Below are 57,671 nucleotides of genomic sequence, written 5' to 3' on the forward strand. Positions count from 1 at the left end.
CGTCCCGATAGATTCTGTGTTGATTTCCTAATAAAACTAAATTTTATTTTCATCGGGAAGCCTTTTCTATGTTTAATATTCTTAATTTTGTCGTCTAAGTCGGTCTTAGAGCCAGACTGTATAGCGTGTTTATGCCTTTTGTGCTAGCACGCTATTTTTTTTTTAATTCATACCCCTTGTCATATACTGTTTTGTTTTTATAAATAACATATATCAGTTCCAATAATTTTCTCTGTACAGACACGCATGCTTTCATTTTAATTCCGTGTTTTGCTACTATTCTTGCGTATTGATCTCGAAAGTTATCATTCCATTTTATCGTGCTAAGTGCCGGTAAATGTAAAGCACTTCTCAAATATCGATTTCCTTTCTTCGATATTTTCGGTTTGCCTTTTACAGACGTTCCTGACTGTTTTTCAACCACATCCAATCCTGCGTAACTGGTCAATTGTTTTTTACTTCGTATCAGCTCAAATCCGTTAGTTTCACCAATAACAGTTGCCGCTGTCAATATTGAAACACCTGGAATTGTACAAATATTAGTAATATCAATCGTAAGCTCCTTATGTTCTTTTACAATACTTTTAATCTCATTTTTAATTTCTTTTTCAAGTGTATTCAGAAAATATATTCTTTTTTTCAACCGTTCAATAGTAGAAAAATGAGGTATTGCTTCGGTTTCTTCTGCATGTAATTGGTTTTTTACGATTGTTCTCTCGTCTGTAATTTGACGACGTTCACGTGTAAGTTGCTTTAGTACTCTATGTATATCTTTTGGTTTTTTCCAATTCTCTAATTTTCTTTCCAATCCGAATCTAGCGATTGCCTCTGAACACGTTTTGTCTGTAATTGTTTTGATGTCTAATGTTCTCATATAATTACTGATTTTATTAGGCAACACAATACTCAAATCCTCTTGTTTTTCATCGAGATAATAGGCAAACTTTTGGTGATAAACACCTGTGGCTTCCATAACATAAAGTACTTTTATTTCTTTGTCTGTTAGCTTACTTACCCATTCTGAAAGTTTTAAAAATCCATTTTCGGTATTTTTAAAAACATTATAGGCGTATAATTCGATTTTCAGATCCTCATACAGCCTCCCTAATGTGACCACTAATTCTTTTTGAGCTACATCAATTCCTAATACCTGTTTTAAAAGTTTCATAACTTCTTAATTTTAAATATAATATTATAAAGTGATGAATCTTCCTTCGTCTTTTCTCCTGGTTGGATATTCTGGATAATACGACTTGCGTAGTTCCTTACATTCTGTTCAGACTCTAAAAGATAAAAAGAATGAGGCATTATCTATCGGACAATATACTTCTGGAGTTATTTAGCCATCGGTATGCTCTCATCCTTTTCACTTCATTATATCCAAATATACATCTTCGAGATCAAATTATTTTTACAACGCAAACATAGGAGCTATCGGGAGATGCCTCAAAAAAGAGATACAGAAATGTGTCTCTTTTTTTATATCTAGTCGTAGTGAAATTAATAGTTACTAGCAATAAAAAAAACCACTCTTTTAAGCGGTTTTAAATATTCCATATATTATTCATTTTCTATTTTTTGAAAAGCTTTCGTAACCATTTCCTTTTCTTTTGGAAACCAGCCCTGGGTTATTAAAACCACTCCAAAAACCATTAAAACCACACTGATTCCTTTTTTAATTCTAAGAATATTTCCGGGAGTCATTTTAGATTGTAATTGTTTGGCTAAAAGAATTTTAACACAATCTACTAATAAATAAGTAATAATTACGGTACTAAAAAAAGTCATCATTCTGGAAGTTTGCATATCTAATTTTGGCCCTACAGAAATGATTACCGCCAACCAAAATCCTAAAACTCCAATGTTGATAACATTCAAAAAAAGACCTTTTATAAACAAACCAAAATAATCTTTTCTGATGATTTCGTTATCAATTTTCTTAGTATTAATCTTCTTTTCTTTGTGTAAACTGATGTAGGAAATAATTCCGTAAGCCAGCATTACAATACCTCCAAATATAAAAAGTGCCGGTTTGTCTTTCAAACTTTGAATTAGTCTGAAACTCCCTAAATAGGCAATTGCAATAAAAATAATGTCGCCTGAAACTACTCCTAAATCAAATGACAAAGCGGCTCTAAATCCCTTTATAATACTGGTTTCAAGCAGAATAAAAAAAACGGGACCAATCATAAAACTCAGGAAAACTCCCCAAGGAATACCCGATAAAATATCGTTAATCATCAATTTTAGAATTTTTTACCGAATAAAAATACATTTTTTTTATTCTTTTTCTTCTATTTTTCCTCCTAAAATCGTTTGTTGATTAATTTGTTTCGGTTTTCCATAGATAGAAATTGTACCTCCGGCTTTCACTTTTGCATCCACTAAAGTGCTGGCATTCACCTCAGCATTACCTCCTGCCGAAACAGTTACAGTCGTTTGAGAAGTATGTAAATTTTTAGATTTTAAAACACCTCCGGACATAATCACTACATCCTGATTAGCGGCGGCTCCACTTAACTGAATTATTCCTCCTGTAACTGCTTTTACATTTACTTTTTGAGCATCCACTTTCAGATTAATAGTAGCGCCTTCTTTGGCATTCAAATTAAAAATAGTTTGTTTAAAAACAGCTTCACTACTTACTGAAGAACCTTCGCTGGCCATTACATCATCCACATTTTTATAGTATAATTTTATCGAAATAGCATCTCCGGATAATAATTTTGGGAAAGGCATTCTTAATTTTAATTCTCCGTTGTTGTTAACCACTTCAACTTCTTTTTCTCTTTCTCCGTTTATAATTACTTTATTTTCATTGGAAGCAATCAATTTTACACTCAATTTATCATATACTTTTACACTACTAAAATCACCTAAAACTTTGGTTACCTGTGCAAAAGTGGTTTGCGAAATAACGGCAATAACTACTAATAATACATTTTTTAATTTCATATTCATCATCCTTAATTTTCTGTTTCTTCTGATCTTCTTAAATAATTAAAATCCAATTGTTTTTTAACCAAATCGGCATTTTTTACCTTAACGTAAATTTCGTCTCCTAATTGTAATAATCTGTTGGAAGTTGCTCCTACCAAGGCATATTGTTTTTCATCAAAGGTGTAATAATCTTCTTTTATATCTCTGATCCGAACCATTCCTTCGCATTTATTTTCAATAATTTCAACATAAATTCCCCATTCGGTAACTCCTGAAATTACACCCAAAAACTCCTGATCCTGATGATCCTGCATGTATTTAACCTGCATATACTTGATAGAATCACGCTCAGCATTTGTCGCTAAACCTTCCATAGTAGAACAATGCAAACATTTTTCTTCATACAATTCTTCATCTGCCGATTTTCCTCCGTCCAGATAATATTGTAACAAACGATGTACCATAACGTCCGGATAACGACGTATAGGCGAGGTAAAATGAGAATAATAATCAAAAGCTAATCCGTAATGACCAATATTATCTGTAGAATATTTAGCCTTACTCATACTTCGAATAGCTAAAGTATCAATCAAATTTTGTTCTTTCTTACCGGAAACATCCTCCATCAATTTATTTAATGATTTCGAAATATCACCCGGATTTCTAAAATCAATTTTATATCCAAACTTAGCAATCACATTTTGCATCGCAATCAGTTTGTCTTCATTAGGTTCGTCGTGAATTCTATACACAAAAGTTTTCTTTTGTTTTCCAATAAATTCAGCTACTCTCCTATTAGCCAACAACATAAATTCTTCAATTAAATGATTGGCATCTTTTGATATTTTAAAATAAACACCTTCTGGTTCGCCGTCTGCATCCAGATTGAATTTTACTTCAACTTTATCAAAAGAAATAGCACCTTCGTTCATTCGTTTTCGGCGTAAAATTTTAGCTAATTCATCCAATTTTAGCGTTGCTGAGACAATTTCTGCAGGAACTTGATATTCGCTACCCGTTAATGAAATTTCAGCCGGAATTACATCGTTTTTGGTTTCAATGATGTATTGGGCTTCTTCGTAGGCAAATCGTTGATCCGAATAAATTACTGTTCGTCCAAACCATTGATTGATAACCTGACTTTTTTCATTGATTTCAAAAACTGCCGAAAAGGTATATTTTTCTTCCTGAGGTCTTAAAGAACAAGCAAAATTTGACAAAACTTCAGGTAACATAGGCACTACCCTATCTACCAAATAAACCGAAGTTGCTCTTTGATAAGCTTCATCATCCAAAATAGTTCCTTCTTCTAAATAATGCGAAACATCGGCAATATGGATTCCTATTTCGTAGTTTCCATTCTCTAATTTTTTAAACGAAAGCGCATCATCAAAATCTTTTGCATCTTTTGGATCAATGGTAAAAGTCAAGGTATCACGCATATCGCGACGTTTGGCAATTTCTTCATCACTAATTGAAGTATCAATTTTTTGAGCATAAGTTTCCACTTCAATTGGAAATTCAGCTGGTAAACCATATTCGGCCAAAATGGCGTGAATTTCAGTATCATGTTCTCCCGGTCTTCCTAAAACTTTGACTACTTTTCCAAAAGGACTATCGGCTCTTTTAGGCCAGTCTTCGATATGAACCAGTACCACATCACCATTTTTAGCATCTTCTATTTTATCTTTTGGTATAAAAATATCAGTGTACATTTTTGGATTGGCAGTCGAAACAAAAGCAAAGTTTTTTTGGATATCAATAACTCCAACAAAATCAGTTTTAGCTCTTTCAATAATTTCAACTACTTCGCCTTCAGGACGTTTTCCTTTCCTTCTGTTATAAATATAAACCTTAACTCTGTCTTTATCTAAAGCACGATTCAAATTATTCGTTGGAATAAAAATATCTTCTTCAAATTCTTCACAAATAAAATAAGCCGTTTTACGACTGGTCATATCTATCGTTCCTTCGTAATAATCCTGACTAATCACTTTGATTAAATATTTTCCGGGTTCGGTTTCAGTGATTTTTTTGGCAGCAGCCAATAACTTTAAATCTTTTATTATCTGATTTCTGCTTTGGGTATCATCTTTGTCCAAAATAGCGGCTATCTGCTTATAATTAAAAGCTTTATTAGCACTTTTAGACAATATTTTTATAATTTTATCAGAGAAATTTTTCTCTTTTTTAGCAGGCTTTCTTAATCTTTTTCCCATACTTATTTTCTTGAAAGTGGAAAATTACGAAATAGTTAGGCAGTTCTAAAGAAAAGAAGCAGTTTTAAAATAAATATAACGTATTAACGATCGTTTGCAAGGCTATTAAATCATTCGATATGGAAACTTTTATTACCATCGCTACTTTTGACTACATCCATGAAATCGAAATCCTAAAACACCGTTTGGATCAGGAAGGACTACAATACTATTTCGAAAACGAAATCATGTCTTCCATTGCACCAATGTATTCCACTGCTTTGGGCGGAATCAAATTGAAAATTCATCCTAACGATTTTGAAACCGTTAAAAGCATTCTTCAGGAATTGAAATACAATAACAATCTAAAAATTGTTTAAGCTTTCAAAGTTGTCAACACATACTATTATAATAAAAAAGAAATTTTAAAATTTTAAAAAATATTTATTGTTATTATGGTTTGTTAATAGTTGGAATAATTTTTTTTGAAATTATTTTTAAATGAAGTTTTTCCTTGTTATCAAGAGTTATTAACATAGTTATTTTAGGTTAAATATTTAATTTTAAAGTCTTTTTGAAATATAATTAACAACCGTTGATAAACTAAAATCATTTTAAAATGTAAATAAGTTCATTGTTAATAATTGTTGATAACCTCAATTTCGAATATGAATAACTATTCTAAAAATTCCCGAAACTTTACTTGGAAAATTAAGATCAGTTTTTGATTATAAAATTTTTAATTGCAACCAAAAAAAACTTCTAATTTTCTTTTCATAGTTATCAACAATTTGTGTTAAATTAAAGTTAACTGAAAATCAATGATTTATAAACTGCTATTAACAATGCAAAATTTTAACAAATAAATTATAGGATACAAATTGATTTCCAGCATTTTATCAATTATTAAAAATGTAGATAAACCACTTATTCAATTCATTTTAAGATAATTATACATCAAATTAGAAAACAATAGTTTTTCCCTTTTTAAAAAAGAATGAAATACAATTAGTTTTGGTAAATTTGCAGCAAAATTAAATAGATATACAATGAAAATTTCAATTGGAAACGATCACGCAGGTCCTGAATATAAAAAAGCTATCGTTAAATGGTTAGAAGCTAAAGGGTATGAAGTAACTAATTATGGAACCGATACTGAAGCATCTGTAGATTATCCTGATTTTGGTCATCCGGTTGCAACAGATGTTGAAGAAGGGAAAGCCGATTTTGGAATTGTAATTTGCGGAAGCGGAAATGGTATTGCAATGACTGTTAATAAACATGCCGGAGTAAGAGCTGGTTTATGCTGGACTAAAGAAATTGCTTATTTAACCCGTTTGCATAATGATGCTAATGTAGTGAGTATTCCGGCTAGATATACTTCAATTCAACAGGCTGTTGAAATTGTGGAAACATTTTTAAATACTGCTTTTGAAGGTGGAAGACACCAAAACAGAGTAAATAAAATTGCTTGTCAATAAGTCAAAAAATTTTCGTGGTGCTTCGTACCAATTATATAATAAAGCTCGGCATTTCACCGGGCTTTTTTTGTTTTATATTGATTAAATTAATGTAAATTCAGTCAATGTATTGACTAAATTAATGTAAATTCAGTCAATGTATTGACTGAATTTACATTTTTTATTATATTTGTATTTAATTTATCTAAAGTTAAAAATGATGAATTTTATAGAAAGAGGAATAGATAAAGTGTTTTCCAAGAGGGTTTTACCTAATAAAGTATTGATTTTATTAGGTGCAAGGCGTGTGGGTAAAACTGCTTTTATCAAAAACTACCTGGCTTCAATTCCAAAAGAAGATTATTTGCAATTAAATGGCGAAGATATTCAGGATGCAGCTTTACTACAGGAGCGTTCGGTTGTTAACTATAAACGATTATTAGCTAATGTAAAATTGTTAGTGATTGATGAAGCTCAAAATATTCCTGAAATTGGATTGATTTTGAAATTAATAGTAGATTCTATCGATGACATCAAAATTATTGCTACCGGATCTTCTGTTTTTGATTTATCCAATAAGTTGGGCGAACCCTTAGTCGGCAGAAAAAACACGATTTATTTATTTCCTTTAGCTCAAATGGAGTTTTCGAAGTATGAAAACTTTAAAGAAACGACTCAAAAACTTGAAGAGCGACTGCTTTTTGGTTCTTATCCAGAATTAGAACAATATCCGGATTGGGATGATAAAATCAATTATTTAAAAGAGATTGTCAATTCGTATTTATTAAAAGACATTTTGGTTTATGAAGGCATCAAGCATTCCAATAAAATTTTAGATTTATTAAAATTAATTGCCTTTCAGCTAGGGCAGGAAGTCTCTTTGCAGGAATTAGCCCGACAATTGGGTATTTCTAAAAACACGGTCGAAAGTTATTTGGATTTACTGTCTAAAGTTTTTGTTATTTATAAAGTGCCTGGTTTTAGTAGAAATTTACGCAAGGAAATTACAAAATCGAACCGATGGTATTTTTATGATAATGGTATCCGAAATGTTATTATTGCCAATTTTAGTCGTTTGGATTCTCGAACTGATGTAGGTGCATTATGGGAAAATTATCTGGCATCCGAACGAATAAAGTACCAAAATTATACCCAAAAAAGTGTTACCAATTATTTTTGGCGTACCTATGATCAACAGGAATTGGATTGGCTGGAAGAAGAAAACAATGTATTAAGAGGATACGAATTCAAATGGAATGAAAGTAGAAAAGTTAAGATTCCTACCGCTTTCGCCAAAGCCTATCCGGAAGCTGGTTTTGAAGTGATTAATAAAAGGAATTATTTGGATTTTATTGTTTAAAATATCAAAATGATAACCCAGATAAAGGAGAAAAATTTGTAAAATAACAATACACCAAAACTTCCATAAATAGCTTTTTTTGGCTGTTTTATGTCTAAAAAACAGCATACCAATTCCTGAACCAAGAGTTCCACCAAGGAAAACAATTCCTAACAGTGTTCTTTCAGGAATCCGTCTTTTAGCTTTTACAGCCTGCTCTTTATCATAAGCAATTTGGACAAATCCAAAAAGGTTAATAATTAAAAAATAGTAGAATAATATTGTCATTTGGCTTTAATTAAAGTTCAAAGATATTATTTTAGCTATTCGAAAAAAATTACAATGACCAACATACAATTCATCGCTAAGTCTGTTCAAACAGCAGCTATAAACATTCAAAATACGGTTCAATTACTGGAAGAAGATTGCACCATTCCGTTTATTTCCCGTTATCGAAAAGACAAAACCGGAAATCTGGACGAAACGCAAATTGAGCAAATTGCCAAATTAAACAAAGAATACGACACCATCGTAAAACGTAAAGAAGCCATTCTAAAATCAATCGAAGAGCAAAAAGCTTTAACACCGGAATTAGAGAAAAAAATCCAACAAAGTTTTGATTTGCAGGAATTAGAAGATTTTTATCTGCCATTTAAGAAGAAGAAAAAAACAAAGGCTGATGTTGCCCGTGAAAACGGATTAGAACCTTTGGCTAAAATTATCATGGCGCAAAACAATGATGACGTAGAATTTTTAGCTTCAAAATATTTGAATGAAAATGTTCTAAATGAAGATACTGCATTACAGGGAGCTCGTGATATTATTGCTGAATGGATTAACGAAAACATCTTTGTTCGTAAACAATTAAGACGATTGTACCAACGAAAATCAACGATTACAACCAAGGTTGTTAAAAGTAAAAAAGAGGAAGAAGGCGCTCAAAAATTCAGTCAGTATTTTGATTGGTCAGAACCCATTTGCAAAGCGCCATCACACCGTTTATTAGCAATGTTGCGTGCCGAAAATGAAGGTTTTATCAAGTTTAAAGTTGAAGCTGATTTAGACGAAGTTTATGATATTATTGACGAATTGGTTCTAAAAGGGCAAAATGCAACTACGCCACATGTACAATTGGCGATTGAAGACAGTTACAAGCGCTTGTTGCAACCTGCGATTTCCAATGAAATATTACAGGAAGCCAAGGCGAAGGCAGATGCCAATTCGATTCAGGTTTTTGCCTCCAATTTAAGTCAGTTGTTGTTGGCGCCACCTTTGGGAGAAAAACGAATTTTAGCGATAGATCCGGGTTTTAGAAGTGGTTGCAAGGTGGTTTGTTTAGACGAAAAAGGCGATTTATTATACAATGAAACCATTTATCCGCATGCACCACAAAATGAAACGGCAATGGCGATGAAAAAAATCCGTTCGATGGTAAATGCTTACAATATTGAAGCGATTTCAATAGGAAACGGAACTGCTTCCCGTGAAACCGAATTTTTCATTAAAAAAATAGCATTTGATAAGCCTGTTCAGGTTTTTGTGGTTTCGGAGGCGGGTGCTTCAGTTTATTCGGTTTCTAAAATTGCCCGTGAGGAGTTTCCAAATTATGATGTAACGGTGCGTGGTTCGGTTTCTATCGGACGTCGTTTGAGTGATCCTTTGGCCGAATTGGTAAAAATAGATCCAAAAGCCATTGGCGTAGGCCAATACCAGCACGATGTGGATCAAAGCAAACTAAAAGAAGAATTGGATAATACCGTAATTCGTTGTGTGAATTCGGTTGGAATAAATATCAATACGGCCAGTAAACATTTGCTGAGTTATGTGAGTGGAATAGGGGAGAAACTGGCCGAAAATATTGTGCAATACCGCTCAGAAAATGGTGCATTTCAGGATAGAAAACAATTAAAAAAAGTACCTCGTCTGGGTGAAAAAGCCTTTCAGCAAGGTGCCGCTTTTATTCGCATTAAAGAAGGAAAAAATCCGTTGGACAATTCGGCGGTGCATCCGGAAGCTTATCCCATTGTGGAAAAAATGGCCAAGGATTTGAAGATTTCTGTTCATGATTTAATTGCGAATAAAGAAAAAACAGCACTGATAAAAGCCGAGAATTATACCAATGAAACTATTGGAATTTTAGGAATACGAGATATTATCAAAGAATTGGAAAAACCGGGATTAGATCCTCGAAAAGCCGCCAAAATCTTTGAATTTGACCCGAATGTAAAAACGATAAAAGACTTGAAAACCGGAATGGTTTTACTGGGAATTGTCAACAACATTACCAATTTTGGTTGTTTTGTAGATTTGGGAATTAAAGAAAGCGGACTGGTTCATATTTCCCAACTGAAAGCCGATTTTGTGAGCGATGTCAATGAAGTAGTCAAACTACACCAGCAGGTTCAGGTAAAAGTTACTGAAGTGGATGAGGACAGAAAACGCATTCAGTTGACGATGATTTTGTAAAATCATTAAAAATAAAAAAATCCCAAAATCCAATAGTTATATTAGATTTTGGGATTTTTTAAATTGAGTTTTTATAACTGTATAACACCACCCAGATTGAAACTGCTACCACTATTGGTAAATCTTTCAGGAGAAGCATTATTTATATTTGTTAAACCTTCGAAAAATTGTGCGTCAATTAAAATTCCAAATCGTTTAGTAACTTCAATTTTGTATCCAATTCCAAAAGTAAATCCTAATTGAAATGTTTCTAAAGAATTTTCAGGAAAATTTTCAATTCCACCATTTATATTAATTCTGGATTTTAATAATACAGCAGGACTCAATCCAAAATTCAAATTCCATTTACGGGTGCTTCCAAAATGCCAGTTAGCATTGATAGGAACACTTAAATAATTCAATTTATCTTCATATCTATCACCTTCATAATTGTATATTCCTCCCATCTTATCAAAGATTAGACCTGAACGTAAACTCCATCTATTGTTGAAATAATAATCAGCTGTGGCTCCAAATTCAACTCCTGAATTTGATTTGGTTGAATCTTCATCTTCGTTATATTCCGAAAAACTAGATATTCCAAATTTTGGTGTAATTTCAATTACCCCTTTTTCTTTTATTTGTGCATTAGCTAATCCAAAAAATAGTAGCGTAACTAATGATAATACAATTTTTCTCATTTTTAAAATTTATAAATTTTCGTACAAATATAATGAGTAAAAATTTAAAAATAAAAAAACCTGATTCAAATTGTATTAATTTGAATCAGGTTTTTAAATAAAAAATAACATTTTTTATTTCGTTTCTTCTTCTTCTTTTTTATCAGCCGGTTGTTGATCGTCTTTTGCGGCGTTTTTGAATTCTTTAATTCCACTACCAAGACCTTTCATTAATTCCGGAATTTTTTTACCTCCAAAAAGTAATAAAACAACTGCTATTATAACAAGGATTTCCGGTAAACCTAATCTTCCCATGATTGTAAAATTTATGCCGAAGCAAATTTGTAATTAAAACTAGCTACAAAGATATATAGAATATATTAACGGGGATTCATTTTTAGGCAATTATTTAATTTTTATTAAGTTAAAAATTGTCTAATTTTTTTAGGGAGTTTATATTGATAAGCAAATGCTGTCAAAGCACAAGGATTGACATTAATTAGTATATTTGTGAAAAAGCAAAAGCATGTCGGAAAAAAGAATAAAAAGAAAAAAACTGCACAAAAAACTCTTCACCAAAAACCGTTTGGTTATTTTGAATGAGGATACTTTTGAAGAAACTTTTTCTTTAAGATTAACTTTGATGAATGTCTTTGTAGTTGCGTCATTAGGGGCAATTTTCCTGATTGCAGTCACTACTTTTATCATTGCTTTTACGCCTTTGCGCGAATTTATTCCCGGTTATTCTTCTACCCAATTAAAAAAAGATGCCACCGAATTAGCTTTAAAATCCGATTCATTAACCGTTATTTTAAAGAAAAATCAGGCGTATATTTCTTCGATTCAAAAAGTATTGACGGGAGAATTAGACTATGCTAAATTTAATAAAGATTCTATCTTAGCTGCTCCGACTGATACGGTTCCAAAAAAAGATTTATCCGCCTCGGAAGCCGAATTAGAATTAAGAGCCGAAGTGGAAAAAGAAGATAAAAAAGCACAGCAAATTCCTGTAAAAAAGAAGAAATAGTATTTATTCCATTTTTCTTCAAATTAAATCAGTAAGTACAAAATGTCAATAAAAGCAATAGCGGCAAAATTATTTGCTCAACATATTCACAAAAAAACGCAGGCTTGGTCGAAGAATCCAGTTGCAACTCAAAAGGCGGTTTTTGAAAATTTAATACAGGAAGCGCAACAAACACAGTTTGGGAAAGACCATCATTTTGACCAAATAAAAACTACTGAAGATTTTACTAAAAAAGTTCCCATTCGTGATTATGAAGATTTAAAACCTTATGTGGAGAAAGTAGTCAAAGGCGAGGAAAATGTGTTGTGGAAAGGTAAACCACTTTATTTTGCCAAAACATCCGGAACGACTTCGGGAGCAAAATATATTCCGTTGACCAAGGAGTCGATGCCATACCATATCGAAGCGGCACGAAATGCCATTTTGAGTTATATTCATGAAACCGGTAAAGCTGATTTTGTGGATGGAAAAATGATTTTTTTGCAGGGAAGTCCCATTTTAGAAGAAAAATACGGAATTAAATTTGGCCGACTTTCGGGAATTGTGGCGCATTTTGTTCCGAAATATTTGCAAAAAAACCGCATGCCTTCCTGGGAAACTAATTGTATGGAAGATTGGGAAGCTAAGATAGATGCAATTGTGGAGGAAACTTTTACCGAAAATATGACCGTAATTTCAGGAATTCCATCCTGGGTGCAAATGTATTTTGAACGTTTGCAACAAAAAGGGAATAAGCCGGTTGGCGAAATCTTTAAGAATTTCAGTTTGTTCCTTTATGGTGGTGTGAATTACGAACCTTATCGTGCGAAGTTTGAAAATCTGATTGGAAGAAAAGTAGATAGTATTGAATTATTTCCGGCTTCGGAAGGATTTTTTGCTTATCAGTCCCGAAATTTCGGGACTCAAAAAGAAAAAGGAATGTTGCTGTTGCTAAATTCTGGAATATTCTATGAATTTATAAAATCGGAAGAATTCTTTTCGGATCCCGATGGTTCGGGACCTAAATCGTATACCATTGGAGAGGTGGAATTAGGTGTGAATTATGTGATGATTATTTCTACCAATGCTGGATTGTGGCGTTATAATATTGGCGATACGGTTCAGTTTACTTCATTAGCACCATATGAAATAATTGTTTCAGGAAGAATCAAACATTATATTTCGGCTTTTGGGGAACATGTGATTGGTAAAGAGGTGGAATGTGCCTTGCAGGAAGCCATGGAAGGAACTACTATTCGGGTAAATGAGTTTACGGTGGCGCCTCAAATTAATCCGATTGAAGGCTTACCGTATCACGAATGGTTCATTGAATTTGATTCCGAAGCTTCGGGAGAGCCGGATAACATGAATGCTTTTGCGGAAGCGATAGACAATGCTATGCGTAAACAAAATATTTACTACGATGATTTGATTGAGGGGAACATCTTGCGAAAAGTAGTGATTACCAAAGTGCCTAAAAATGGTTTTCAGGAATACATGAAATCCATTGGAAAACTAGGCGGACAAAATAAAATACCGAGACTTTCCAATGATCGAAAAATTGCTGATTTTTTAACTGAAAACAACAATGAAAGAAACTAAAAATATATCCAGAACCCGGGCTCAGGAATCTTCGGCAGCGATTGAAAAAATGTACATTACCATGCGCCATTTGTTCAATAGAGGTTTTTATAAACCGATGGGAGTTTCGGGCGATACTTTGCGGGAAGCTTTGTTGACTTTGCGCCCCGAAATTTATGGGAATATTGCTGATGAAAAAGTCGAACTCAACGGACTTTTGTATGTTATTGAGCGACTGCCGCTAGGCATAGAAGAATGTCGTTATATCAATTTAACTTCGGATGAAGGTTATTCTAAATCGCATTTTCAGGTAATCGTTCCTCTAAAAAGGAGACGCAATTGTTATCGAATTGATGCCGAACAAATGAATATCGAAATTACCCGTGGACGTTCGGATATTTATGATATTCTGACACATCTGACTTTTATTTTTATCGAATCGCATAAAATAAAAAACAGAGTTTTAATCGATGATGCCGGCGAAGTGTCACGCGATTGGTTAAAACTGGAAGAAGCGGTTTTAAAAACCGAGGCTTTGACTTTGGTCGAAAAGGAAATTGCCATTTCACATGCGGCAAATATTTTAGGACGCAGTTTTGAAGATGTATTGGAAATCTATGATGATTTTGGTTCCAAAGAAAATCCGGATCGTTTTTTATGTATCATTTTTTGGTTAGGAAAATTAGCCATGGAAGAAGTGGTTACTAATAACAAAAGAACGATTACCTTTAGCCCTATTCTCAGAGAACGTTTAGGACATCATATTCACGGCGAAATCTGGGCAACGTATATCAAGGAGGTTTTAAAAGCCAATAATCTTTTAGAGCGTCCTATTCACATTATTAGTGCCAATATGCATTCGGTGATGAATTCTATTTTTGCTAAAAATGCTTTGAAATCGACTTTAAAAGGCAAATCGGATTTTGAAATTTTTGAAGAATTGAGTAAGTCTAACGCCAATGGAAATCGTACTTTGGTGGAAGAAGTGGCTATGAAACAAGGCATGATTTTTCTGCCTGAAAATTCAGGAGCTAATATTGACGTTCAAATTTTTGATACGGCCAAAATTGACTGGGCAACTACTTCTTTTCCGAAAGCTAATTTTGGCGAACAAAAACCAGTGCTGATTGTGATGGATTATGCTTTTGGTGAACAGGCTTATGAAACGGTGGATGAGTTGTTAAAACCCTATAAAAAGAACATTTTTCTTAATGTTCAGTCGGTTTCGATTATGGGAAAAGCAGGAATTCTCGAAGGCGGAAAAGGTGATATTATGATTCCGAATGCGCATATCAATGAAGGAACGGCGGATAATTATTATTTCGAAAACGAATTAACCGCCGAAATGTTTACAGGAAATGGCATTGCCGTTTACGAAGGAGCGATGGTTACCGTTTTGGGAACTTCGTTGCAAAACAGAGATTTACTCAAATTTTTCCACGAGTCAACCTGGGGTGTTATCGGTCTGGAAATGGAAGGTTCTCATTATCAAAAAGCGATACAATCGGCTTCGAAAATTAGAAAAAGCATTCCAAAGGATGTTAAGGTGCGTTATGCCTATTACGCTTCGGATAATCCTTTGGAAACTGGAAGTACTCTGGCTTCAGGTGGTTTAGGAACTACCGGAGTAAAACCAACTTATTTGATTACCATTAAAATATTAGAACAAATTTTTAATATCAATTAGAAAATAATTGATGAACATATACTTATGAAAAGAATATTGATTACCGGGGCGGCAGGATTTTTAGGTTCTCATTTGTGCGATCGTTTTATTAAAGAAGGTTATCATGTTGTTGGGATGGATAATCTCATTACAGGCGATTTAAAAAACATCGAACATTTGTTCAAATTGGAAAATTTTGAGTTTTACCACCATGATGTGACCAAATTTGTACATGTACCGGGTGAATTAGATTATATCTTGCATTTTGCTTCGCCGGCAAGCCCGATTGATTATTTAAAAATTCCAATTCAAACCTTGAAAGTGGGTTCGTTGGGAACACATAATTTGTTAGGTTTGGCCAGAGTTAAAAAAGCACGAATTTTAATTGCATCTACTTCTGAAGTGTATGGAGATCCATTGGTGCATCCGCAAACAGAAGATTATTATGGCAACGTAAATACGATAGGACCAAGAGGAGTTTATGATGAAGCCAAACGTTTTCAGGAATCTATTACGATGGCCTATCATACTTTTCATGGCGTAGAAACCCGAATTGTTCGAATTTTTAATACCTATGGACCAAGAATGCGTCTGAATGATGGTCGTGTAATTCCGGCTTTTATTGGTCAGGCGATTCGTGGCGAAGATTTGACTATTTTTGGCGATGGAATGCAAACGCGTTCGTTTTGTTATGTAGACGATCAGGTGGAAGGCATTTTCCGTTTGTTGCATTCGGATTATGTGTATCCTGTGAATATTGGAAATCCGGACGAAATTACCATTAAAGATTTTGCTGAAGAAATCATTAAATTGACGGAAACCAACCAAAAAGTTGTCTATCATCCACTGCCAATAAATGATCCGTTACAACGTCAGCCAGACATTTCAAAAGCAAAAGAATTACTGGGTTGGGAACCTAAAGTAGGTCGCGCCGAAGGGATGAAAATTACTTATGAATATTTCAAATCTTTATCTCCCGAAGAACTTTCTAAAGAAGAACACAAAGACTTTACAGATTATATAAAATAAATGGAAACATCTTTAGTATCTGTAATTATCCCAACATTCAATTCTGAAAAATACATTTCAGATACTATTATTTCTGTCCAAAATCAAACATACCAAAACTGGGAAATAATCTTAGTTGACGACGGTTCGATTGATGCAACCCGAACAATTATAATTACTTTTTTAACGGATAAAAGAATTCAATTTTATCCGTTAGGAAAGAATTCAGGAACAGGAGTGGCAAGAAATTTTGGAGTTACTAAAGCTGCCGGAAAGTACATTGCTTTTTTAGATGCTGATGATTTGTGGAAACCTCAGAAATTGGAAAAGCAGATTGATTTTATGCAAACCCATGATTTGCCTTTTACTTTTTCGTTTTACGAATGGATGGATGAGAATGGAAAAACGATGGGTAAAAGGATAGAAGCACCCCTTAATTTATTGTATCGACAGTTGTTTTTTTGCAATTATGTAGGTAATCTGACCGGGATATATGATGTGGATTATTTTGGAAAAATTAGTATTTCTTCTATTCGCAAACGTCAGGATTGGATGCATTGGCTCACTATTTTAAAAAAGATTAAAACAGCAAAACCCGTTCCCGAAAGTCTGGCGTTTTATCGTATTCATACCCATTCGCTTTCTACTTCAAAAACGGAATTAATTAGATATAATTTTGCAGTTTACAGACAGTTTCACGGTTTTAATTTTATAGTTTCATGTTTCTGTATGATTGGATTTTTGTTTACCCAATTAGTGATAAAACCTTTTTATAAGAAGACTATTAAATAAATGATGTAAACTGTTTCAGTTTTCCTCTGGAGGTTCTTTCTAAGCTGTTTTTTCGAATGAAATTAAAATGAAGATGAGGTTCAAGATACAAGCTAATAGCATCTTTTATTTTTTGAATTTGTGCCAAATCCAACTCGGCTTCACTTACATATTCAATTTCAAAACTGTCGATTTTAGTTTGTTTGATGACAAATTCCTTTACATTTCCGTCGTCTTCAATAATCGATTTGGTTACATAATAAAAGGTTAATCCGGGCGATTTTTTTCCGCTTGGAAGTATCGCAACATCATTGGTACGACCAATAAGTTTTTTCAGAATGGGTTTTTCCAAAGTGCTTTTTTCGTCTAAAATGCCAATATCACCAATATCATAGCGAATAAATGGATGCGCTTTATTGAATAACGAAGTAATTACAATACGGCCTTCCTGACCATAAGGTAAAACCTGATTGTTCTCGTCCAGAATTTCCACAAACAGGGTTTCAGAGTTAATAAGCCATTCTCCATCAGTCCCGAAGTTTCGGGATTCAAAAGCAATTAAATCCAGTTCGGATGCTCCGTATTCGTTGATAATTGGGATTCCGAATTGTGTTTCTAAAAGGATTTTGTCATCTTTAAAAAGCATTTCGGAAGTTACCATACATACTTTTAGCGTAGGACAAATGTCCTTCAGGATGAGGTTTCGCTTTTGCAAAAATTTGGCAAACAAAACAATGGAACTGGTGTAACCGTTGAGGTATTCAAAAGGTTTTTTTTGAAATTTCAGCAGCATTTTTTCCAATACAGCATCCGATAAATCAAAGATAGGAAAGCGGTAACGATGTGCCAGAAAATCTTTGATTCTTTCTTTTTTATAACCAAAAAAATCCAGTGGAATTCCGTAAAAACGTGCCTGAAGCGAACGATTAAAATCGATTCCAAATTGACCAAAACGGTACATATTAGAAGCCCAGGTTAAGGCATGTGTGTATTTGTCTTTGGCAAAAATAAAAGGTTCGCCGCTGGAACCTGAGGTTTTATTAATGTAGCAGTTTTTAGTTGAAAAACCTTTAGAAAGTCTGGAATCTAAAGGAATTTGGAGATTGGTTTTGCTTAAAACGGGTAATTCTTCCCAATTGATATTTTTTTTGGAACCAACTAATTTTTGATAAAAAGGATTGTTTTCTAAGTGGAATTTAACAATGGTTTGTTTCTGATTTTCAATAAATTGTTTTTTTTCTTCGGCAGAAAAAGCAATTATTTGTTCCAAATCGGATTTGGCTTTCTTGATGGGAAAAGCATTTAGTTGCAACGAAAGGTCGAAAATAGAAAACATGAAAGTGGTTATTTCTTCAAAAATACTATTATAACAACAACTAAACGTGGAGAATCAACAACTTTTTACTAAATAATTATTATTTAAGTGCAAAAGCAATTATTTTTGCAGCACTCTAAAAAATGAGTTTTTGCAACTAAAATTAAAAGACATGAATATATTACTATTGGGTTCAGGAGGAAGAGAGCATGCATTCGCATGGAAAATGGTTCAAAGTCCGCTTTGTGACACTCTTTTTATGGCTCCTGGAAATGCCGGAACTGCTAAAATTGCAACGAATGTAGCGATTGCCGTAACCGATTTTGAAGCGATTAAAGCTTTGGTTATCAAAGAAAACATCGAAATGGTTGTTGTAGGTCCTGAAGATCCGTTAGTAAAAGGTATTTATGACTTTTTCTTAAATGATGAAAGTTTGAAAAATGTTCCTGTGATTGGTCCGTCAAAAATAGGAGCTACATTGGAAGGAAGTAAAGAGTTTGCCAAAGAATTTTTGGTAAAACACAATATCCCAACAGCAGCTTACGATAGTTTTACGGCAGAGACAGTAGAAAAAGGATGCGATTTCTTAGCAACTTTACAACCTCCTTACGTTTTAAAAGCTGACGGATTAGCAGCCGGAAAAGGAGTGTTGATTATTCAGGATTTAGAAGAAGCTAAAGCTGAATTAAGAAATATGTTGGTTGGTCAAAAATTTGGTGCTGCGAGTTCAAAAGTGGTTATCGAAGAGTTTTTGGACGGAATTGAATTAAGCTGTTTTGTACTGACTGACGGAAAAAGCTATAAAATTTTACCAACAGCCAAAGATTACAAACGAATTGGTGAAGGGGATACCGGATTAAATACAGGCGGAATGGGAGCGGTTTCTCCGGTTCCTTATGTTGATGCGGTATTGATGGAAAAAATTGAAACACGTATTGTAAAACCTACTATTGCAGGTTTGCAAAAAGACGGAATTCCATATAAAGGATTTGTTTTTATTGGACTAATCAATGTCAAAAATGAGCCATTGGTAATTGAATACAATGTACGTATGGGAGATCCGGAGACTGAGGTTGTTATTCCAAGATTAGAATCAGATTTAGTGGAATTGTTCCAGGCTGTAGCCAGTGAAAAATTAGACGAATTTGAATTGAAAATAGATCCAAGAAGTGCTACAACAGTAATGATGGTTTCTGGTGGTTATCCGGAAGATTTTGAAAAAGGAAAAGTAATTTCAGGATTGGATAAAGTTCAAAATTCAATTGTTTTCCACGCCGGAACAAAATTTGATAATGGCAATGTGGTAACTAACGGTGGTCGTGTGATGGCGATTACTTCTTATGGCGATTCTTTCCAGGAAGCTTTAGCACAATCGTATAAAAACGTTGTAGAAATTAGCTGGGAAAATGTTTATTTCAGAAAAGATATTGGTTTCGATTTAGTATAATCGAAACCAGTTTGAAACATAAAAAAACGTCCCGATGAATTATCGGGACGTTTTTTTTTATTTGTATTTTCTATTCTTATTTCAAGAATGAATGTGCTGTAGTATCTTGATTTTCAGTTCCTGCATCGTCAAAAATACGTAATTGTTTAATCCAGTAAACAATTGCAGCAGCACAAATAATCATAAAAATCCAGTTAAGTGTGTTAGCACCAAACCAAGTTTTTAATTCTAAAGCGCGTAATCCATCTAATGGTTTGAAAAGAAAATCTACAAAAAGAGATTGAATTCCTTCGAAAAATGCTTTCATGATATAGAATTTAAAATTTTATTAATGTTATTGGGTAAATCATAAAAATTATCATGCGAATAATAATTTTGTCTTAACTCGTTTCCTTATTTGAACAAGTAGTATATTTACAGTCACAAAAGTATAAAATATCCTTATGATTACAAGTGTTTTTAAAAAATCTACACCATTAAATTTTTCTTTAGTAGTATTTTTGATATTGTTTTTTGATTTTATTTATCAAATTCAGGATTTAGCTTGGTCTCATTCGGTAGTTTTAATTTTTAAAAACATAGGAATTGGCTTGGTAATTTTGTTTTCGGCATTAATAAACAGTTTTATTTCAAGACGTAATGAACTCAGTAAAGACAGTGCTTACAGCATTTTGTTTTTTTTAATTTTCCTGCTTTTTTTTCCAGGTCTTTTTCAAAATATCAACTTAGTTCTGGCTAATTTTTTTATTCTGTTAGCCTTTAGAAGATTGGTTTCTTTGCAATCGCAAAAAGCTTCCAAAGAAAAAATATTTGATGCTTCTTTATGGATTTTTGTGGCTTCGTTATTCCATTTTTGGTGCATTTTGTATTTGGTTTTGGTGTTTAGTTCTATTATTTCGCATGTTATTGGCGATTATAGAAACTGGCTTTTGCCTTTCATTGCCTTTTTTGCTATAGGAATTATTTTTGCCATGTATTCCTTGCTGTTCAATGCTGATGCAATAGATTACATCAGCCGCGGAATAGAAATGAGTTTCAGCATTGATTATTTTACTAATAATTATCAAAATGCGGCGCTTTCTATTTATGCAACGATTGCTTTATTTTTTCTTATTTCTATGCTAATGACATTGGCATCCAGACCACTGCAATTGCAAGCTTCGTTCAAGAAAATTATTTTTGCTTTTTTAATTGCGATAGTGATTTATGTAATTTCGGCTAACAAAAGCAATGATTTATTAATCTTTACTATCGCGCCATTGGCTATGATGACTACGGCTCACATCGAAATGCCTCAGTTAAAACTGAATCAGGAATTGGCTTTAGGCATTTTGATTTTGTGCAGTTTATTTGCTTTTTTCTCCCAATTATAATTTGATTCCGTAAGCTAAGTCACCGGCATCACCAATTCCCGGAACAATATAACTGTGTTCGTTGAGTTTTTCATCTAAAGCAGCAATCCATAAATGGCAATTTTCAGGCAAATGTTTTTGTAAATAGGCGATGCCTTCGGGAGCGGCAATCGTTACGGCAATATGAATGGATTTTGGCGTTCCTCGTTCCATCAATCGTTTATAAACAGCTACAATAGATTGTCCGGTAGCCAGCATTGGATCAACCAATAGTAAACATTTATCAGTAATATCGGCAATGGCCTGATATTCGACTTTAATTTCAAAATAATCATCGTTATTCGGATGGTATCGGTAGGCCGAAATAAATCCGTTTTCCGCTTTGTCAAAATAATTTAAAAAGCCTAAATGCGTAGTTAATCCCGCTCTTAAAATCGAACAAAGGACAATGGAATCAGAAATTTGAGTGGTTTTTTTGATTCCAAGCGGTGTTTGAATTTTGACATTTTTATATTCTAATTCTTTGCTGAGTTCATAAGCTATGATTTCGCCAATGCGTTCCATATTTCGTCTGAATCGCATGGCATCATTATGAATATTCACATCTCTTATTTCTGCTAAAAAATGATTGAGAATACTGTTTTTTTCTGATAAAAAGTGAATTTGCATAGCCGGTGAAATTTGATTAGAAAGACTTAGAGAAAGTTGAAATCTAATTTTTTTATAAATGTATAAAAAGTATCTTTGTCTAAATAAAAAGATAAAGATGTTTTCAAAATTAGCCTATTCCGTTTTTGAACAAAGTATCAAAGATTATCATCAGTTTGATAATGTTGATCAGCCGATAAACAATCCGTATGCAAAAGATCAGTTTGAACATTTATTATATCTGAAAAACTGGATTGACACAGTGCAATGGCATTTTGAGGATATTATTCGTGACCCGCAAATTGATCCGGTAGCTGCTTTAACTTTGAAAAGAAGAATTGATGCTTCTAATCAGGAGCGTACGGATATGGTGGAATATATTGATAGTTATTTTTTGCAAAAATACAGTAAAGTTGTTGTAAAAGAGGATGCTAAAATTAATTCAGAAAGTCCGGCCTGGGCGTTTGACCGTTTGTCTATTTTGGCATTGAAAATCTATCACATGCAGGAAGAGGCTACTCGTGCCGATGCTTCTCAGGAACACAGAGACAAATGTCAGGAGAAATTGAACGTTTTATTAGAACAGAGAACTGATTTATCAACGGCAATTGATGATTTGTTGACGGATATCGAAAACGGAGATAAATTCATGAAAGTGTACAAACAAATGAAAATGTACAACGACGATGAATTGAATCCTGTTTTGTACCAGGGGAAGAAATAATTTTTTAAATTAAACTTTATTATGATAACTATTGAAAAGTTAAAAAAACTCAAGGAATCTGAGGATAAAGTGGAATTTAAAAAAGGTGAAGGAGGTAACATATCTTATGATGGTGGAGTTAAACCAAAACCAAGTGATAGGCGAAGATGTATCTTAGGATATGTTACTGCTTTATGTAATGAAGGTGGAGGTTATTTAGTTATTGGAATGACTGATAATTTTCCCCATGAAGTTGTAGGTACAAAACAAAATTTAGATTCTATAGGGGAACTAGAATCTAAAATTTATACTGATACTGGAATTAGACCTTTTGTATATGAGTTATATGAGAGTGATAAAAGGGTTTTAGTAATAGAAGTTCCATCAAGACCTGCAGGAAAGGTTTTTAAATTTGAAGATGTTGCTTTAATGCGTGTTGGAGAAGAATTAAAACCAATGTCAGACGAATTTTATTTGAAAATAATTAACGAACAAGAACCTGATTTTTCACAACAAATATGTGATAGTTTAACTATTTCAGATTTAGACGAAAGAGCGATTGCAATTTTAAAAGACAAATACTCTCTAAAACAAAATAACCCTAACTTTAAGACGCTTTCTAATGAACAGTTGCTTTCTGATTTAGATTTATTAAAGAATGGAAAATTAACCAATGCAGCATTAATTCTTCTTGCAAAGAAAGAAGTTTTAAATGAAAAACTTCCTCAAGCTGCTGTTATGTTGGAATATCGCAATGCTGAAAACCAAATACCCTTCGACAATAGAATACCTTTTTCAGAACCTTTTTTTATATTAATTGATGAACTTTGGAAAACGATTAATTTAAGAAATGGGAGCTTTCCTATTCAAGATGGAGCTTATATTTTTAATGTTCCTTATTTTAATGAAGAAGTAATAAGGGAATCTATTAATAATGCTATTTCACATAGAGATTATAGGAGAAGTTCTGAAATTGTTATTAAACAGTTTCCTCTAAGATTGGATATCATAAATGCGGGAGGGTTTCCAAGTGGTGTCAATTTAGAAAATCTTCTAAAAACCCCAAGTACTCCCAGAAACAGACTTTTAGCTGATGTTTTGCAAAAAACAGGAATAGTAGAACGTTCTGGCCAAGGAGTTGATAAGATATTTTATAACACACTTATAGAAGGAAAAGCAGAACCAGATTACTCAAAATCCGATTATTTTCAAGTCAATTTAAAATTATCTGCAGTTATAGAAGATAGAGCTTTTGCATTATTTATAGTTGCAGTACAAGAAGAATTGCCGGAAACAGAAAAATTATCTGTTTTAGAGGTGCTTACCTTAAGTATGATCAAAAAAGGCGCAGTAAAAAATGATTTAGATGCTGAAATAGTTTCTAAACTTTTAAAGAAGAAGCTTATTGAGAAAAGAGGAAAAACCAATGCTATTTATTATATTCTTTCAAAAGATTACTACGAATTCACAGATGAGAAAGCAAAATATTATAATCTACAAGAATTAGATGAAAGTCAAGTTTTTAATACTGTTTTTAAATTTTTATTGAAGGAAGGAAAGGCTAAGATGAAAGATTTTGTAGGTCTTTTTGAAGATAAATTATCCCGAAAACAAGTGAGAACGAGAATTGAAAAATTTGTTACTAATGAAATAATTGAACAGCAGGGTTCTATTTATAAAATCAATGATGAGTATATAAAAAAAATGGAAGTTTATACTGAAGCAATTTCTAAAACCATTTCTGATTTGGAAAATAAAAATGAAAAGGCCAAAAAAAGGCCAAAAAAAGGCTAATAATTGTTCAAAACCTAGGGTTTTTGTTAATAACTCCATCGTTAGGGCTTGATTTTCAATAGATTTATATAAAATGAAAAGGCCAAAAAAGGGCCAAAAAAACACCACTTTCTACAACTTTTTGCCACATTTTCAATTATTAATATTTAAAATTTGACTTCCAAAATACAACATATCGCCGTCATGAGACTCTCCGCAATGGGAGATGTTGCCATGACGGTGCCTGTTTTACGGGCTTTTGTAAAACAATATCCTAATATTAAAATAACGGTCATTTCCCGACCATTTTTCAAGCCTTTTTTCGAATCGATACCTAATGTTGTTTTTTTTGCTTTTGATGAAAAAGAACGACATAAAGGCTTTCCGGGTTTGATCCGATTGTTTAAGGATTTACGAAAGTTAAAAATTGATGTTTTTGCCGATTTGCATAATGTACTTCGTTCTAAAGTCGTGAGAACACTTTTTGCCCTGAGCGGAAAAAAAGTTGCTGCTGTTGATAAAGGACGTGAAGGGAAAAAAGCTTTAACAAGATTTGAAAATAAGGTTTTCAAGCAATTGCCAACCATGTTCGAAAGACAGGTAAAAGTGTTTGAAAAACTTGGTTTTGTTGTTGATTTATCTAATCCAACATTTGCTGAAAAAGCCGTTTTAAGTGCTGATATTTTGGAAATCATTGGCAAAAATCATCAAAAATTAATAGGAATAGCTCCTTTTGCGCAGTATGAATCGAAAGTCTATCCTTTGGATTTAATGCAGGAAGTGATTGCTCAATTGGCTCAAAATCATTCTAATAAAATTCTTCTTTTTGGCGGTGGTAAAAAAGAAATTGAAATTTTAGAATCCCTTGCAATTCCTTTCCCGAACGTCATTAATATGGCAGGGAAAATCAAATTTCAGCAGGAATTAGAACTCATCAGTAATTTGGATGTGATGCTTTCTATGGATTCCGGAAATGCACATATTGCAGCTATGCTTGGCGTAAAAGTGGTGACACTCTGGGGTGCGACGCATCCTTTTGCCGGTTTTTCACCGTTTAATCAGCCTTTAGAAAATGCTTTAGTTTCCGATAGAGAAAAGTATCCGTTATTACCTACTTCTGTTTATGGAAATAAGAAGGTGGAAGGTTATGAAGACGCAATGCGCACGATTAGTGTGGATAGCATCTTAAATGTTTTAAATGAATGTAAATAAGTTAATTAAATTACATTTTAGCATACTCTTATATTTCCTCAAGTTTTTAATGAAAGAATAATTTTATAAATTATTTAACAGACTGCTTTTGACTTATTAGTATTAAAAATACTACTTTGGCTAGTCGGGATTTTGACCTTACGAGTAGGTTTTAAATTTTAATACTTTAAAGCATAATTACTTATGAAAAAAACTATAGGATTAGTTACAATTTTCTTCTTATTTTCATTATCGGTTTTTTCTCAAAATACTACTATCTCAGGATTTTTAACAGACAGCAAAGATAAAACACCGGTTTATAATTCAGTTGTAGCTTTATTAACTCCTATAGATTCTATTTTATATCAGTTTACCCGTTCAGACAAACAGGGAAAATTTAGTCTTAAAAATGTAAAAGCAGGCAATTATATAGTAATGACTTCTCATAATCAATTTGCTGATTATGTAGATGCAATTAGTGTAAACGGAGGAGAAATAAAATTAGGAAATATTGCTTTAAAAAGTAAAATAGAACTTTTAAGAGAAGTGGTTATAAAAACAGGTTCTATACGTATAAAAGGCGATACCACCAGTTACAGAGCCAGTGATTTTAAAGTAGATGCTAATGCCAATGTTGAAGAGTTACTCAAAAAACTTCCGGGGATACAGGTAGATAAAAACGGAGCCATAAAAGCTATGGGAGAAACGGTTCAAAAGGTTTTAGTTGATGGAGAAGAATTTTTTGGTGATGATCCTGGTATGGCAGTGAAAAATTTAAGAGCCGATGCTGTAAAAGAAGTTCAGGTTTTTGATAAGAAAAGTGAACAGGCTGAATTTACAGGAATTGATGATGGCAAAACTCAAAAAACAATCAATTTAAAACTTAAAGAAGATAAGAAGAAAGGCTATTTTGGAAAAATTGATGGAGCTAATCAACCTTTTACCGATACCGATTCCCGATATAATACGAACTTAATGTTTAGTAGTTTTAAAGGAAAAAGAAAACTATCAGCATTTTTATTAAATGGAAATACCGGTCAGGATGGTTTGAATTGGGAAGATAGTGAGAAATTTGGAGGTCGCGAAAATAATTTTAATATGAATATGGATGATGATGGTAATGTAAGTTATGAATGGGTAGGTGGAAATAATGACGGTGAACCTTATGTAAATACTCAAAATGGATTTGTCAAAAACACCAATGCCGGACTTCAATACACTAATAAGTGGAATGAAAAGCAAAATTTGAATGTATCACCTAAATTCAATAAGCAAATTTATACGAACAATAATAGTAGAATTACACAAACACAGGTAGGTGATACCCAATTAAATGAGAACAGATCTACAGAAACAAATGTTAATAGAAGTAATTTTAAATTAAACGCAATTTATGATGTGAAATTAGACTCTTTGAATTCTATAAAGTTTTCAGCCAGAACTAATTTTTACGAAACGGAAAGTGATGAATTTACGAATGGAGAAACAACTGGAGAAGCGGGAATATTGAAAAATAAACAGCAGAAAACAGTTATCACGAATTCAGATAAAACATCCTTGTCGGCTGGTCTTTTATTCAAACATAAATTTGCCAAAGCTCGTCGTACCTTTACAATAAATAGTAGTTGGAATCGCTTGAGTACTAATTCGAATAATTTTTTAAAATCTTCTAACGAAAGTTATGTTGATGGAAATTTCGATTCTAAAGTAGATGTAAATCAGAATAAAATTGGAGACAGATCCAATCAAAATTTGACGCTTGGGTTGAGTTATTCGGAGCCTATTGCCAAACAATTATCATTACAGTTTGCCTACCAATTAACCTATGATAAAGGAAAAAACAATTATTTTACTTATGATTATTCAGATGTTTCCGGGAAGTATGATCAATTGGTAAGTTCATTGTCTAATGAATTTGAACAAGACATTATTACGCACAGACCTAATCTTAAATTAAGTTACAATGCCAAAAAAGTCAATTATAGTATTGGGAGCGGATTTGGTTTTACTACTTTTGATTTGTTAGATAAGACTTTGGACAAAGAGTACAAACGTAGTTATACTAACTTTTTTCCTTCAGCCAGTTTTTCTTACCGATACAAAAACAATGGTAACCTGCGTATTAATTATCAGGGATCAACCAGACAACCTACACTGGATCAATTACAGCCTTTGACAAACAATCAGGACTTTTTTAATCAAACTTTAGGTAATCCGGATTTAAAACAATCTTTTACCAATAGTATTAACATTAATCAGAATAGTTATAATATGCTGAATGAAAGACAAATTTATCAGGGAATTTCTTTTAGCACGACGACTAATGCTATTATTTACAACAGAGTTATTGATCCGGAAACGGCTAAAACAGTTTCTAAACCAATTAATAGTAATGGAAATTTTTCAGGGAATTATTATTTTGGATATGGGTTAAAAATTAAGAAATTAGATTTAAATGCTCAATTTAGTCCGTTTTTGGGCTTTAATAAATCTGCTTTAAGCATTAATGATAAAATAAGTAGTGCTGAGAATCTGAACACAGGATTTTCGGTTTATTTATATAAGTTCAAACAAAAACGATACGATATTAATTTAAGTAACCGATTTACCATTAATAGAAGTACAACCACTCAAAATAGCGAAATCAAATCTTTTAATACCAATAGTTTAAATGCAGAAGTAGGTGTTTATTTTGCAGAAAAATGGAAATTATCTACAGATTATAATTTAAATACCCGACAAAAAACAATCGATTTTCAGGATAATTTGACCAATCAATTATGGAATGCAAGATTGCAGCGTACTTTTAAGAAAGATGAGTTCACCGCTTATGTTTTAATTCGTGATATTTTAAATCAAAATATTGGAATAAGTAGAAATGCATATCAAAATACCATCAGTCAGGAACAAAACGACCGACTTAAAAGATATGTCATGATTGGTTTGACCTGGAATTTTAAAAATGGAGGAGAAACAAAAAAATAATTTAAGATAGATGAAGACACTATATTTTATAATTACAACACTATTTTTTTCGGTTACTACTTTTGCTCAGCAATTTGTAGATAAGGCAGTCATTGAATTTGAAGTGAGTACTAATTTAAAAAAGACAATGACAAATCATAGTTGGGATGAAATGATGAAGGATAATATTTCTGATCTTAAGGTATCTTATTTCAATTATACTTTTACTGATAATAAGAGTATTTTCAAATTTGATCGTTGGAGTCCTAAGACAAGAGTGCCTAAATGGGAAAAAGAAGCCGATGAAGAAAACAGCTGGTATGTTGATTTCAATACCGGGATAATGAATATGCAAAAACAAATTGTAGGAACCAATTTTGTTATTGCGGATAGTATTCGAAAAATTGAATGGAGGATTACTAATGAAAACCGGGAAATTGCAGGATATAATTGCCGAAAAGCCGTAGGTAAAATTATGGATGATGTGTATATTTTTGCTTTTTATACTGATGATATTACCATTTCGGGAGGGCCTTGTTCCATAAGTGGTTTGCCAGGCATGATTTTAGGTCTCACCATTCCACGCTTATATACTTCTTACATTGCCACCAGAGTGGATGTGTCTTTTAGCAATGCAGCAGAGGTAAAACCCATCACTGCCAAAAAAACTTATGATTTAAAGGAATTAAAAACCTTAATATCCGAAAGAACGAAGGATTGGTTTAGTTATGGAGATGATAAAGAAGAAAACGAACGTCAAAAAAATATGTTTATTTGGAATGCGTTTTTGTAATTCTTAAACCATTTAAGATAAAATAAAAAACCATTAAGAAATTAAGTTTTATTAAGGCATAACCTCAATTTTCTTAATCTCTTAATGGTTTTAAAAATATTTTTGTGATGGTTTTTAATTAAACATCATCAAAATCCACATAAATAGTGTCTGATGTTGGGTGCGCCTGACAACTCAAAATTAAACCTTCGGCAATTTCTTTCTCGGTCAGGATGGAGTTTTTCCTCATTTCGGCGCTTCCTTCGGTTACGCGGCAAAGACAGCTGCTGCAAATTCCGCCCTGACAGGAATAAGGAGCGTCAATTCCCTGTTTTAAAGCCGCTTCCAGAATCGTTTCTTTTTGCGACATTTCAAAAGAAGTTTCTTCATCATCTACCATCACGGTAATTTTTGAATGGCCGCTTAATTCCTGGATTTCATTTTCAAAAGCGGATGCCGTAAACAATTCAAACTTAATAGCCGAATCTTTTACGTTTTTCTCTTTCAAAACATTCGAAACCATGTCAATCATTTGCTCTGGTCCGCATAAAAAGAATTTTTCAAATTCTATTTCTTTGTGCTTGTTGTTTAATACAAAATTCACCACCGATTTGTCAATACGACCAAACAAAGCATCTTCAACTTGTATCTGACTGTAAACATATTGCACCATAAATTGGCTTACATATTGCAAATGCAAATCGTGTAATTCCTGATGAAAAATGGTTTCTTCCGGTGATTTATTTCCGTAAACCAATACAAAAGAACTTTTTGGCTCACTTTTTAAAACCGATTTAATGATGGACAAAACCGGTGTGATTCCGCTACCGGAAGCAAAAGCAATATAATTTTTTTGTTTGTGTGCATCCGGTTCAAGCGTAAATTTTCCTTCCGGTTTGCCTACTTCGATAACATCTCCGGCTTTAAGTTGGGTGTTAGCAAATTGAGAAAACAATCCGTCTTTAACGGCTTTAACGGCAATGCGTAATTCGCCACTTTCCGGTGATGAACAAATAGAATAGGCACGACGAATCTCATTACCATTAAGGGTTAATTTAAGATTCACATATTGTCCTGCAATGAATTTATAATTTTCTTTTAATTCTTCAGGTACATTAAAAAGAATAGAAACCGCATTAGCTGTTTCTCTTTTTACCTCTTTTATAAGGAGTTTCAAAAAATTGGGCATGTGTTTTAATTTTTAGCAAAGATAACAAACGGAATAAGTTCTAAAAATCAAAAAGATTGAAATTTACATACATAAATTTGTTATGTATAAGAAACTTATGTATGTTTGTTTTTCAAAATGAAAGCGATTATGAAAAATTCACAATTATACAAGGGCAGTTTGAATACGATTATCATGAAATTATTAGAAGAAAATGGTAAGATGTACGGTTATGAAATTACTCAAAAAGTAAAAGCCATTACGCAGGGAGAATTGAATATTACCGAAGGAGCGCTGTATCCTGCATTGCATAAACTGGAAGCTGATGGTTTTCTTGATGTAGAAATTGAAAAAGTAGATAATCGTATGCGAAAGTATTATAAATTAACAGAATCAGGAGAAAAAGAAACCGTAAATCGACTTTCAGAATTAGAAGATTTTATTAGAAACATGCAGAGTTTAGTGAATCCAAAATTAGAATTTTAATTTTTCGGGCTATGAAATTAACTAACGAACAAATAGCAATAATTGACCAAACTTTAATGGATAAAGGTGTGGTTTATGAAGAAATTAAACTGGAATTACTGGATCACATTATAACGGATATTGAATTAGAAAGTGAAGAATCTGATTTTGAAATTGCTTTTTCTAAAGCAATGCTTAAATGGAAAAGAGAGTTAGAAGAAGTTAATCCTTCGGGAAAATTTGCAGCTCCAAGAATAGTTATGGAAAAATTTTCTTCATTTTTTAAAGGTCAATATAAATTCTTTTTTCCAGCTGCTGCTATTTTTAGTTTTTTAATAGCAATCATTACAACATTATATCCGGAAGGACTGGTTTATAATACTGTAAAGCTAGTTTTTTATTCGGTATATTTTTTATTGAGTTTAGGCGGAATAATTAGTCTATTTTTTATTTCGAAAACAAAATCAAAAACAATTTCTGGAAAATTGATTCAAAAGAGTCGGTGGTTACTTGTTTTACAATTTTTTGTTATTTACATGTATTCAAATAGCTATAGTAGTTTGTATCGCCATTATAATAATGAACCTTTTTTGGGAAAATTTATTGAATGGTTAATGCCTTGTTATTTTTTTTTGATAGCTTGTCATTTAATCATGATTGCAGTAGAACATTTTAGAGTAGTCAAAAAATACAAATTGGTTTAATATTTATACCAATAATATCCAATCAGAAGTTATAATCAGAAAATGATTCAATAGAAAAGTATCTTTCTTTTTGGGAGTTTAAATTTCTATATTTCAAAAAGAAACGTATTTTTACCAGTCATTATACTAAAAAATTGTTTTAAAAGTTTAATGATAAAAAAACGGCGAATCATTGAAAACCAACAGATTTAAATATTCATTTCCCTTAGGATGTTTGTGCATTTTAGTAGCCTGTTCTACTAAAAAGGATACTTTTTTGGCTCGAAACTCCCATGCCTTAAGTACAAAATACAACATTTTATATAACGGACAAATTGCACTGGACAAAGGAATCAAAGCCATTGATGCCAGTAATCAGGATAATTTTTGGAAAATTTTGCCTGTCGAAGCCATGAATGTCGATGAAAATCTGGTAGTTGCCGATACGACTAAGAATGCCGATTTTGCCAAAGCAGAAGAGAAAGCCACAAAAGCCATTCAGAAACATTCGATGAATATTGGCGGAAGAGAACGTAATACTCAAATTGACGAAGCCTATTTGTTATTAGGAAAATCCCGTTATTATGACAAAAGATTCATTCCGGCATTGGACGCTTTTAACTACATTTTGTATAAATACCCAAACAGCAGCCGAATTGACGAAGCTAAAATTTGGCGCGAAAAAACCAATATGCGTTTAGGTAATGATGCTTTAGTAATTAAAAATATTACTAAGATGCTTGAGGAAACCCAGCCTAAAAAACAGGTTTTGGCTGATGCCAATGCATTATTGGCCGCTTCGTTTTTGAACATGGAACAAAAAGACAGTGCCATTGTCAAACTGAAAAAAGCCGTAAATTTTAGTACACATAATAATGATAAAGCCCGATACCGTTTTATTTTAGGACAGTTGTATCAGGAAACAGGCAACAAAGATCAGGCAAGAGCGTATTATGAAGCGGTGGTGCAAATGAACCGAAAAGCCGACAGGAAATACATGATGCATGCTCAGGCAAGATTAGCCGAACTGTTTGATTATCAAAATGGCGACCGAATGGCTTTTGACGAAAAGTATCATAAATTATTGGAAAACAGAGAGAATCGACCATTTTTGGATATTTTAAATTACCAAATGGCGGTTTTTTACGATAAAATCGGAAAAGAAGACAAAGCCGTAAAATACTATAATGCTTCATTGAAAAAAGCCCAATCGGACAATTATTTAATGGCTTCTGATTACAGAAATATTGGAAATATTCATTTTAGAAATGCCCGTTATTTAGAAGCTGCCAAATATTACGACAGTACTTTAGTAAAATTAAATCCAAAAACCAGAGAGTTTATTCATATTGAAAAAGTGCGTAAAAATCTGGATGAAGTTATTTTCTATGAAGCCATTGCCAGCCGCAACGACAGTATTCTAAAAGTGGTGGCAATGCCGGAAGCCGAAAAGCTGACTTATTTTGATTCCTATATTGAAAAATTGAAAAAATCGGATGAGACTAAAAGAATTCTGGAAGAAAAAGAAGCCGAAAAACAAAAAAATATTGAAAGAAACAGCAAAGCCGTTACTGCCGATGCTGCGGTAGGAGCTAACGGAAAAGTGCTGCCTAAAGCGCCATTTGGTCCTCCGTCCATTTCGACTGCCAACGCCGAGAATACATTTTATTTTTATAACCCAACTACAGTATCTTTTGGAAAAGTAGCCTTTAAGAAAAATTGGGGAAAACGTTCTTTGCAGGGGTATTGGAGAGTTTCTGTTGCTGATGCGCTGGCTGCGAATGAGTCAAAAGATTCCACCGCAGTTGCTCAGCAGGAAGTAGTAACCGATTCGGTTGCGAAAGAAAAAGAGCTGAACCCAAAATACGATCCGGCTTTTTATTTGAACCAATTACCAACAGCAACAACAGCTATTGACAGCATTGCTAAAGAGCGCAATGAGGCGTATTATCAGTTGGGAGTTATTTATAAAGAGAAATTCAAAGAAAATGATTTGGCCGCTAAAAAATTAGAAGATTTATTGCAAAATAATCCCGAAGAGAAATTAGTGCTGCCAAGTTTGTACAATTTGTATAAAATTTATCAAAATACAAATCCGGATAAAGCAGAAGCGGTTAAAAATAAGATTCTGTCTCAGTATCCAAATTCGCGTTATGCCCAAATTTTAAATAATGGAAATGTAATTGTCGAAGAGGGAAGCCCGGATGTGGTGTACAAAAAAATATACCAACAGTATCAAAATGAAGAATTTGATGCCGTTTTGGCTAAAATAGATGGATTAATCAATCAGTTTTCGGGTGAGGAAGTGGTGTCAAAATTAGAACTTTTAAAAGCCAATACTTTAGGAAAAGTAAACGGACTGGCTGCTTACAAAGCTGCTTTAGAAACGGTTGCCGGTAATTATCCAAATACCGAGGAAGGGAAAAGTGCACATGAGATTTTAGAAAAACAAATTCCGTTATTGGAAAATAGGAACTTTGATTCGAAAGATTCTAACCATTGGAAAATTTTGTATCCGCTGGCTTTGAACGCGATTAACGACAAAAAAACTATCGAGGAAAAAATCACCAAGTTTATCAATTCAGAGAATGCTCAAAAATTGAATTTAGTCTTTAATTCCTATGACGCGGCTAATGGATTTGTAATTATTCAGGGAATCACTTCCCAGGAATATGCTAATAGTGTAGCCAATGTTTTAAAAGAAAATCCAGCCTACAAAATTCAAACAACACCGATTATTATTTCTAACGAAAATTATAAAATAGTTCAAATTAAGAAGAATCTAAATATGTATTTAGAATCGAAAAAACAATAAAAATGTTTACTAATAAAAAAGAAAAACCTTATACCGACCTTTTAGGGAAAACCAATAGAATTGTTGAAGGAACCATTATTAAAGGTGATATTATTTCAAAAGCTGATTTCAGACTGGACGGGGAGTTAATTGGAAATTTTCAATCTGAGGGAAAATTAGTAATTGGCCCTACCGGCAGCGTTACAGGAGATATTAGCTGTAATAATGTCGATATAGAAGGTAAGTTTAACGGGAAAATTCAGGTTGCCGAATTACTGAATATCAAATCTAAAGCAAGTATTAAAGGCGAAGTAATCGTAGGGAAATTGTCAGTAGAACCCGGAGCCGATTTTACGGCAAGTTGTACGATGAAAGAAAATCAAAAACCGGCATCATAAATGGAAAAGAAACCCAATAATAAGAAATCGACGAAGTGGCTGGCACTGATTAATATTCCTATTCAAATGGGGGTGATTATTTTTTTGTTTTCTTATTTGGGCGACTGGCTTGATGAAAATCATCCGCATCCGAAATTTTATTATAACAAAGTATTGGTTTTGGTGGGTGTGTTTATTGCTTTGTACAATGTAATCAGGCAGGTAAATGAAATAAACAAAGACAAGGAATAAGTACAAAAGCAGGAACAATAATGATTTTTAAAAATTACAAAACCTATCTCTTTTTAGTAATTTCGGTTCTAATCGCTTATGTGTTGCACAAATTAGGATTTTATCTGTTTAAAGTAAATCCGGAGCAGTTTTATTACAGTCTGGAAAAACTGTATGCTATCTTTTTCCTGCTTTCCTTTATCATCATTTCAATTGTATTGAAAATAAGCGAACGCAATTTTGATCAGGTGGGAATGTCATTTTTGTTACTGACCACTTTTAAGATATTTTTTTATTATTTGCTTTTGAAACCTATTTTGAAGATTAGGCATTATGACATCACAATGGAGAAAATGAATTTCTTTGGAATGTTTATCCTTTTTCTGATGATTGAAACAATTGTAACTATAAGAATATTAAGCAAAAAGCCCTAAAAAACGGGCTTTAACAGGGTGTAAAAAAAAATATGTTTTCATATCCTTTTGGATATAAATAAAAAATGTACCTTTGCGCCAAATTTTAGAAACGTAAATATAACATATTCTGTAATTATGGTGATTTTAAAGAGACCACTTAGATTGATATTAGTAGCATTTTTAGCGTGTCTTCCATTGGTAAGTTTTGCAAATCAAGAAGTTGATTCGTTACAAGTACAAGGAGAAGCAGCTCATGAAGCAGTAGCTGAAGGACACCATGAAGGCGCTCATGCTGAACCTACCGATGTAAAATCTAAAATCAAAGCATTTATTAATCACCACGTTTTAGATTCTCACGATTTCTCCTTAACTCAGGATGATGAAACAGGAGAAAATTGGGGATTTCCATTACCGGTTATCTTATGGGATAACGGTTTACACGTTTTTTCTTCGGCTAAATTCCACCACGGAAAAGAAGTAGCGGAATCTAACGGTAACTATTATGTAATCAACCACCACGACGGAAAAATTTACAGAACAGATGCTACAGGAACTATTCATGAAAATGAAGAAACCGGACATCCTGAAAATGTACGTCCTATTGATTTTTCTATCACAAAAACAGTAGTTTCTATTATTGCTGCTTCTATTTTAATGTTTTTCATTTTTACCCGTTTGGCAAAATCTTATGCTAAAAACGGAGGAATTGCTTCAGGTGTGGGACGTTTCTTTGAGCCATTAATTGTATATGTTCGTGACGAAATTGCAATTCCTAATATTGGAGAGAAACATTATAAAAGATACATGAGTTATTTATTAACCATCTTCTTCTTTGTATTGTTCTTAAATATCTTCGGATTAACGCCACTAGGAATTAACGCTACAGGTAACTTTACTGTAACATTCTCTTTGGCAATCTTAACTTTCCTGATTACAAATTTAACAGCAAATAAAAATTATTGGGGACACATCTTCTGGATGCCGGGAGTGCCAAAACCAATGCGTATTATTTTAGCGCCAATTGAATTATTAGGAGTATTCATCAAGCCATTCTCATTAATGATTCGTTTGTACGCGAATATTTTTGCAGGTCACATTGTATTGATGAGTATTTTAGGGTTGATGTTTATTTTCAAAAGCTGGATTGGGAGCTCGTTGTCATTTGGATTGGCATTTGTACTTTCTATTTTGGAAATCTTAGTAGCCTTTTTACAAGCCTATATTTTCACAATGTTATCAGCTCTTTATTTTGGTGCGGCTGTTGAAGAACACCACCACGAAGAAGGGCATCACTAAAATCGTTTAATTGTTATTTGTTTAATCGGTTAAACGGAAAAACAAATTAACGATTCAACATCAAATCAGAATGTTTAATTTTTAATATATATATCATGGAAATTCCACAAATTATTGGAGCTGGATTAATCGTTATCGGAGCAGGTTTAGGTATTGGTAAAATTGGTAGCTCTGCTATGGATGCTATTGCTCGTCAACCAGAAGCTTCAGGAAAAATCCAAACAGCTATGCTTATCGCAGCTGCACTTATTGAAGGTATTGGTTTCGCAGCTTTATTCGCAGCTTAATTAAAACTAAAAAAATCAATAGTTACAACGGTTGGTTGTAACTGTTGATTTTAAAATTAAAACATTACATTGCAGGATTGCAATAAGATTAAATTTAGAATATAAAACTTAGAATTATATATAATGGAAAAGTTAATTAATCAGTTTGAGTTTGGTTTGTTTTTTTGGCAAGTATTAATATTTGTTGGATTAATATTTTTATTGAAAAAATTCGCTTGGAAACCTATTCTTGATGCAGTTAATGAGAGAGAAGAAGGAATCAAAAATGCATTAGAATCTGCTGAGAATGCAAGAAAAGAAATGCAGGAACTTCAGGCTGATAACCAAAGAATCTTAAATGAAGCGAGAGCGGAGCGTGATGCTATGTTGAAAGAAGCTCGTGAAATGAAAGAGAAAATGGTTGCTGATGCAAAAGGTGAAGCTCAGGCTCAAGGAGCAAAAATGATCGAGCAGGCTAAAGCTGCTATTGAAAGTGAGAAAAATGCAGCTATGGCTGAATTGAAATCTCAGGTTTCATCTTTATCATTGAGTATTGCTGAAAAATTATTGAAAGAAGAATTATCTAATAAAGAATCTCAAACTAAATTAGTTGAGAAAATGTTAGGTGACGTAAAGCTAAACTAATATTATGGCAGGTACAAGAGCAGCAATTCGTTATGCAAAAGCAATCCTTAGTATGGCCGACTCAATTGGAGTAGCTAATGAGGTAAATAACGATATGATTTTAATTGCATCAACAGTTAAAACTAATTCTGAATTAAATACTTTTATTCAGAGTCCAACTGTAAGTGTTGAAGTAAAAGAAAAAGCATTGTTAGAAGTTTTTGCTTCTGTTAATGGTGTAACAAAAGGTTTTTTTCATTTATTATTTGAAAATAAAAGATTCGAAATCTTAGAAGCTATTGCAGTAACATATTCTGATTTATTTGATAGTGCCAACGGAATGGAAGTTGCTAAAGTAACTACTGCAATTCCAATGGATGCAGCTTTAGAAGCTAAAGTATTAGCTAAAATAGCTACTTTATCAGATAAAAAAGTAACAATTAAAAATATTGTAGATCCTGCAATCATTGGAGGATTTATTTTAACAATAGGTGATAAGCAATACAATGCTTCAATCGCTAACAGATTACAAGTATTAAGAAAAGAATTAAGTAACTAGTTTTATTGCACATTAAGTGTCTAAATTATAAATTAAGATGGCGGAAATCAAACCTGCTGAAATTTCAGCAATATTAAGAAAGCAAGTAGAAGGTTTTGAATCTGGCGCTACGCTGGAGGAAGTAGGAACGGTACTTCAAGTTGGAGATGGTATTGCTCGTATTTACGGGCTTTCAAATGTACAATACGGAGAGTTAGTAGAATTTGAAAATGGTCTTGAGGCTATTGTATTGAACTTAGAAGAAGATAACGTAGGGGTGGTACTTTTAGGACCATCAACTGGTATCAAAGAAGGTTCTACTGCTAAAAGAACACAACGTATTGCTTCTCTTAAAGTAGGAGAACAAATGGTAGGACGTGTAGTAAACACTCTTGGTTTTCCAATTGATGGAAAAGGACCAATTGCTGGAGAATTATATGAAATGCCTTTGGAAAGAAAAGCTCCTGGAGTAGTTTTCCGTCAGCCAGTAACTGAACCATTACAAACTGGAGTTAAAGCTGTTGATGCGATGATCCCGGTTGGACGTGGACAACGGGAGTTGGTTATTGGTGACCGTCAAACAGGTAAATCAACTGTTTGTATCGATACTATCTTAAATCAAAAAGAATTTTATGATGCTGGTAAACCAGTATTCTGTATCTATGTTGCAATTGGACAAAAAGCTTCAACTGTAGCTGGAATTGCAAAAATGTTAGAAGAAAAAGGAGCAATGGCTTATACAGTTATCGTTGCTGCTAATGCTTCTGATCCTGCTCCAATGCAAGTTTATGCTCCTTTCGCAGGTGCTGCAATCGGAGAATATTTCAGAGATTCAGGTCGTCCGGCTTTGATTGTTTATGATGATTTATCTAAACAAGCAGTAGCTTACCGTGAGGTATCTCTTTTATTAAGAAGACCACCGGGACGTGAGGCTTATCCTGGAGACGTTTTCTACTTACACTCCCGTTTATTAGAGCGTGCTTGTAAAGTGATCGCTGATGACGGAATTGCTAAAAACATGAACGACTTACCAGAGTCTATCAAAGGAATCGTAAAAGGTGGAGGTTCATTAACTGCTTTACCAATTATCGAAACTCAGGCTGGTGACGTTTCTGCATATATCCCAACAAACGTAATCTCTATTACTGACGGACAAATTTTCTTGGATGGTGATTTGTTCAACTCTGGGGTTCGTCCTGCAATCAACGTAGGTATTTCTGTATCTCGTGTTGGAGGTAATGCTCAAATTAAATCAATGAAAAAAGTATCTGGTACTTTGAAATTAGACCAGGCTCAATTCCGTGAGTTAGAAGCTTTCGCGAAATTTGGTTCAGATTTGGATGCTGTTACTTTAAACGTAATTGAAAAAGGAAAAAGAAACGTTGAAATCTTGAAACAAGGTTTGAACGATCCTTATACTGTTGAAGACCAAGTAGCTATTATCTATGCTGGTTCTAAAAACTTATTGAGAAATGTTCCTGTTGCTAAAGTAAAAGAATTCGAGAAAGATTTCTTGGAATTCATGAATGCTAAACACAGAGCTACTCTTGATGCTTTGAAAGCCGGAAAATTAACAGACGAAATTACAGATGTAATTGAGGTTGTAGCGAAAGAAGTTTCTGCAAAATATAACTAATCTAGTGAATAGTGAATAGTGAGTAGTAATTAGACTATTCACTATTCACTTGTTACTATTTACTTAAAAATAAATGGCAAATTTAAAGGAAATCCGTAATAGAATTACTTCCGTTTCATCTACGATGCAAATCACATCGGCGATGAAAATGGTTTCTGCAGCTAAGCTTAAAAAAGCTCAGGATGCAATTACAGCCATGCGCCCTTATGCCGAAAAATTAACGGAATTATTACAAAATCTTTCTGCAACTCTTGAAGGAGGAGTAGGTGAAGAGTTCACTACACAACGTGAAATTAAAAAAGTTTTATTAGTAGCGATTACTTCAAACAGAGGTTTATGTGGTGCTTTTAATTCAAATGTAATTAAAGAAGTTAAAAATCGTGCTACATTTTATGCAGGAAAACAAGTTGATGTTTTTGCCATCGGTAAAAAAGGAAATGATGTTTTAAGCAAAACCAATACAGTAATAGATAATCAAAGTACTGTTTTTGATGATTTGACTTTTGATAATGTAGCTGCTATTGCTGAAACATTAACTCAAAAATTTGTTGGTGGTGAGTACGACAGAATCGAATTGATTTACAATCAATTTAAAAATGCTGCTACTCAAATCGTTCAAACAGAACAATTTTTACCATTAGCTCCTGTTAAATCAGATTTAAATGTAGCTGCCGGAGATTATATTTTCGAACCATCAAAAGAAGAAATCGTGTTGACTTTGATTCCTAAATCATTAAAAACACAATTGTACAAAGGAATTCGTGATTCTTTTGCTTCTGAGCACGGTGCGCGTATGACGGCTATGCACAAAGCAACTGATAATGCAACTGCATTGAGAAATCAATTGAAATTAACATATAATAAAGCACGTCAGGCTGCTATTACTAACGAAATCTTAGAGATTGTTGGTGGAGCTGAAGCTTTGAATGCATAAAACTTTTATTCAAAATCTATTTTAAAGTCCCGCATTGCGGGACTTTTTTGTTTTTTAATGGTTTTCAGTGGCTTTTGACAGATTTATTGATACGAACTAAGCGATTTTACTTAGTGATTTTAGTGAGAAAATTATCTATATTAATTTAACATAAATTTAACTTTTTTTGTAGTTAAAATCCCTTTCCTTTGTTAATATTTACAAAAATAATCTTACTTAAATTTTCTTTATAATCTCAAGTACACGTGAGGTAATTTTGAAAATCAACGTAAGTTGTTTTGAAAAAAATAGTTTTAATATGTAAAAACTCTAAAGAAGAAACATCGTAATGCAAATTACTCGTACTATTCATTTATATCGAAATCTCGTTTATTAATTTAATTTTAAAAACCAAAAAAATGTTATTCAAAAATTCTACTCTATTCACTAAATTGCTCAGTATTCAGTTTGTCAAAGTTTCTTTTTTGCTCCTTATCTTATTAACTGCAATCTTTTTTGGATGTAGTCAAAATGAAGGCATAGAAGATTCTTCTCATTCGGTTATTGATACAAAGTCTTTCGATTATATAGGAATTCAACATAATCAAGAATTGGAATATGTTTATGCAAAATTAAAAGAAGCTAAAAACACCAACAAAAGTGCTTTGTTACTTTCAAGCAAATCAAATGCAATCGATTTAATTAGTAAAATTGTTACTGATAGAATCAAATCTCAGGGATTCTCTCAAGAAGAGAAAAATATTGCTCTTTCCGTAATGGACTCTCACTCAAAGGTATTAAAGACTGGAAAAATTTCTTATACATCATCATCCAAAAATGCTTCTAAAATCTATGACGAATATTCTTCAAGTCTCACTTCGAATCAGAAAGAAGTATTAGATGATCTCCAAAAATTGTTAGGGGATCGTAAAGCTACCTTAAATCAAACACTGGAAGGTATAATTGAACTCGAAAAATCAGCTTCAAGTAGATTAAGTGAAAAGGAATTATTTGTGATTTATTGCGCAACCTCTGTTGCAAAAGCTACATCAAAGTATTGGCATACAAATTTTACTAAATGGAAGATGTTAAAGTCAAACAAACTACTGAATACTAATACCTTTAAAACTTCTTCAGTTGAAGAAGATTTAGCTTATGGCTGGAGAGATGTTCTGGGAGACGACGTAGCAGGAGCTATAGGTGGAGCTGTAGGAGCAGCTGTAGTAAACATAGCACCTGGAGCAGGCCAAGTAGCTTATGGATCTGCCATTGTTGCAGGTGCACTTGGGAATTCCGCAACAGGAATTGTAAAATCTATGTTTGCTTAATTAATTATCTTGAGTTGATATAAATCTATCTTAAAAAAATTAAACAGCAAAGTTATATAGTCTTTAGTAATGATGGAACACAGATGTATATCTCATCATTGCTAAAAACTATTATTAAAATTTTAAAAACAAAAAAGAGGCTGAACTCACTTTTGAAACACCCTCATTATTTTAATTTGTATGTATAATGAAAAAAAATTACTCTTATCTCGTATTGTTTTTTAGTATTATGTTCTTGGTAATCTTGTTTTATAATCGTTATAAGGGATACACTTTGTTAGAATCCGTATTTTGGGGCTTTATTACAAGCCTTATAACAACTATTGTTGTATACTTTTTCAATCGAAAAAAAGATAATAATGCTTAATACCTTTAGGAATATGAAGTCAATTTTATTATTGACGAGGGTAACTGTAACAATATTATCTTTTCAAAGCATTCCATTTTTAGCTCAAAATACAAAGAGTAATCTTAAGGAAATAAAGTCTGTTTACTTATCTGATTCAGAGAAATTAAATTCTGTTAATTTTTTATTAAAAGCAATCCCTTACAAATATTCTTTGCAAGGCGATGCCATCGAAAAGTTTGATGCAATATTCCCATTCTTAGAAGAAAAGCAGAAAAAACGTATGATTTCTAACGATGATGAAGATTTTCAGAAAATGTGGGATGATTTAATTGAAGAAAATGGACAACCAGCAGATGGCGATTTTTCGGCTCTTTATGATAGTACAGTACTTACGAGCGACTATTTAAAGTCTAATATTGATTTCTGTTACAACCTTAAGCAGGAAAAATCTTGGCTAAAAATTATATCGAATTCCAATTTCAATCAATATGTTATCCCTTATCGGGTTGGTACTGAGCGATTGGAAACACAATGGCGTCAATCACTTTATAATCATTACAATAATATTAAGAAAAGTTCAAAACCTAGACAAGAGGCTTTTGAAAAGACCAAAAATACTGATCTCTTAACTTTTGCAAGCGATTTGCAATACGAAATCAGACGGAGAGTAAGCACCAATAGAACAATGTGGGCTTATCCATTTGATATTCCTGTTTCAAAAATGGAACAAGGAAGACAAGGTGCTTGCAAGCATCTGGTGAATTATACCACAGCCGTTATGCGAGCAAATGGAATACCTTGTACCGCTGATTTTACGTTACTCTGGGCTAATAATCGATCTGGACACAAATGGAACGTACTCTTTAAAGAAGACGGCTCTTCTTTGCCATTCGATGCAGCTACATTTCCTCTGGGAGTAAATTTTGACGATAGGAAGATAGCTAAAGTTTATAGAGAACAATTTTTGCCAAGCGTAGAATTCTCTATTCCTGTTGAAGATGAAGTGCCAAATTATCTTTATGACCCTTGTTGGAAAGATGTAACTAAAGAATATGTATCTGTATCTGATATTGTATTAAAAGTACCTAGTGAACTTTCCAAAAAAAAGTATCTTTTAATTGGAACCTTTGATAATCAAGCGTGGCAGCCGCAATTTTATGCTATAACTATTAATGGAGAAGTGAAGTTCCGAGAGATAGGCAGAAACAACGTTTACATAGGTATGTATTTGAATGATGGTGAGATCAAAACGTTTGGCGATCCTTTTTTATTAGATTCTACTGGTAATATAAGGTATCTATCTTCGACATCTTCACTTGAGAGCGTGAAGTTGACACGTAAATATCCCTGCACTAGTTTTACAAGTGAGTTTATGAAAAACATGGTTGGAGCAACGTTTAGTGCTTCTAATAGTTTAGATTTCAAGGGCGAAAAAACGTTGTACACCGTGGAAAAAAAACCTGCTTTTTTTGAAACTGCAAAAATAACTCCTGATGTTAAGTATAGATACTACAGCTATACTACAGCTGATAAGAAGAAGAGTTATGTTGCAGAAATAGAGTTCTATGATGAAAATGGAGTTAAACAGAATGTTTTACCACTTAAAATCGATTCAAATGTATCCTTAAAGAAAATCTGTGATGGTGATCTAAATACCTATTACTGGGGCAAAGATAATGAGCGGATTATTTTTGACTTTGGTAAACCTGTACAAATTTCTAATATAAAATATTGCCCTAGAAGCGATTCAAACTTTATAGTTGAAAACGATATTTATGAGTTGTGTATATGGAAAAACGGAGTTTGGGAGGCTGTGGGAAAAAAGAAAGCTAACAGTTCAATTGTAGAGTTCGAAAATGTCCCCAAAAATTCTCTTATGCTATTGCATAATTTAACGAAGGGACAAGAGGAACGCATATTTACTTATGAAAATGAAAACCAAGTTTGGTATTAACCACCTAAACACTTACATTTTATCTGCGCTTTTAATATTATTAGTAGCCTCTCCTGTTTTTCATTTTACTTTTTTCTTTGATGGAATTTTAGTAGGTCAGCAATTTATAATTTCGTTTATCTGTATCATCTGTTCCCTTTTTATTTGGTCAACAAATCTCAAAACAGAGATACACTACTCTGTTTTTGATATTTCTATAGGATGTTTTTTATTGTATATTGGAATACATTTTTTTTTCTTCCCGAATCCGTATTCTATAACCAGTGATTACCTATATTTTATAAACATTGTTTTTTGTTCTTTTCTAATCAAGCAATCATTAAAAAATAAGCAAGCTTTAAGCGATTTTTTAAAGTACGGAATTGCGTTGGTTTTTATCAGTCAAGTATCACTTGGGGTTTATCAGTTATTAGATTTAAAACTTCAAATTCCAAATATTGATATTAAAGGATCTTTTGATAATTCAGGGATTTATTCTCTGTTTTTAACAATCCATTTACTTATTTTACCTATTTTCCTGCGTAGTACAAAAACTATCGTGCGATTAGTAGCATTGGTCTTTGCTCTCTTTGGATTAATACTCATAGTGCTTGTAGGCTCTAGAACAGCGTGGTTAGCTCTGTTATCCGGAAGCTTCCTTATACTTTTAAATACTTACCGTTACTTTTTGACGAAGGTAATACAGGCAAACTGGAAGTATCCTGTTGCTTTTTTTACAGGAATTGTATTATGTTTAAAGTATTTATACAGTTTTAAGCAGGATTCAGCGGATGGACGAATGCTTATTTGGAAATCTACATTACTATTAATTAGAGACTCTCCGTTATTTGGTAACGGTTTTGGAGCATTTGGCGCTCGATACAACTTCTATCAAGCAACTTATTTTAGCATTAACCGAAACAGTCAATTCGAAAACCTAGCAGCAAACTCAAAAGTTGCATTTAATGAATTCCTTCAAATCACTGCTGATTTTGGCATTATCGGTTTACTATTATTTTTATTTGTTATATATCAATTTTTCCGTGGCTGTCTTGGTCTTCCGTATCCATATAAAATATACTCGATTTCTATAGGAATTGTTTTTTTGATAAGTTTTAGTTTCAGCTATCCATTTCGCTCAGTAAACTTACATGGGTTACTAATAGTTGCTTTGCCTCTTTTAACTTTTTTGTTTCAAAGCAAGAAAATTTCAGTAGGCAAGTATCTAAAAATCGGTCTGCTTTTTTGTTTATGTCTCGGGCTAGTATTCAATGGAATGTGGATTTTTAAACAAGTAAAAGCAAGAATAATGTGGAATAATGCTTTTGAAGCTGTATTAGAAAATGATTATGATAACGCAGTTAGGTTATGTAAAAAAATAGAAAACTTAGAGCATGATCCCAATTTCTTATACTTTTACGGATCAGTACTATTAGAAAAACAAGATCCACAGTTAGCTTTAACGGTTTTTAAAAAGGCTGAGTTATTCATGGCTGATAATGATTTATACCTAAATATTGGTGATTGCTACGCCTTAATGGGAAATAAGACAATGGCGATTAATTATTACAGATTATCTAATATGGTTGTACCTCATAAACTTCTTCCTAAATTTAAGTTGTTTGAGCTTTATATAAAATCTGGGGATTTCGTGAACGGCTATGCAATTGCCAAAGAGATTGACACAATGCCTGTTAAAGTAAACTCAGCCGTAGTTGAGTATATAAAAGAGAGTATAAATACTTGGCTAAAATCCCATACAAGGAGGTCAATTAAGTGATTTGTGTTCAAAATATCTTGCAAAATATGAGGGGGCATCAATATAACATAATGCTTTTAGTTAATACATATTCATCATAAAATCTTAAAATTGTTATTATTTCTTCGTATGTATTGTAATATGCTCCTCCATTTCAGCAAGAAATGTCGGGTAGCGCCAAAATTGTTACCGAAGATTTACGACTTATTGAGCGGTTGTTGTATCAATTTCGGGAAGTTTTCAAGCGATAATTTCTCCATACAAACCCAAATAACAATTGAAATTAATTTATCAAGCTGCTATTACTAACGAAATTTTAGAGATTGTTGGTGGAGCTGAAGCTTTGGACGCTTAAGAATACTTAGTTTATTCTATAGAAAAGCGGTTGATTTTTCAACCGCTTTTTTTGTTTAAATACATTTATGGGATACTTTTTAAGCTGTATTTTAGTTATATAATAGAAGTCAAAAAGAAATAAGAATCATTATAAAAGCAATACGAATTTAACCAAAGATTTAGTTATTTTTGTTTTTGTAAAATTAATAAGTATTACACCTTGGGTTTATATAAAAATCTTTTTAAACAAACAGCAATTTACGGTCTGGCAACGGTTTTGCCCAGGATGTTTAGTTTTCTGTTAGTACCTCTTTATACCAATTTACTGCCTAAAGGGGAGTATGGAAAAGTGACTATTATATTCTCATGGATGATATTCTTCAATGTGATTTTAGCTTATGGAATGGAGACGGCTTTCTTTCGTTTTTACAATAAGGAAGAAGACAAAAAAATGGTGGTCGAAACTTCTATGGTTTCCATTTTTTGGACTACAATTCTCTTTTTGGTTGCAGCGCTTTTGTTCCGAACTACTTTAGCCGATTGGTCGGGAATCGATTCGCAATACATCACCTATTCCATTTGGATTTTAGCTTTGGATGCCTTGGTGATTATTCCTTTTTCCAAATTAAGAGCCTTGCAAAGACCAATTATGTATGCTATTATCAAGATTGGAAACGTTTTGGTAAACTTACTTTTGAGCGTACTTTTCTTAGTGTATTTGCCTAAATTATCAGAACTGAATCCTACCGGAATAGTAAGTTCGTTTTATATCGAAAATTTCCAAATAGGTTATATTTTCCTGGCTAATATTATTGCGAGTTTGTTAACTTTTGTGGTTTTATCTCCTGATTATGTTTTCTTAAAATGGAAATTTGATTTTCGTTTGTGGAAACAAATGATGGTCTATGGATTGCCTATTTTAGTGGCCGGAATTGCCTTTGCTATCAACGAACAATTTGATAAAATTCTTTTAGATAAATTATTACCGCACAACATAGCCGCCGATGAAGTGGGGGTTTATTCCGCCTGTTACAAGTTGGGATTGTTTATGGTTTTGTACCGCACGGCTTATACGCTTGGGATTGAACCTTTCTTTTTTAGTCATGCTAAGAATGAAAATGCGCCGCAAACGTACGCCATGGTTACCAAATACTTTGTCATCTTCGGTTCGTTTATCATGTTGAGCGTAATTGTTTTTGCCGATTTGTTTAAATTAATTCTACTGCAGGATGAATCCTATTGGGTGGCGATGAAAGTAGTGCCTTTGATTATTTTGGCCAATTTCTGTTTGGGAATTTATACGAATCTTTCCGTTTGGTACAAATTAATTGATAAAACCTATGTGGGTGCTTATATTTCCATTGTGGGTGCCATCATTACTTTGGTATTGAATTTTTTACTGATTCCGACTATGAGTTATGTGGGTTCGGCTATTGCTACTTTAGCGGCTTATGGAAGTATGATGTTGATTTCTTACTATCTTGGAAATAAATTTTATCCAATTCCGTATGATTTTAAAAAAATAGGGGCTTATTTGGGATTGTCTATTTTATTTTCTGTGGTTTCCTTTTATGGTTTCAGAGAAAATTATTTTGTAGGGATAGCATTGCTGCTTTTGTTTCTATATGTCATTTACCATTTTGAAAAAGAAACGATATTGGGCTTTGTGAAACGAAAAAAATAAAATAAGTACGGAGCAGTTTTGCGCTTGTTCCTTCATTTTTTAAAATATTACAATGAAAATAAATATTATCAATAAATCGCAGCATGCCTTGCCTAACTACGAAACGCTGGCTTCGGCAGGGATGGATTTGAGAGCTAATTTGACCGAATCGATAGTGTTGCAGCCTTTAGAAAGAACCATCGTTAAAACGGGTCTTTTTATCGAATTACCGATAGGTTATGAAGCTCAGGTACGTCCCCGAAGCGGATTGGCTGCTAAAAAAGGAATAACCGTACTGAATTCGCCCGGAACAGTTGATGCCGATTATCGCGGTGAAATTGGGGTAATTTTGGTTAATTTATCCAATGAAGCTTTTGTGGTCGAAAATGGCGAACGCATTGCCCAATTAATCATTGCCAAACACGAGCGTGCCGAATGGATTGAAGTAGAAGAATTAACAGAAACTTCCCGAGGTGCAGGTGGTTTTGGTAGTACCGGAGTAAAATAATTCCTGCGAAAGCAGGAATCTTGTGTTCAATATAGGAAGCAAAAAACTTTCTTCGAAAGCAGGAAGTTTTAAAATGAAATTATGGTTTGTTTATATTATGTCAAATAAACATAAAGGAGTCATTTACATTGGAGTAACAGATAATTTAATAGAACGAGTTAAAGAACATAAACTAAAAGTTTATTCAAATTCTTTTACGGCAAAATATAATTGTGATAAGTTAATTTATTTTGAAGAATGGGAAAATGGTTTTGATGCTACAAAAAGAGAAAAACAATTAAAAAAAGGGAAAAGAGATTGGAAAGTAAAATTAATAGAAGATATGAATCCAACGTGGTTGGATATAAGCTTAAATTGGAATTTCAATTTTAATAAAATAAGAGAATAAAGTTTAATTTAAAAGATACCCGCATTCGCGGGCATGAAATATGAAAATAATCGTTCCAATGGCAGGACGTGGTTCGCGTCTTCGCCCACATACCTTAACCATTCCTAAACCTTTAATTCCGGTTGCCGGAAAACCAATCGTGCACCGATTGGTAGAAGATATTGCCGGAGTTTTAAATCAGGAAATTGAAGAAGTTGCCTTTATTATCCACGAAAGTTTTGGTGAAAAAGTAGAGCAGGATTTAATTGCTATTGCTGAAAAATTAGGAGCCAGAGGTACTATTTATTATCAAAATGAAGCTCTTGGAACCGGCCACGCAATTATGTGTGCCAAAGATTCTCTTTCCGGTCCGGCGGTGATTGCTTATGCAGACACCTTGATTCGTGCCGATTTTGAATTGGATCCAACCGCTGATTCGGTAATTTGGGTAAAACAAATTGAAAATCCGGAAGCTTTTGGAGTAGTTAAACTAAACGCCAATAACGAGATTATTGAATTGGTTGAAAAACCACAGGAATTCGTAAGTGATTTGGCCGTTATCGGAATTTATTATTTCAAAGATATTGCGGTTTTAAAACAGGAATTGCAAAATGTTTTAGACAACAACATTCAAAATGGTGGTGAATACCAAATTAATGATGGAATCAAAAACATGATGGCCAACGGAAAAATCTTTAAAACCGGTGAAGTAAGCGCCTGGATGGATTGCGGAAACAAAAATGTAACCGTAGAAACCAATTCCAGAATGTTGGCTTTCCTGGCTGAAGACAAAGAAAGTTTGGTTTCTCCAAAGGTAAAAATCGAAAATTCTACGATTATCGAACCTTGTTTTATTGGGGACGATGTGGTGTTAATTAACGCTACGGTGGGGCCAAATGTTTCTTTAGGAAATGGATGTCACGTGATTGACAGCAGCATCAAAAACAGTTTGCTTCAAACACACGTACATATTAAAAATGCCAATCTGGACAATGCGATGATAGGAAATCACGCCAGTTTTGATGGTAATTTTACAAGCATAAGCATTGGAGATTATTCGGTTTTAGAATAATTTCGGATGCAATAATAAAATTGCCATTAAGAAATTAAGTTGATTAAGCGTAAGAATCTTAATTTCTTAATGGTAAATTGTACAGCTTTTTAAAGTTTAATGAACAAAAATGAAAAAGTTAGTTCCTTTAATGATAATGGTGGTTTTGCAATGCAATCCGGTTTTGTCATGGGGACAAACAGAGCCCGAAACTATTAAATTGCCGGAAAATAAATTTCAGGATTATTTTTACGAAGCTTTAAAGCAAAAAGCCATTGAAAACTACGACAAGGCAATTGTGGCTTTGGAACGCTGTTTGAAAATAGACAGTAATAATGCCACGATTTACCACGAATTAGGCAAAAATTATCTGGCGCAAAAGGATTATAAAAACGCCTACACTTCATTTGAAAAAGCTCATCATTTAGACCCAACCAACAAATGGTTTTTGGTAGGTATGTATGATGTAGATTATGCTACAAAAAACTATACTGATGCCGTTTTAGTGATTCAAAAACTGATTGCTTTTGACCCAAAATTCAAAGAAGATTTAACTTCGTTGTATATGAATACCGGCGAATTTGACAAAGCTTTGGCACTTATCAATGAGTTGAACGAAACCGTTGGGAAATCGGACAGAAGGGAGAGTTATAAAATTCAGATCCTCTCTCAGGGCAAATATCAGGATACGGAAATAACCAATCTGGAGGAGCAAATCCTGAAATATCCTAAGGCAGAGGAAAATTACATTTCGCTGATTTATTTATATTCCAAAAAAAACAATATCGAAAAAGTTTTAGAAACGGCGAAAAGGCTGGAGGCTGCCATTCCGGATTCCGAATGGGCGCAACTAAGTTTGTTTAAAAATTATTTGGTTGCTAATGAAAGCGATAAAGCCATCAAGGCCATGAATATTGTTTTGGGCAGTTCCAAAATTGACAGCAAAATAAAACACCGCATTTTCAATGAATTTTTAATTTATGTCAATACACATCCGCAATTCACTTCCGATTTAGATAAAGCAATTGCTTATTTTGCTGATGATTCCCAAGTGAATGTTGCCAAAGAAGTAGGGAAATATTATCACAACAAAAAACAATGGGACAAGGCTGAAAAATATTATCAGCTGGGACTTCAAAAGAATACGACTCCGGATGTAGAATCCGGTTTACTTTTGTTGGATGTTTATACGCAGATGGCTCAATTTGACAAAATGGCCAAAATCGCCGATGATATGGTCGAATTGTATCCGGCACAGCCTCAGTTTTATTATTATGCCGGATTGGCTTACAATCAGTTGCAACAATTTAAAAAAGCCAAGGAAATGCTCGAAACAGGCATGGATTATGTGGTAGAAGATCTAACCTTAGAGATAAATTATAACATTCAGTTGGGAGAAGCGTATAATGGTTTAGGCGATACCAATAAAAAAATATTCTACTTTTCTAAAGCAGACGAATTATTAAAAAAACAAAAATAAAATGAAAAAATACCTAGCCTTTTTGGTTGTCATTCTTTTGGTTTCCTGCAAACCCAAAGCCATTGTTACTTCGGCAACCATTACAGAACCAGTCGATTATATGAAAGCAACCAAAATAATTGATAGTCATTACAGCAATAAAAACGATTTTTCTACATTATATATCAAAGCCAGTGCCCGTTATGCCGACGAGAAACAGGCTCAAAATGTGTCGGCTGAGATTAGAATTAAAAAAGACCAACAAATCTTAGTGAGTTTGCGTTTTCTGGGAATAACAATGGCCAAAGCTTCTATTACTCCGGCTTCGGTAAGTTATTACGAAAAAATAAAAGGAACTTATTTTGAAGGCGATTTTAGTTCTTTGAGTCAGTGGCTGGGAACCGATTTAGATTACAGTAAAATTCAAAATATGTTGGTTGGAGAAGCATTAGACGATTTGAACAAGGGAAAATATACTGAGACTTTACTCGATAATTTGTACCGTTTGGATGATGCTAAAAGCGGAAATACTCAAAAAAGTTTTTATTTTAATCCGAATAATTTTACGGTAAATAAGCAGGAAGTTACCCAAACAACTGAAAACAGAACTATCCAAATTGCTTATCCGGAAAGGGTAGCTTACAAGGAAGCCAACCTGCCATCGAATATTGAGATTAAAACACAACAGCCTAAAGGGAAATCGGAAATTAATTTAAATTACAATTCCGTTTCTTTTAATGAAGAACTTTCTTTCCCTTATAGTGTTCCGGATGGTTACAAACGAATAATAATTAAGTAAATTTGCCAAAAATATATTTTTTAAGATGCCAAAATATTTTCTTAGCCTGTTATTTGTATGTCTGACTTCAGTGATGTGGAGTCAATCGCAACAAGAAAAATTAGAACAACGCAAAGCTCAGATTCAACGAGAGATCAGAGACAATGAAAAGATGCTGAGAAGTGTCAAGTCAAAGGAAAAATCGGCTATGAATGTTTTTTTGATTCAAAAAAACAAAATCAAGCTTAAAGAAAATTTGATTAATACTACCGAAAAACAAAAACGACTTTTAGCCGATGATATGTATCGCAATCAGCTTAAAATTAATAAGCTGAACAGAGAATTGAAGGTGTTAAAAGAAGATTACGCTAAGAAAATTGTCAATTCATACAAAAGCCGTTCCGAGCAAAGCCGGGCGATGTTTATTCTTTCTTCGGAGAATTTTTTGCAGGCTTACAAACGCGTGCAATATTTAAAACAATATACCAGTTTCAGGAAATCGCAGGGAGAGGAAATCAATGCCAAATCGAAGGAGTTGGTTTCATATAATGAGAAATTAAATCTTCAAAAGATAGCCAAACAAAAATTAATTGCCGAAAACGAAAAGGAAAGACAATCGCTTTTAAAAGAAAAACAGGAGCAGGAGAAATTGGTGAATTCTATTAAAAAAGATAAAAACCGGATTGTTTCTGAAATTCGAAAAAAACAAAGGGAATCTAAAACCATCGATGCGCAAATTAATCGTTTGATTCGTGAAGCAATTGCAGAAGCTAACAGAAAAGCTGCCTTAGAACGTGCCAGAGCTGCTGCCGCTTCGGGAGACAAATCTTCTAAAGAGAGTGCCAAAGTAAACATTCCTAAAGCTTCGGTTTCTTCTTCCAGAATTGAATTGACTCCGGAAGATAAATTAATAGCTGATAATTTTAGAGCTAACAGAGGAAAATTGCCCTGGCCGGTAGAAAGAGGATTTGTTTCCTTAGGTTACGGCGATCAGCCACATCCGATTTACAATACCCTGGTAGTTCATAATAGTGGAGTGGAAATCACGACAACTGAAGGTGCTGGTGCCAGAGCAGTTTTTGGCGGAGAAGTAGCTAGTGTAATGGTTTTATCTCCGGTAAATAAAGCCGTTATGATTCAGCACGGGGATTATTTTAGTATTTATCAAAACCTGAGTTCGGTTTCGGTGAGTAAAGGAGATAAAGTAAGTATTAAACAAAATTTAGGTCGTATTAGAACGAATGGGGATACAGGTAAAACAGTGATTAAGTTTTTAATTCTGCAAAATACAACTTATATGAACCCACAGGGCTGGTTAGCCAACTAAGGTGAAATGAAATAAAAACAAAAAGCGAATCGGATTTTCTGATTCGCTTTTTTTTATGCGGAAGTTTTTTTTGTAATTCTATTTCGTTATTTTCTTCAAAATCCGAAACAGTTTATTTTTGATTTTTAAAAGTCCCTTCGATGGATTGCATCATGCGTTCCGTCGTCCAGTTACCGGAAACAATCATCCGTCTTACGGTATATAACGGATCAATCGAATCTCTTTTGGTTGAAAGGATAAAAGCCATGTTATACCCGCTTTTTTTGATTTCAGGAATAGCATTTTTATTCCATAAGCCAAAAGGATAGGCAAAATTAGTGATTGGTTTTCCGATGATTTTTTCGAGTTTGGCTTTTGGTTTTACTAATTGGGTGTTCCAGTCTTCACCCGAATATTTGGTAACCATATGATGATCCCAGGTGTGAGCGGCAATCGCATTTCCGGAATCGGATAGTTTTTTAATCTCAGCAGCGCTTAAATAATTCGGGCGGTTGATAGAAACCGTCATCACAAAGAAAACGCCTTTGAAGTTGTATTTTTTCATTTCGGCTGCGCCAATGCTGTATTGTTCGCCACGGGTATCGTCAAAAGTAATCATCACCGGTTTGTCCGGTAAAGGTTTGTTGTGCAGCAGATAATCATATAATTGATCCGGTAAAATACTGTGGTAACCCGCATCGAATAAGGCTTTCATCTGCTGGGCAAAAGCGGCCGGTTTTACGGTATAGGTTTTGGTCATTTCGCCGGCAGAAGCCGAAAAATCTTTGATGTTATGATAGCACAAAATGGGCACTTCTTTACGGGCTAAAATAGCAGCCGCATCATTTGTAATTTCTTTTTGGGGTTCTTTCAAAATAGCAACAGTAACCTTTTCCTCTTCCGGAATTGCTGTTTTCATACTATCAGGAGTTGTTTTCTTTTGTTGGCAGCCAAGCATTAGAAATAAAGCCATAGCTCCGATGAATCCCTGTGTTTTCATTTGAAATTAACTGTAAATTATTGGTATTGAATGTAAATTGGTTTTGGTGAAAACTGTAATAATTGTTCCGGAGTGTATATTTTCCAGTCGTTCCAGTTGTCGTTTTTGTAAAACAATTTAAATCCGGTAAACTGAACCGGCTCTCTGTAAATGTATCTTAAATAAGTAGAACGTTTTAAAACCTGACTGCCAAAACCGTCCATGTCCATCACAATTTGGACTTCCGGAACAGTTTTAATGGCTTTGTAATTAGTAACCATTCCTTGTGTAAAGCGGTGTACGACTAAAACTTTTGGGGCCAGTTTCTTTTCGCGAACAATTTTTGCCAAAATAGCAATCGCATCATTGATATCATCGGCTGACATGGTGCCGATTTTTTTACCCGGAGTATGACCCGTTTTCATCGAAAATTCAGGGTCAATCCCTAAATGCACATTCGGCAAAGCCAGATAATCTGTCAGTTGGCTTACTTCTTCTTTAACCGTGCTGTGTCCTATCTGAACGTCTAAAAATACCAGCGCATTAATTGGTTTTGCCCAATTCAAAAGCGTGTCAATTTGTTTGAACGGCATGCGCATATTGTAACGATTGGCAGCACCCGGAGCTCCCTGAGCCGAAACCGCGATGTAGTGAAAAGCAGGAATCGTATTTACGGTAGAATCGGCGGCTTTCCATCGGGCTACTTCGGCTTGTAATTTTTCAATCATTTCATCTTTTGGATATTCGCCTAAAACGCCCATTCGTTTCGAATATAAATTGCCGTAATAAGCAATGATTCGGTTGTAAGGCAACAATGCTCCCGGTAATGGATAAGGAGCTTTTACCGGCCATCTTCCGGTGGTGTCTTTGTTAGCCAAGGCCTGCATTCGTTTATTGTAATCTATCGTATCAAGACTTAAAACTGTTTCTTTCTTAACACTGTCTTTTTTTACAATAATACTGTCCTGAACAATGTCTTCTTTCGTATTGGATTTTTTTTGATTGCAATTGGTAAAAAGGAAAAACAGGCAAGGGAAAATCAGAATAGCCGGAGTATATTTTTTCATAAAAAAGAAAGTGTTAGTATTTAGGACAAATGTAAGTTTTTAAGTAACGACTTCTTCATTTAATTCGTATGCTGTGGGAGAAAAAAATAATATTTTAATAACCCGGATTAATTTTATGAAACAAAAAATACGTTAAGTTTTTTCTTTAAAAGACTTTATTTTTAGAGTTTTTAAAACGAAATGTGTTAACTAGTTGATTTTTTTCAAAAATAATTGTTTTATCTTTATGTAAAAGGATGAAACTATGAGGAAAATTACTTTGTTCATTATAATTCTTTTAACTGGTTTTTCATTCCAATCTTTTTCTGTTAATCTGAAAAAGACTAGTAATAATATTGCTGTTAGTGTTGCTTCATCTCCCCAAAAACAGCAAGAGTCTAATTCGACAGTTGTTATCAATAAACAACTTCTAAAAGGTTTTTTTAAAAAGTATGTCAATTTACAGCCTTATCAGTCGAAGGTGACAACTTTGTATGAAAACAGACAATTCCATTCTATTTGGTTTGCTGCTGATTGCCAGTTGGTGCCACTTGCTTTGCAATTGTATGCCAAAACCAATTTGTTAGCCGAAGAAGCTGTCGTAGACTGTTTCGATTATCAGGATATTATTGATAGAATTTTTGATTCAAATTCCACTTTGCCTTTGCTTTCTTATAATGAAACTGAAATCATGCTTTCTGTTTTGCATGTGTATTATGTACAAAATGTCTTTGATGATTTTGATAGGATTCAGTTGCAAAAAATGGGATGGTTTTTACAGGGAAAAGAACTGAATTATAATGAATTTCTGGATGCGTTATTGAAGAATCCCAAGTTGTTGGATTATGCCGAAAAATATCAATTTGCCCAATATTACAAATTGCGTTCGGCCTTAAAAAAATACCGTGAAATAGAAAAAAACGGAGAGTGGAATACGATTGAATACGATTCGACGATACAAAATTACAAACCCTACGACAGTTGCAAAACGATAAGCCAAATCCGGCATCGGCTGTATATTTTAGGCGATTTGAAAGAAGATTCTAAAAGTGAACTATATGACCACGGTTTAATGAATGCGGTTTTGCGTTATAAAAAACGAATGGGTTATTATCCTAATTATTTTATAACTCCTCAGCAAATTAAACAAATGAATTTACCTATTCAGGATTATATTCAAAAAATAGCGTTGAACATGGAACGCTGTCGATGGGTTGATCCGGAATTGACCAATAGCCGTGAATATCTGATGGTAAATATTCCTGCTTTTGAATTGTATTATATTAAAAATGCTCAGGAAATTTTAAGGTCTAAAGTGGTCGTGGGACAGGATTTGATGCAAACGGTTATTTTCAGTCGTTGTGTCAATGCCATCGTGTTTAGTCCGTATTGGTATGTGCCTGAAAGTATTATCGAAAATGAAATTATGGCGGCTATGAAGAAGGATAAAAATTATCTCGAAGCGCATGAAATGGAATGGAATAACGGCAATATCCGTCAAAAACCCGGCCCTAAAAACGCGATGGGTTTAGTGAAATTTGTTTTCCCAAATCCGGAAGATATTTATTTGCACGATACGCCTTCCAAAGTATTGTTTGGCTTGGAATATCGGGCGTACAGCCACGGATGTATCAATTTAGAGAAATCACGGGAATTAGCGCATCTAATCCTGAAAGACAATCCCGACTGGCCGGCTGCCTGTGTGGATGAAGCCATGCAGGGTGATACCGAAATATATTATCCCTTAGCCAACGAAATCCCAATCCACATGGGTTATTTTACAGCCTGGGTAGATGATTATGGCGTGCTTCATTTTTACGATGATGTGTACAGCAAAGATGCTCAATTAAAAGCCTTGTTATTTCAGGAATAACTTTTTAATGTAACTATTTGGATGCTGATTCAAAAGAATAAACCATTAAGGGATTTAAGCGCAACACTTAATGAATCTTAATTTCTTAATGGTTTAAAAAAGAATGTTTTTTATAATTTATACGTTAAGGTTTGATAGCAGCTACTTCCTTAGCCGTAACCATTTTTTTAGTTTTATTACTCCAGGAATTCATTACGTAATTCATTACATCGGCAATTTCTTCATTGCTTAAACCCGGTGAAGGCATCATGTTGTTGAATTTTTTTCCAT

Annotated in this window: 52 protein-coding genes and 2 pseudogenes (1 of these 54 running past the window's edge); 40 read left to right on the forward strand and 14 right to left on the reverse strand. The window is 33.4% G+C overall.

The window, feature by feature from the left end; translation table 11 throughout:
• Window positions 1-151 precede the first annotated feature (151 nt).
• The 4 genes from H599_RS0103380 to rnr form a co-directional block, all read right to left on the reverse strand.
• Window positions 152-1,168, reverse strand: a complete 1,017-nt coding sequence (locus tag H599_RS0103380; RefSeq protein ID WP_026712830.1) for an IS110 family RNA-guided transposase — start codon at window positions 1,166-1,168, stop codon at window positions 152-154.
• A gap of 392 nt (window positions 1,169-1,560) precedes the next feature.
• Window positions 1,561-2,241, reverse strand: coding sequence for a LysE family translocator (locus tag H599_RS0103385; protein WP_026712831.1), 681 nt, complete (start codon window positions 2,239-2,241; stop codon window positions 1,561-1,563).
• Window positions 2,242-2,280: 39 nt separating this feature from the next.
• A complete protein-coding gene (locus H599_RS0103390) occupies window positions 2,281-2,955 on the reverse strand; it encodes a head GIN domain-containing protein (protein ID WP_035141153.1) in 675 nt (224 codons plus the stop codon).
• 11 nt (window positions 2,956-2,966) lie between these two features.
• On the reverse strand, window positions 2,967-5,159 hold the full coding sequence (gene rnr / locus H599_RS0103395) for a ribonuclease R (RefSeq protein ID WP_026712833.1): 2,193 nt from the start codon (window positions 5,157-5,159) through the stop codon (window positions 2,967-2,969).
• 119 nt (window positions 5,160-5,278) lie between these two features.
• Between rnr and H599_RS0103400 the strand changes: the two genes are divergently transcribed.
• The 3 genes from H599_RS0103400 (at window position 5,279) to H599_RS0103410 (ending at window position 7,958) form a co-directional block, all read left to right on the forward strand.
• On the forward strand, window positions 5,279-5,518 hold the full coding sequence (locus tag H599_RS0103400; protein ID WP_026712834.1) for a DUF2007 domain-containing protein: 240 nt from the start codon (window positions 5,279-5,281) through the stop codon (window positions 5,516-5,518).
• Window positions 5,519-6,187: 669 nt separating this feature from the next.
• Complete coding sequence (gene rpiB / locus H599_RS0103405) at window positions 6,188-6,619, forward strand: ribose 5-phosphate isomerase B (protein WP_026712835.1); 432 nt, start codon at window positions 6,188-6,190, stop codon at window positions 6,617-6,619.
• Window positions 6,620-6,815: 196 nt separating this feature from the next.
• Complete coding sequence (locus tag H599_RS0103410; RefSeq protein ID WP_245600480.1) at window positions 6,816-7,958, forward strand: ATP-binding protein; 1,143 nt, start codon at window positions 6,816-6,818, stop codon at window positions 7,956-7,958.
• An 81-nt stretch (window positions 7,959-8,039) separates the two neighbouring features.
• On the opposite strand, the pseudogene H599_RS21140 reads toward H599_RS0103410, so the two are convergent.
• Window positions 8,040-8,225, reverse strand: a pseudogene (locus H599_RS21140) (DUF1294 domain-containing protein); the annotation flags it as partial.
• 54 nt (window positions 8,226-8,279) lie between these two features.
• Between H599_RS21140 and H599_RS0103420 the strand changes: the two are divergent.
• A complete protein-coding gene (locus H599_RS0103420; RefSeq protein ID WP_026712837.1) occupies window positions 8,280-10,403 on the forward strand; it encodes a Tex family protein in 2,124 nt (707 codons plus the stop codon).
• 71 nt (window positions 10,404-10,474) lie between these two features.
• Here the strand turns inward: H599_RS0103420 and H599_RS0103425 are convergent, their stop codons facing one another.
• Both H599_RS0103425 and H599_RS0103430 read right to left on the reverse strand, forming a co-directional pair.
• Window positions 10,475-11,083, reverse strand: coding sequence for a porin family protein (locus H599_RS0103425; RefSeq protein WP_026712838.1), 609 nt, complete (start codon window positions 11,081-11,083; stop codon window positions 10,475-10,477).
• A 114-nt stretch (window positions 11,084-11,197) separates the two neighbouring features.
• Complete coding sequence (locus tag H599_RS0103430; RefSeq protein WP_026712839.1) at window positions 11,198-11,377, reverse strand: Sec-independent protein translocase subunit TatA/TatB; 180 nt, start codon at window positions 11,375-11,377, stop codon at window positions 11,198-11,200.
• Between the two features lie 211 nt (window positions 11,378-11,588).
• Between H599_RS0103430 and H599_RS0103435 the strand changes: the two genes are divergently transcribed.
• Genes H599_RS0103435 through H599_RS0103455 form a run of 5 tightly spaced genes read left to right on the forward strand, consistent with a single transcriptional unit; the run spans window position 11,589 to window position 17,115 of the window.
• A complete protein-coding gene (locus tag H599_RS0103435; RefSeq protein ID WP_026712840.1) occupies window positions 11,589-12,089 on the forward strand; it encodes a hypothetical protein in 501 nt (166 codons plus the stop codon).
• Window positions 12,090-12,131: 42 nt separating this feature from the next.
• A complete protein-coding gene (locus tag H599_RS0103440) occupies window positions 12,132-13,670 on the forward strand; it encodes a GH3 auxin-responsive promoter family protein (RefSeq protein WP_026712841.1) in 1,539 nt (512 codons plus the stop codon).
• Window positions 13,657-15,336, forward strand: a complete 1,680-nt coding sequence (locus H599_RS0103445; RefSeq protein ID WP_026712842.1) for a DUF6909 family protein — start codon at window positions 13,657-13,659, stop codon at window positions 15,334-15,336. The genes H599_RS0103440 and H599_RS0103445 overlap by 14 nt, the downstream gene beginning before the upstream one ends.
• 24 nt (window positions 15,337-15,360) lie before the next feature.
• Window positions 15,361-16,344, forward strand: coding sequence for a UDP-glucuronic acid decarboxylase family protein (locus H599_RS0103450; RefSeq protein ID WP_026712843.1), 984 nt, complete (start codon window positions 15,361-15,363; stop codon window positions 16,342-16,344).
• Window positions 16,345-17,115: a glycosyltransferase family 2 protein gene (locus H599_RS0103455; RefSeq protein ID WP_026712844.1), complete on the forward strand. Its 771-nt coding sequence runs from the start codon at window positions 16,345-16,347 to the stop codon at window positions 17,113-17,115.
• Here H599_RS0103455 and H599_RS0103460 read toward each other — a convergent pair.
• Window positions 17,108-18,430, reverse strand: a complete 1,323-nt coding sequence (locus tag H599_RS0103460) for a phenylacetate--CoA ligase family protein (protein WP_026712845.1) — start codon at window positions 18,428-18,430, stop codon at window positions 17,108-17,110. The genes H599_RS0103455 and H599_RS0103460 overlap by 8 nt on opposite strands.
• Before the next feature lie 151 nt (window positions 18,431-18,581).
• On the opposite strand from H599_RS0103460, the gene purD reads away from it, so the two are divergent.
• Window positions 18,582-19,856, forward strand: coding sequence for a phosphoribosylamine--glycine ligase (gene purD / locus H599_RS0103465; protein ID WP_026712846.1), 1,275 nt, complete (start codon window positions 18,582-18,584; stop codon window positions 19,854-19,856).
• Window positions 19,857-19,932: 76 nt separating this feature from the next.
• Here purD and H599_RS0103470 read toward each other — a convergent pair whose 3' ends face one another.
• Complete coding sequence (locus H599_RS0103470) at window positions 19,933-20,163, reverse strand: DUF6341 family protein (protein ID WP_026712847.1); 231 nt, start codon at window positions 20,161-20,163, stop codon at window positions 19,933-19,935.
• Between the two features lie 136 nt (window positions 20,164-20,299).
• Here H599_RS0103470 and H599_RS0103475 point away from each other — a divergent pair, with 136 nt between their 5' ends.
• Window positions 20,300-21,229, forward strand: coding sequence for a DUF6427 family protein (locus H599_RS0103475; RefSeq protein ID WP_026712848.1), 930 nt, complete (start codon window positions 20,300-20,302; stop codon window positions 21,227-21,229).
• Here the strand turns inward: H599_RS0103475 and upp are convergent.
• The gene (gene upp / locus H599_RS0103480; RefSeq protein ID WP_026712849.1) at window positions 21,224-21,877 is read right to left on the reverse strand and encodes a uracil phosphoribosyltransferase; all 654 of its coding nucleotides are present in this window, start codon (window positions 21,875-21,877) and stop codon (window positions 21,224-21,226) included. The genes H599_RS0103475 and upp overlap by 6 nt on opposite strands.
• 97 nt (window positions 21,878-21,974) lie before the next feature.
• Here upp and H599_RS0103485 point away from each other — a divergent pair, with 97 nt between their 5' ends.
• The 5 genes from H599_RS0103485 to H599_RS20230 all read left to right on the forward strand — a co-directional run bounded on the left by H599_RS0103485 (window position 21,975) and on the right by H599_RS20230 (window position 29,280).
• On the forward strand, window positions 21,975-22,580 hold the full coding sequence (locus H599_RS0103485) for a DUF4254 domain-containing protein (protein WP_026712850.1): 606 nt from the start codon (window positions 21,975-21,977) through the stop codon (window positions 22,578-22,580).
• 21 nt (window positions 22,581-22,601) lie between these two features.
• Window positions 22,602-24,353 (forward strand): ATP-binding protein, encoded by a 1,752-nt coding sequence (locus H599_RS19150; RefSeq protein ID WP_051590628.1) that lies wholly within the window; start codon window positions 22,602-22,604, stop codon window positions 24,351-24,353.
• Window positions 24,354-24,536: 183 nt separating this feature from the next.
• On the forward strand, window positions 24,537-25,544 hold the full coding sequence (locus tag H599_RS0103495; protein WP_035141133.1) for a glycosyltransferase family 9 protein: 1,008 nt from the start codon (window positions 24,537-24,539) through the stop codon (window positions 25,542-25,544).
• 183 nt (window positions 25,545-25,727) lie between these two features.
• The gene (locus H599_RS0103500) at window positions 25,728-28,508 is read left to right on the forward strand and encodes an outer membrane beta-barrel protein (protein WP_026712852.1); all 2,781 of its coding nucleotides are present in this window, start codon (window positions 25,728-25,730) and stop codon (window positions 28,506-28,508) included.
• A gap of 10 nt (window positions 28,509-28,518) precedes the next feature.
• Window positions 28,519-29,280 (forward strand): GLPGLI family protein, encoded by a 762-nt coding sequence (locus H599_RS20230; RefSeq protein WP_051590629.1) that lies wholly within the window; start codon window positions 28,519-28,521, stop codon window positions 29,278-29,280.
• Window positions 29,281-29,398: 118 nt separating this feature from the next.
• Here H599_RS20230 and H599_RS0103510 read toward each other — a convergent pair whose 3' ends face one another.
• A complete protein-coding gene (locus tag H599_RS0103510) occupies window positions 29,399-30,448 on the reverse strand; it encodes a ferredoxin--NADP reductase (protein WP_026712853.1) in 1,050 nt (349 codons plus the stop codon).
• Between the two features lie 129 nt (window positions 30,449-30,577).
• On the opposite strand from H599_RS0103510, the gene H599_RS0103515 reads away from it, so the two are divergent.
• From H599_RS0103515 to H599_RS0103620, 23 genes and pseudogenes are all read left to right on the forward strand, one after another.
• Window positions 30,578-30,913 carry a PadR family transcriptional regulator gene (locus H599_RS0103515; RefSeq protein WP_026712854.1) on the forward strand — a complete coding sequence of 112 codons (336 nt, stop codon included), beginning with the start codon at window positions 30,578-30,580 and terminating at the stop codon, window positions 30,911-30,913.
• A gap of 11 nt (window positions 30,914-30,924) precedes the next feature.
• Window positions 30,925-31,596 (forward strand): hypothetical protein, encoded by a 672-nt coding sequence (locus H599_RS0103520; protein ID WP_026712855.1) that lies wholly within the window; start codon window positions 30,925-30,927, stop codon window positions 31,594-31,596.
• A 172-nt stretch (window positions 31,597-31,768) separates the two neighbouring features.
• Complete coding sequence (gene porW, locus H599_RS0103525) at window positions 31,769-34,390, forward strand: type IX secretion system periplasmic lipoprotein PorW/SprE (RefSeq protein WP_026712856.1); 2,622 nt, start codon at window positions 31,769-31,771, stop codon at window positions 34,388-34,390.
• 2 nt (window positions 34,391-34,392) lie between these two features.
• Complete coding sequence (locus H599_RS0103530; protein WP_026712857.1) at window positions 34,393-34,767, forward strand: bactofilin family protein; 375 nt, start codon at window positions 34,393-34,395, stop codon at window positions 34,765-34,767.
• The gene (locus tag H599_RS0103535; protein WP_026712858.1) at window positions 34,768-34,998 is read left to right on the forward strand and encodes an AtpZ/AtpI family protein; all 231 of its coding nucleotides are present in this window, start codon (window positions 34,768-34,770) and stop codon (window positions 34,996-34,998) included. It begins immediately after the preceding gene.
• 20 nt (window positions 34,999-35,018) lie between these two features.
• Window positions 35,019-35,411 carry a hypothetical protein gene (locus H599_RS0103540; RefSeq protein ID WP_035141135.1) on the forward strand — a complete coding sequence of 131 codons (393 nt, stop codon included), beginning with the start codon at window positions 35,019-35,021 and terminating at the stop codon, window positions 35,409-35,411.
• Between the two features lie 117 nt (window positions 35,412-35,528).
• The gene (atpB, locus tag H599_RS0103545; RefSeq protein WP_026712860.1) at window positions 35,529-36,689 is read left to right on the forward strand and encodes a F0F1 ATP synthase subunit A; all 1,161 of its coding nucleotides are present in this window, start codon (window positions 35,529-35,531) and stop codon (window positions 36,687-36,689) included.
• A gap of 95 nt (window positions 36,690-36,784) precedes the next feature.
• Window positions 36,785-36,976, forward strand: a complete 192-nt coding sequence (atpE, locus tag H599_RS0103550) for an ATP synthase F0 subunit C (RefSeq protein WP_026712861.1) — start codon at window positions 36,785-36,787, stop codon at window positions 36,974-36,976.
• 123 nt (window positions 36,977-37,099) lie between these two features.
• A complete protein-coding gene (locus tag H599_RS0103555; protein WP_026712862.1) occupies window positions 37,100-37,600 on the forward strand; it encodes a F0F1 ATP synthase subunit B in 501 nt (166 codons plus the stop codon).
• A gap of 4 nt (window positions 37,601-37,604) precedes the next feature.
• Window positions 37,605-38,138, forward strand: coding sequence for an ATP synthase F1 subunit delta (gene atpH / locus H599_RS0103560; RefSeq protein WP_026712863.1), 534 nt, complete (start codon window positions 37,605-37,607; stop codon window positions 38,136-38,138).
• 37 nt (window positions 38,139-38,175) lie between these two features.
• Window positions 38,176-39,753 (forward strand): F0F1 ATP synthase subunit alpha, encoded by a 1,578-nt coding sequence (gene atpA, locus H599_RS0103565; protein ID WP_026712864.1) that lies wholly within the window; start codon window positions 38,176-38,178, stop codon window positions 39,751-39,753.
• Window positions 39,754-39,826: 73 nt separating this feature from the next.
• Window positions 39,827-40,687: an ATP synthase F1 subunit gamma gene (gene atpG, locus H599_RS0103570; protein WP_026712865.1), complete on the forward strand. Its 861-nt coding sequence runs from the start codon at window positions 39,827-39,829 to the stop codon at window positions 40,685-40,687.
• A gap of 398 nt (window positions 40,688-41,085) precedes the next feature.
• A complete protein-coding gene (locus H599_RS0103575) occupies window positions 41,086-41,994 on the forward strand; it encodes a hypothetical protein (RefSeq protein ID WP_026712866.1) in 909 nt (302 codons plus the stop codon).
• A 380-nt stretch (window positions 41,995-42,374) separates the two neighbouring features.
• Window positions 42,375-44,297: a transglutaminase domain-containing protein gene (locus H599_RS0103580; protein WP_162174244.1), complete on the forward strand. Its 1,923-nt coding sequence runs from the start codon at window positions 42,375-42,377 to the stop codon at window positions 44,295-44,297.
• The gene (locus tag H599_RS0103585; RefSeq protein WP_162174245.1) at window positions 44,275-46,056 is read left to right on the forward strand and encodes an O-antigen ligase family protein; all 1,782 of its coding nucleotides are present in this window, start codon (window positions 44,275-44,277) and stop codon (window positions 46,054-46,056) included. Before H599_RS0103580 ends, H599_RS0103585 begins: the two co-directional genes overlap by 23 nt.
• Window positions 46,057-46,187: 131 nt before the next feature.
• A pseudogene (locus H599_RS21145) lies at window positions 46,188-46,286 on the forward strand (HlyD family secretion protein); the annotation flags it as partial.
• Window positions 46,287-46,591: 305 nt separating this feature from the next.
• A complete protein-coding gene (locus tag H599_RS0103590; RefSeq protein ID WP_026712869.1) occupies window positions 46,592-48,055 on the forward strand; it encodes a lipopolysaccharide biosynthesis protein in 1,464 nt (487 codons plus the stop codon).
• A gap of 52 nt (window positions 48,056-48,107) precedes the next feature.
• A complete protein-coding gene (dut, locus tag H599_RS0103595) occupies window positions 48,108-48,542 on the forward strand; it encodes a dUTP diphosphatase (protein ID WP_026712870.1) in 435 nt (144 codons plus the stop codon).
• Between the two features lie 22 nt (window positions 48,543-48,564).
• Window positions 48,565-48,930: a GIY-YIG nuclease family protein gene (locus tag H599_RS0103600; protein WP_316930434.1), complete on the forward strand. Its 366-nt coding sequence runs from the start codon at window positions 48,565-48,567 to the stop codon at window positions 48,928-48,930.
• Between the two features lie 40 nt (window positions 48,931-48,970).
• Window positions 48,971-49,981: a sugar phosphate nucleotidyltransferase gene (locus tag H599_RS0103605; protein WP_026712872.1), complete on the forward strand. Its 1,011-nt coding sequence runs from the start codon at window positions 48,971-48,973 to the stop codon at window positions 49,979-49,981.
• Between the two features lie 109 nt (window positions 49,982-50,090).
• The gene (locus tag H599_RS0103610) at window positions 50,091-51,440 is read left to right on the forward strand and encodes a tetratricopeptide repeat protein (RefSeq protein ID WP_026712873.1); all 1,350 of its coding nucleotides are present in this window, start codon (window positions 50,091-50,093) and stop codon (window positions 51,438-51,440) included.
• A gap of 1 nt (window position 51,441) precedes the next feature.
• On the forward strand, window positions 51,442-52,218 hold the full coding sequence (locus tag H599_RS0103615; protein WP_026712874.1) for a DUF4292 domain-containing protein: 777 nt from the start codon (window positions 51,442-51,444) through the stop codon (window positions 52,216-52,218).
• A 25-nt stretch (window positions 52,219-52,243) separates the two neighbouring features.
• The gene (locus tag H599_RS0103620) at window positions 52,244-53,524 is read left to right on the forward strand and encodes a murein hydrolase activator EnvC family protein (protein ID WP_026712875.1); all 1,281 of its coding nucleotides are present in this window, start codon (window positions 52,244-52,246) and stop codon (window positions 53,522-53,524) included.
• A 112-nt stretch (window positions 53,525-53,636) separates the two neighbouring features.
• Here H599_RS0103620 and H599_RS0103625 read toward each other — a convergent pair whose 3' ends face one another.
• A complete protein-coding gene (locus tag H599_RS0103625; RefSeq protein ID WP_051590630.1) occupies window positions 53,637-54,503 on the reverse strand; it encodes a polysaccharide deacetylase family protein in 867 nt (288 codons plus the stop codon).
• 17 nt (window positions 54,504-54,520) lie between these two features.
• Window positions 54,521-55,549, reverse strand: a complete 1,029-nt coding sequence (locus tag H599_RS0103630; protein WP_026712877.1) for a hypothetical protein — start codon at window positions 55,547-55,549, stop codon at window positions 54,521-54,523.
• 244 nt (window positions 55,550-55,793) lie between these two features.
• Between H599_RS0103630 and H599_RS0103635 the strand changes: the two genes are divergently transcribed.
• On the forward strand, window positions 55,794-57,401 hold the full coding sequence (locus tag H599_RS0103635; RefSeq protein WP_026712878.1) for a L,D-transpeptidase family protein: 1,608 nt from the start codon (window positions 55,794-55,796) through the stop codon (window positions 57,399-57,401).
• Window positions 57,402-57,525: 124 nt separating this feature from the next.
• On the opposite strand, the gene H599_RS0103640 is transcribed toward H599_RS0103635, so the two are convergent.
• On the reverse strand, window positions 57,526-57,671 hold the 3' end of the coding sequence (locus H599_RS0103640; protein WP_245600481.1) for a c-type cytochrome. It continues 277 nt past the right edge of the window; 146 of the gene's 423 nt are visible here — the last part of the coding sequence; the start codon falls outside the window, past its right edge; its stop codon occupies window positions 57,526-57,528.

This window comes from Flavobacterium daejeonense DSM 17708, assembly GCF_000425425.1.
Classification (GTDB): domain Bacteria; phylum Bacteroidota; class Bacteroidia; order Flavobacteriales; family Flavobacteriaceae; genus Flavobacterium; species Flavobacterium daejeonense.

Coding starts and splice junctions, on each gene's coding strand:
- H599_RS0103380 (WP_026712830.1), bottom strand. CDS start 1,168: ATGAAACTTTTAAAACAGGTATTAGGAATTGATGTAGCTCAAAAAGAA.
- H599_RS0103385 (WP_026712831.1), bottom strand. CDS start 2,241: ATGATTAACGATATTTTATCGGGTATTCCTTGGGGAGTTTTCCTGAGT.
- H599_RS0103390 (WP_035141153.1), bottom strand. CDS start 2,955: ATGAAATTAAAAAATGTATTATTAGTAGTTATTGCCGTTATTTCGCAA.
- rnr (WP_026712833.1), bottom strand. CDS start 5,159: ATGGGAAAAAGATTAAGAAAGCCTGCTAAAAAAGAGAAAAATTTCTCT.
- H599_RS0103400 (WP_026712834.1), top strand. CDS start 5,279: ATGGAAACTTTTATTACCATCGCTACTTTTGACTACATCCATGAAATC.
- rpiB (WP_026712835.1), top strand. CDS start 6,188: ATGAAAATTTCAATTGGAAACGATCACGCAGGTCCTGAATATAAAAAA.
- H599_RS0103410 (WP_245600480.1), top strand. CDS start 6,816: ATGATGAATTTTATAGAAAGAGGAATAGATAAAGTGTTTTCCAAGAGG.
- H599_RS0103420 (WP_026712837.1), top strand. CDS start 8,280: ATGACCAACATACAATTCATCGCTAAGTCTGTTCAAACAGCAGCTATA.
- H599_RS0103425 (WP_026712838.1), bottom strand. CDS start 11,083: ATGAGAAAAATTGTATTATCATTAGTTACGCTACTATTTTTTGGATTA.
- H599_RS0103430 (WP_026712839.1), bottom strand. CDS start 11,377: ATGGGAAGATTAGGTTTACCGGAAATCCTTGTTATAATAGCAGTTGTT.
- H599_RS0103435 (WP_026712840.1), top strand. CDS start 11,589: ATGTCGGAAAAAAGAATAAAAAGAAAAAAACTGCACAAAAAACTCTTC.
- H599_RS0103440 (WP_026712841.1), top strand. CDS start 12,132: ATGTCAATAAAAGCAATAGCGGCAAAATTATTTGCTCAACATATTCAC.
- H599_RS0103445 (WP_026712842.1), top strand. CDS start 13,657: ATGAAAGAAACTAAAAATATATCCAGAACCCGGGCTCAGGAATCTTCG.
- H599_RS0103450 (WP_026712843.1), top strand. CDS start 15,361: ATGAAAAGAATATTGATTACCGGGGCGGCAGGATTTTTAGGTTCTCAT.
- H599_RS0103455 (WP_026712844.1), top strand. CDS start 16,345: ATGGAAACATCTTTAGTATCTGTAATTATCCCAACATTCAATTCTGAA.
- H599_RS0103460 (WP_026712845.1), bottom strand. CDS start 18,430: ATGTTTTCTATTTTCGACCTTTCGTTGCAACTAAATGCTTTTCCCATC.
- purD (WP_026712846.1), top strand. CDS start 18,582: ATGAATATATTACTATTGGGTTCAGGAGGAAGAGAGCATGCATTCGCA.
- H599_RS0103470 (WP_026712847.1), bottom strand. CDS start 20,163: ATGAAAGCATTTTTCGAAGGAATTCAATCTCTTTTTGTAGATTTTCTT.
- H599_RS0103475 (WP_026712848.1), top strand. CDS start 20,300: ATGATTACAAGTGTTTTTAAAAAATCTACACCATTAAATTTTTCTTTA.
- upp (WP_026712849.1), bottom strand. CDS start 21,877: ATGCAAATTCACTTTTTATCAGAAAAAAACAGTATTCTCAATCATTTT.
- H599_RS0103485 (WP_026712850.1), top strand. CDS start 21,975: ATGTTTTCAAAATTAGCCTATTCCGTTTTTGAACAAAGTATCAAAGAT.
- H599_RS19150 (WP_051590628.1), top strand. CDS start 22,602: ATGATAACTATTGAAAAGTTAAAAAAACTCAAGGAATCTGAGGATAAA.
- H599_RS0103495 (WP_035141133.1), top strand. CDS start 24,537: ATGAGACTCTCCGCAATGGGAGATGTTGCCATGACGGTGCCTGTTTTA.
- H599_RS0103500 (WP_026712852.1), top strand. CDS start 25,728: ATGAAAAAAACTATAGGATTAGTTACAATTTTCTTCTTATTTTCATTA.
- H599_RS20230 (WP_051590629.1), top strand. CDS start 28,519: ATGAAGACACTATATTTTATAATTACAACACTATTTTTTTCGGTTACT.
- H599_RS0103510 (WP_026712853.1), bottom strand. CDS start 30,448: ATGCCCAATTTTTTGAAACTCCTTATAAAAGAGGTAAAAAGAGAAACA.
- H599_RS0103515 (WP_026712854.1), top strand. CDS start 30,578: ATGAAAAATTCACAATTATACAAGGGCAGTTTGAATACGATTATCATG.
- H599_RS0103520 (WP_026712855.1), top strand. CDS start 30,925: ATGAAATTAACTAACGAACAAATAGCAATAATTGACCAAACTTTAATG.
- H599_RS0103530 (WP_026712857.1), top strand. CDS start 34,393: ATGTTTACTAATAAAAAAGAAAAACCTTATACCGACCTTTTAGGGAAA.
- H599_RS0103535 (WP_026712858.1), top strand. CDS start 34,768: ATGGAAAAGAAACCCAATAATAAGAAATCGACGAAGTGGCTGGCACTG.
- H599_RS0103540 (WP_035141135.1), top strand. CDS start 35,019: ATGATTTTTAAAAATTACAAAACCTATCTCTTTTTAGTAATTTCGGTT.
- atpB (WP_026712860.1), top strand. CDS start 35,529: ATGGTGATTTTAAAGAGACCACTTAGATTGATATTAGTAGCATTTTTA.
- atpE (WP_026712861.1), top strand. CDS start 36,785: ATGGAAATTCCACAAATTATTGGAGCTGGATTAATCGTTATCGGAGCA.
- H599_RS0103555 (WP_026712862.1), top strand. CDS start 37,100: ATGGAAAAGTTAATTAATCAGTTTGAGTTTGGTTTGTTTTTTTGGCAA.
- atpH (WP_026712863.1), top strand. CDS start 37,605: ATGGCAGGTACAAGAGCAGCAATTCGTTATGCAAAAGCAATCCTTAGT.
- atpA (WP_026712864.1), top strand. CDS start 38,176: ATGGCGGAAATCAAACCTGCTGAAATTTCAGCAATATTAAGAAAGCAA.
- atpG (WP_026712865.1), top strand. CDS start 39,827: ATGGCAAATTTAAAGGAAATCCGTAATAGAATTACTTCCGTTTCATCT.
- H599_RS0103575 (WP_026712866.1), top strand. CDS start 41,086: ATGTTATTCAAAAATTCTACTCTATTCACTAAATTGCTCAGTATTCAG.
- H599_RS0103580 (WP_162174244.1), top strand. CDS start 42,375: ATGAAGTCAATTTTATTATTGACGAGGGTAACTGTAACAATATTATCT.
- H599_RS0103585 (WP_162174245.1), top strand. CDS start 44,275: ATGAAAACCAAGTTTGGTATTAACCACCTAAACACTTACATTTTATCT.
- dut (WP_026712870.1), top strand. CDS start 48,108: ATGAAAATAAATATTATCAATAAATCGCAGCATGCCTTGCCTAACTAC.
- H599_RS0103605 (WP_026712872.1), top strand. CDS start 48,971: ATGAAAATAATCGTTCCAATGGCAGGACGTGGTTCGCGTCTTCGCCCA.
- H599_RS0103610 (WP_026712873.1), top strand. CDS start 50,091: ATGAAAAAGTTAGTTCCTTTAATGATAATGGTGGTTTTGCAATGCAAT.
- H599_RS0103615 (WP_026712874.1), top strand. CDS start 51,442: ATGAAAAAATACCTAGCCTTTTTGGTTGTCATTCTTTTGGTTTCCTGC.
- H599_RS0103620 (WP_026712875.1), top strand. CDS start 52,244: ATGCCAAAATATTTTCTTAGCCTGTTATTTGTATGTCTGACTTCAGTG.
- H599_RS0103625 (WP_051590630.1), bottom strand. CDS start 54,503: ATGAAAACACAGGGATTCATCGGAGCTATGGCTTTATTTCTAATGCTT.
- H599_RS0103630 (WP_026712877.1), bottom strand. CDS start 55,549: ATGAAAAAATATACTCCGGCTATTCTGATTTTCCCTTGCCTGTTTTTC.
- H599_RS0103635 (WP_026712878.1), top strand. CDS start 55,794: ATGAGGAAAATTACTTTGTTCATTATAATTCTTTTAACTGGTTTTTCA.